Below are 57215 nucleotides of genomic sequence, written 5' to 3'. Positions count from 1 at the left end.
ATCAAGGGCCTGACATTGAGCGCGGGCCTGGCGGTGCTGAACCTGGAAGGCACCGGCCTGATCGGCGTGCCCGGCACCGCCGAGCGGGTGTTCTCCGCACTGCGGCAGGCGCATGTCTCGGTGGTGATGATCTCGCAGGGGTCCTCCGAGCATTCGATCTGCTGCGTGGTGCGTGGCGGTGATGCACGGCGCGCGCGCGAGGCCCTGCTGCAGGGCTTCGCGCATGAGCTGGCGGCCGGACAGGTGCAGCGCGTGCAGGTGCGCGAAGGGGTCAGCGTGCTGGCGGCAGTCGGTGATGGAATGGCGGGCCAGCCCGGCGTGGCCGCGCGCCTGTTCGAATCGCTGGGGCGTGCGCAGGTCAACATTCTCGCCATCGCGCAGGGCTCTTCGGAGCGCAACATCTCGGTAGCCGTCGACAGTGCCGACGCCACCCGCGCACTGCGTGCCGCGCATGCCGGTTTCTGGCTCTCGCCGCAGACCTTCGCCGTCGGCGTGATCGGGCCCGGCAACGTGGGGGCCGCGCTGCTGGACCAGCTGCAGGCCGCGCAGCCACACCTGCTGGAGAAGGCCAACATCGACCTGCGCCTGTGTGCCATCGCCTCGCGCGGTGGCATGCACCTGGCGCCGCGCGCGCTGCAGCAGCCATGGCGGGACGCGATGGACGGCCCACGCGCCGGGTTGGACCTGGACCAGTTCGCCGCGCATCTGCTCGGCGCGCACCTGCCGCACGCGGTGATCATCGACTGCAGCGCCAGCGCGCAGGTGGCCGACTGTTACCCGCAGTGGCTGGCTGCAGGCATCCATGTGGTGACGCCCAACAAGCAGGCCGGGGCCGGGCCGCTGGACCGCTACCAGCGCATACGGGCGGCGGCCGCTGCCAGCGGTGCGCGGTTCCGTTATGAAGCGACGGTGGGTGCGGGCCTGCCGGTGATCACCACGCTGCGCGATCTGGTCGACACCGGCGATGACGTGGTGAGCATCGAAGGCGTCTTCTCGGGCACGCTGGCGTGGCTGTTCAATCGTTTCGACGGTACCCGGCCGTTCTCCGCCCTGGTGGCGCAGGCGCGCGCGATGGGCTACACCGAGCCGGATCCACGTGATGACCTGTCCGGGATGGACGTCGCGCGCAAGCTGGTCATCCTGGCCCGTGAGGCGGGTCGTGAGCTGAGCCTGGAGCAGGTGCACGTGGCCAGCCTGGTGCCGGAGGCCCTGCAGGCGCTGGACGTGGAGGACTTCATGCATCGGCTCGCCGACGTCGATGCGGTGCTGCTCGAGCAGTTGCAGCAGGCGCGGGCGCGCGGGGGGGTGTTGCGGTACGTGGCTGCCTTGTCCGAGACGGGGGCGACGGTCGGGCTGGTGGAGGTTCCGGCGGGGCATGCCTTTGCCAACCTGCGCCTGACCGACAACGTGGTGCAGTTCCGTACGCGCCGCTACTGCGACAACCCGCTGGTGGTGCAGGGGCCCGGCGCGGGTCCGGAGGTGACCGCTGCAGGGGTGTTCGCCGATCTGCTGCGGGTGGCCGCTGGCGAAGGCGCGCGCCTGTGATCGCGCGGGCCTTTTCACCGGCTTCGGTCGGCAACGTGGCGGTGGGGTTCGACATCCTTGGCCATGCCCTGTCCGGCGTCGGCGATACGGTGACCGTGCGCCGTATCGAGACGCCGCAGGTGCGCATCGACGCCATCCGCGGCGCAGTCACCGCCTTGCCGCGCGATCCGGCGGGCAATACCGCAGGCGCTGCATTGATGGCGCTGCGCACGGCCCTGGGGCTGCCCTATGGCTTTGCGCTTGAGATCGACAAGGGCATCGCGCTGGGCTCGGGCATGGGCGGTTCGGCCGCCTCCTGCGTGGCCGCGCTGGTAGCCGCCAACGCGCTGCTGGAGGCACCGCTGGCACGTGAGGCGCTGTATCCGTTCGCGCTGGAAGGCGAAGTGGTGGCCAGCGGCGGCCGGCATGGTGACAACCTCGGCCCGATGCTGTTGGGCGGCCTGGTGCTCAGCACCGCTGACCGCCTGGTACGCATCCCGGTGCCGGCGCAATGGCACAGCCTGTTGGTGCACCCGGATGCGGTGCTCGAGACGCGGCGCGCGCGGCAGGTGCTGCAGGGCGATTATGCGCTGGCACCGATCGTGACCCAGAGCGCGAACCTTGCGCTGGTACTTGCCGGGTGTTTCCAGGGCGATCCAGCGCTGGTGCGCGCGGGTCTGCGCGACGTGCTGGTCGAACCACGCCGGGCGCCCCTGATCGCAGGCTTCGCGGCCGCCCAGCAGGCCGCGCTGTCTGCTGGCGCGATGGGAGCCAGCATCTCGGGTGCAGGCCCCAGCGTGTTTGCGTGGTTCGAGGACCGTGCGAGCGCGGACGCGGCCGCCGCGCCGGTGCGCGCTGCATTCGCTGCGGCCGGCCATGACAGCCAGGCCTGGGTTTCTTCGCTGGCGGCGCCCGGGGCGGTGCTGCTGTGAGCCATTCCTTCCAACAGGATTCCGTGATGCGCTTTGTTTCCACCCGCGGCCAGTCTGCCGCCACCTCGCTCAGCGCGGCCATCGCCGCTGGCCTGGCACCCGATGGCGGGCTCTACGTGCCCCAGACCCTGCCAGCAGCGCGGCGCTGGCAGGCCATGCCAACGCTCGCCCAGACCGCGGCCCAGGTCCTTGCACCGTTTTTCGAAGGCGACGTGCTGGCCCCCGCCTTGCCGGCGCTCTGCGCCGAGGCGTTCGATTTCCCGGTGCCGCTGCGCCCGCTGGCGCGTCAGGGCGACCATGTGCTGGAGCTGTTCCACGGACCGACAGCCGCGTTCAAGGATATCGGCGCGCGGTTTCTCGCCGCGACGCTGGCACGGCGCGCCCCGCGCGGCCCGGCAGGCCAGCCGCACCGGCCGCTGACGATCCTGGTGGCGACCTCGGGCGATACCGGCGCAGCGGTGGCGGCGGCGTTCCACGGGCAGCCCGGACTGCGCGTGGTGGTGCTGTACCCGGATGGACGGGTGTCGCCCAGGCAGGCCCACCAGCTGGGCTGCTTCTGCGGCAACGTGCAGGCGCTGCGCGTGGACGGCAGCTTCGACGACTGCCAGGCGCTGGTGAAGCAGGCATTGGCAGACGAGGCGTTGCAGCGGGAGGCGCCGATGAGCTCGGCCAACAGCATCAGTCTGGGCCGTCTGCTGCCCCAGATGAGCTACTACGCACACGCGGCGCTGCTGCACGAACAGGCCGGGCGGGCGCCGCTGAACCTGGTCGTGCCTACCGGCAACCTGGGCAATGCGATGGCCGCCCTCCTGGCTCGCGCGATCGGGTTGCCCATCGGCCGCATCGTGCTGTCCACCAATGCCAACGATGTACTGCCGCGCTACTTCGCCGGCCAGGACTACGTGAAGCAGGGCAGCGTGGCGACCATCGCCAACGCCATGGATGTCGGGGCACCGAGCAATTTCGAACGGTTGCGCTGGTTGTTCGCCCATGACGATGCGGCCCTGCGCGCCAGCATCGAGGCCCATGCAGTGGATGACGCGGCGATCCGTTCGACGATCGCCGCCACGTTCGCGCGCGATGGCCACGTCATCTGCCCGCACACCGCGACGGCCGTCTGCGTGCTCGAACGGCTGCGCGGCCAGGGTGAAGGGGGCGACTGGGCCGTAATGGCCACCGCGCATCCGGCCAAATTCGAAGCGGTGGTGGAGCCCCTGGTAGGACGATCGGTCGCGGTACCGCCGGCGCTCGATGCCCTCCTGCAGCGCCCGGCGCATGCCGAGCCGATGGCCGCCCACTACAGTGCGCTGACCGAGGTGCTGCTGCGCACGCCGTGAGCGCGGGGTCAGCCGCCCGCGTCGGCCAGGTGCCGTAGCGCGGGCTCGTCGAGGATCTCGACCACGTTCAGGTGGGGCAGGGCGATCAGGTCCTGCTGGCGCAGCCGGGTGAAGGTGCGGCTGACCGTTTCCATGGTCAGCCCGAGGTGGTCGGCGATGTCGCCACGTCCCATCGGCAGCGTGACGCGCAGGGCGTTGCCACCGAGCCGTGCCTCGCGTTCGGCCAGGCGCAGCAGGAAATCCGCCACTTTCTCGGGTGGCTGCAGGCGTGCCAATGCCATTGCCGCGTCGTGCGCGGCGTCCAGCTCCTGGCAGGCGCGCTGCAGCAGCTTGCGTTCCAGGTGCGGGTAGCGCGTGCGCAGTTCACGCATGTGCGCCACCGAGACCCGGCATACCCGGCTGTCGGCGAGGGCTTCCACGTCGTAACGGTGCAGGTCGCTGCCGCTCAGCCCGAGATAATCGCCGGGCAGCACGAACCCGCTGATCTGGCGGCGGCCGTCGGCGAGCGTGCGCACCAGGCGCAACGCACCCTGGGTGAGCGTGTACACATGCAACCGGGGCTCACCCGCCCGTGCCAGCGTGGCGCCCATGGCAGCCTGCTGTGACACCGTCACCGCCTCCAGGGCCTGGCCTTCCTCCGGCGACAGCGCCGAGCACACAGCCAGGTGCCGCACCGCGCAGTGCGCGCAGTCCAGGGTCGAGCAGGCGGAGGAGGAAGGGGCCTCGGCGGTGCCGAGTGGGGGCCGTGACATGTCTGCAGCCGGGGAGGGGAAAGGTCCAGCGCCCTATGATACGCCATGCGCGACAACGGCCCCGGGCGCGGCCCGCCCAGCGCGCGCAGCGGGTGCGGACCGGCAAAGCCTTCGCGCCAGCCGCTACAATGATGCCCCTCAGCCCTTCCCCCGTTTTCTGCAGGAGCCCCACGTGATCAAGCCCCGTACGCCGCCCGGCATCATGGAACTGCTGCCGCGCGAGCAGATCGCGTTCCAGCGCATGCTGGACGTCATCCGCCGCAACTACGAGCGGTTCGGGTTTCTGCCGGTGGAGACGCCTGTCTTCGAGCTGTCCGACGTGCTGCTGACCAAATCCGGCGGCGAAACCGAACGCCAGGTGTATTTCGTGCAGTCCACCGGCGCGCTGGCCAACGCCGCGCAGGCCGGCGACACCTCGCTGCCGGAGCTGGCGCTTCGTTTCGACCTGACCGTGCCGCTGGCCCGCTACGTGGCCGAACACGAGCACGAGCTGACGTTCCCGTTCCGCCGTTACCAGATGCAGCGGGTATACCGCGGCGAACGTGCCCAGCGTGGCCGCTTCCGCGAGTTCTACCAGTGCGATATCGATGTGATCGGCAAGGACACGCTGAGCGTGAGGTACGACGCCGAGGTTCTGGCGGTGATCCATGCGGTGTTTGCCGAGTTGCAGATCGGCCAGTTCAGCATCCAGCTGAACAACCGCAAGCTGCTGCGCGGCTTCTTCGAGATGCTTGGTGTGGCCGAAGGCGAGCAGCAGCTGGCCGTGCTGCGAGAAGTGGACAAGCTGGACAAACGCGGTGCCGACCATGTGCGGCAGACGCTGGTGGGTGAGGGCTTTGGCATTCCCGCCGCGCAGGTGGAACGGATCCTCGCCTTCGTGGCGGTGCGCTCGCAGGGCCATGCGGATGCGCTGGCCCAGCTTCACGCCCTGGAACAGGATGCGGCCGCCACGGCGACCCTGCGTGCCGGCGTGGCCGAACTGCGCGAAGTGCTCGGCCTGGTCAAGGCGCTGGGTGTTCCGGAGTCGGCGTACTGCCTGAACTTCTCCATCGCGCGCGGCCTGGACTACTACACCGGAACGGTCTACGAGACGGTGCTGACCGATCATCCGCAGATCGGCTCGATCTGCTCCGGTGGCCGTTACGAAGACCTCGCCAGCCACTACAGCAAGTCGAAACTGCCCGGCGTGGGCATTTCCATCGGCCTGACCCGCTTGTTCTGGCAGCTGCGCGAAGCCGGGCTCATCGCGGGCATCGAAGCCAGCAGCGTGCATGCGCTGGTGGCCCTGATGGACGAAGACGGACTGGCGGACTCGCTGGAGATCGCCCGCCGCCTGCGCGTTGGGGGAATCAACGCAGAGGTGCAGATGGAGCCGAAGAAGATCGGCAAGCAGTTCCAGTACGCGGCCAAGGCCGGCATCCGTTTCGTGGTGCTGGCCGGCGAGGACGAGCGCGCGCGCGGTGTGCTGGCGGTTAAGGATCTTGTGCGCGAGCAGCAGTTCGAGGTGGACCGCGAGGACCTGGCCAGCACGCTGCTGGTCGAGCTGGAGCAGGCCCGCGTGATGGCCTGATCTGTGCCGCGCCGCGCGGGCCTTCGCCCGCCCCGGTTGATGCCACGCCCACCGCTTGCGGTGGGCGTTTTTGTCTGTGGGGTTCAAGGACAGGCGGGGAGAGGACAGCGGTTGACCGGGCACCCATTCGGTATTAATGTATTAGCACGCTATTACATTGTTACTGACCTAATCCGCCATGAAAGCCCGCAGCACTCCCGCCGAGAAAGACACCCACGCCGATCTCATGGCGCTTGCCGCCGCGTTCGCCGCACTGGGTGATCCGGGGGACGTCACGGCCTTCCTGCGTGACCTGTGCACGCCTGCGGAGCTGGAAGCGCTGTCTGATCGCTGGAAGGTCGTCCCGTTGCTGCGCGAGGGCGTGCCTTACCGTGAAATCCATGAGCGCACCGGGGTCAGCGTGACCACGACCGGACGCGTTGCCCGCAGTCTCGAGCATGGCCATCGCGGCTATGCCATCGCAGCGGCGCGGGTTGCCGCCGCAGCTTCGACCTGATCTGAACTTCCGAGAATCCCCCATGAGCATCCTCCAGGCAGCACCGGCACGTGACCGGCTGCGTATTGCCATCCAGAAGAACGGCCGCTTGGCCGAGCCCGCGCGCGCGCTGCTGAGCGCCTGTGGCCTGAGCTGGCGCGAGAGCCGCGACAAACTGTTCTGTTACGGCGAAACGCTGCCGGTGGACCTGCTGCTGGTCCGTGACGACGATATCCCGGGCCTGATCGCCGACGGCGTGTGCGACCTGGGCATCGTTGGCCGCAATGAACTGGACGAGCAGGACGCCGCGCGTCGGCTTGGCGGCAAGGCGTCGGCGTTCAAGGCGTTGCGCGGGCTCGGCTTCGGTGCCTGCCGGCTGATGCTCGCCGTACCGGAGGAATGGGACTGGCAGGGCCCGGCGCAGGTCGCCGGCACGCGTATCGCCACCAGTTACCCGGCCATCCTCAAGGACTGGCTGCAGCGGCAGGGCGTGGACGCGCAGGTGGTCGAGCTGTCCGGTTCGGTCGAGATCGCGCCGCGCCTGGGCACGGCCGAACTGATCTGTGATCTGGTGTCCAGCGGTGCGACGTTGCGCGCCAACCAGCTCAAGCCGGTGGAAACGCTGCTGGACAGCGAAGCCGTGCTGGCCGGGCCGGTGCGCATGCCCGACGATGCGCGCACCGGCCTGATGAACATGCTGCTGCGCCGCCTGGACGGCGTGGTGCAGGTGCAGGACCGCAAGCTGCTGATGTTCCGCGCGGCCGAGGAGCGCGTGCCGGAGCTGGCACGCCTGCTGTCCGATGCCGAGCCGCTGGTGCGCCTGCCCGCCGATGGCGGTGCGTTGCGGTTGCAGACGATGTGTCCGGGGCCACTGACGTGGCAGCGGCTCGAGGACCTGGAGCGCGCTGGTGCCCAGGGGTTGATGGTATTGAGCGTGGAAAGGTCGCTGGCATGAATCGTCTGATGTGGTCCGAACTTGATGAAGTGGCGCGCGCCGAGGCCCTGCAGCGTCCGGTGCAGAGCGTCGCCGCGCAGACCCGGCAGGCCGTGGCCGGGGTCATCGCGCAGGTGCGCGAGGGTGGCGATGAAGCCCTGCGCGCGCTGACCGCACGCTTCGACGCGGTGCAGCTTGATGAGCTGGAAGTCAGCGACGCGGAGTTCGCGGCGGCCGAGCAGGCCGTCGTGCCGGAACTGCGCCAGGCGATGGCGGAGGCCGTCGCGCGGCTCACCCGCTTCCACGAAGCCGGGATGGGCCGTGGTTACAGCGTGGAAACCGCGCCCGGCGTGGTCTGCGAACGCATGGTGCGGCCGATCGGCCGTGTGGGCCTGTACGTGCCCGCCGGCAGCGCACCGCTGCCTTCCACGGCGCTGATGCTGGGCGTGCCGGCCGGCCTGGCGGGGTGCCCGCAGGTGGTGATGTGCACGCCACCGCGCGCCGATGGCAGTGCGGACCCTGCGGTACTGGTCGCCGCACGCCTGACCGGCGTGCAGCGCGTGTTCAAGCTCGGCGGAGCCCAGGCCATCGCTGCCATGGCCTACGGCACGGCCAGCGTGCCGGCCTGCGACAAGTTGTTCGGGCCGGGCAACAGCTTCGTCACCGAAGCCAAGCAGCAGGTCGCGCAGGACGGCGTTGCCGCCATCGACATGCCGGCCGGCCCCTCGGAAGTGCTGGTCATTGCCGATGCCGGCGCCAACCCGGTCTTCGTCGCCGCGGATCTGCTGTCCCAGGCCGAGCATGGGCCGGATTCGCAGGTGCTGCTGCTCACCGACGATGCGGCCCTGCTGGCTGCCGTGGAAGGGGAGGTGGAGCGCCAGGTTGCGCTGCTGCCGCGGCAGGAGATCGCCCGGCAGGCGCTGTCGGCCTCGCGGCTGATCCAGGTGGATCGCCTGCAGGACGCGTTCGCGATCAGCAACCGTTATGCGCCCGAGCACCTGATCCTGGCCCTGCGCGAACCGCGCCTGTGGCTGGACCAGGTGCAGGCGGCCGGCTCGGTGTTCCTTGGCGATTACACGCCCGAAGCGCTCGGCGACTACTGCAGTGGCACCAACCACGTTCTGCCGACCGCCGGTGCAGCGCGCGCGTACAGCGGGGTGAGCGTGGGCAGCTTCCAGAACCTGATCAGCGTGCAGAGCGCAACCCCGGCCGGCCTGCTGGCGATCGGCGGGTGCGCGCGCATTCTCGCCAGTGCCGAAGGCCTGGACGCGCATGAGCGCGCCGTGGCCGTGCGCATGGAGGCGGCATGAGCGCCGATTCCGTGGCCGCGGTGCTGGACCTGCTGCGGCCGGACCTGCGGGCTTTCGCCGGGTACAGTTCGGCGCGCAGCAGCGCCGTGCAGGGGGATGTCTGGCTCAACGCGAACGAGTCGTCGTGGCCTAACGCAGCCGATGCCGAAGGCCGCAGCCGACGTTACCCGGACCCGCAGCCAGCCGCACTGCGCGAGGCGTTGGCCGCACTCTACGCCGTGGCGCCCGATCAGGTGCTGATCGGGCGGGGCAGCGATGAGGGCATCGACCTGCTGGTGCGGGCGTTCTGCCGACCCGGCGTGGATGCCATCGTGGTCACCCCGCCGGTGTTCGGCATGTATGCGGTGTGCGCCCGCCTGCAGGGCGCGACCCTGCGCGAGGTGCCGCTGCAGGACGGTGTGGACGGCCTGCGCGTGGATATCGACGCGGTGATCCAGGCCGCGCGTGAAAGCGCTGCGCGCCTGGTCTTCCTGTGTTCGCCGTCCAATCCCGCGGGCAGCGAGATCGCCCTGGCTGACATCGAGCGCGTGGCCCAGGCACTTGCCAGCCAGGCACTGGTGGTCGTCGACGAAGCCTATATCGAGTACAGCGAACAGCGCTCGGCAACCCAGCTGCTGGCCGACCATCCCAACATCGCCGTGCTGCGCACGCTGTCGAAGGCGCACGCCCTGGCGGCCGCGCGCATCGGTTCGCTGCTGGCCGCGCCGCCGGTCATCGCCGCACTGCGCCGCTGCCAGGCCCCGTACCCGGTGCCACAGCCGTGCGCGGACCTGGCGCTGGCCGCGTTGCAGCCGGCGGCGCTGGCCCAGACGGCCCAGCGCGTGGCGCAGGTCAAGCAGGCGCGCGCGCAGCTGTTGAGCATGCTGCAGGCGTTGCCGGAGGTCGTCAGGGTGTACCCCTCGGCCGGAAACTACCTGCTGGTCCGCTTCACCGATGCCCAGGCGGCCTTCGACGCGTTGCTCGCCGCCGGCGTGGTGGTGCGCGACCAGCGTGCGGCGCCGCAGCTCGGCGACGCCCTTCGCATCAGCATCGGCAGTGCCGAGGAGAATCAACGCGTGATGGCTGCCCTGTCCAACCGGAGCGTTGCCGCATGACGCCCATCCTGTTCATCGACCGCGACGGCACGCTCATCGAAGAGCCGGCCGACCACCAGATCGATGCCTACGAAAAGCTGCGCTTCGTGCCCGACGCGATTCCGGCACTGCTCAGGCTGCGCGATGCGGGCTGGCAGTTCGTCATCGTGTCCAACCAGGATGGGCTGGGCAGTGAGGCCTATCCGCAGGCTGTGTTCGACGCGCCGCATGCCCTGATGATGCACGTGTTCCAGAGCCAGGGCATCGTATTCCGTGACGTGCTGATCGACCGCAGCTGGCCGCACGAGAACCTGCCCACGCGCAAGCCGGGCATCGGCCTGATGACGGCCTACCTGCAGGACCGGAGCATCGACTGGGCGCGTTCGGCGATGGTCGGTGACCGGCCCACCGACATCCAGTTCGCCGACAACCTCAACATCCGTGGTTTCCAGCTGCGCACGGCCGAGTTCGGCGGCCAGTGGGACTGGCCGGGCATCGCGCACGCGCTGGTGGACGCGCCACGGACCGCCGTGGTCCAGCGCAACACGCGTGAGACGCGCATCCGCGTCGAGCTGGACCTGGATGCGAGTGCCGAGCCCTCCATCCATACCGGCCTGCCGTTCTTCGACCACATGCTGGAGCAGATCGGCAAGCACGGCGGCATCGCGGTGCGCATCCAGGCCGAGGGTGACCTGCACATCGACGAACACCACACCATCGAAGACACCGGGCTCGCGCTGGGCCAGGCGCTGCGTGAAGCGCTGGGCGACAAGCGCGGCATCGGCCGCTACGGCTTCACGCTGCCGATGGACGAGGCGCTGGCCAGCGCCGCGCTGGATTTCAGTGGCCGACCGTATTTCGTGTTCGACGGTGAATTCAAGCGCGAACGGGTAGGCGACATGCCGACCGAGCTGGTCCCGCATTTCTTCAGGTCGCTGTGCGATGCCGCTGGGCTGAACCTCAACCTGCAGGTGCGCGGCGACAACGATCACCACAAGGTGGAGGCGTGCTTCAAGGTGCTGGCGCGTGCACTGCGCATGGCGGTGGCCAGGCAGGGCACCGAGCTGCCCAGCACGAAGGGGGCGCTGTGACCGACGTTGCGTTGATCGATGCCGGCGGCGCGAACTTTGGTTCGGTGCGGTATGCGCTGGAGCGGCTGGGCGCCGAGGTGCGGCTGGTGCGCGATGCGGCGGGTCTGGAGGGTGCGCGCCGGGTGATCCTGCCTGGCGTCGGCGCTGCCGGCCCGGCCACGCAACGCCTGCATGCGCAGGGGCTGTACGAGCCGCTGCGCAAACTGGACGTGCCACTGCTCGGCATCTGCCTGGGCATGCAGCTGCTGTTCGAGCGCTGCGAAGAGGGTGACGTGGAGACCCTCGGGCTGATTCCCGGCACGGTGCGCCGGCTGGTGCCGGCCACCGGTATCCGCGTGCCGCACATGGGCTGGAACCGCCTGCTGCCGCTGCGTGCGTCACCGCTGCTGCGCGACATTCCCGAGCGGTCCAGCGCGTACTTCGTGCACAGCTATGCGGCACCCCTGAACGCCCATACCGTCGCAGCGTGTGATCACGGTGGGCTGTTCAGCGCCGTGGTGCAGCATGGCCGCTGCTTCGGCGCCCAATACCACCCTGAGCGTTCCGGTGACACCGGCGCGCTGTTGTTGCGCAACTTCCTGCAGGACACCGCCGCATGAGTTTCACCGTCTATCCCGCTCTCGATATCCGCGAAGGCCGCGTAGTGCGCCTGCGCCAGGGCGACTATGCCCAGGAAACCCGCTACGGCGATGACCCGCTGCCGCGTGCACTGGCCTTCGCCGCGCAGGGGGCGCAGTGGATGCACCTGGTGGACCTCGACGCCGCGCGTGCCGGTGGCTACACCCTCGCGCCCCTGCTGGCGCAGATCCGCGCGCAGACCGGGCTGCAGGTGCAGACCGGCGGTGGCGTGCGCGGCCGCGAAGATGTGGCGCGCATGCTCGACGCGGGCGCCAGCCGCGTGGTGGTGGGATCGCTGGCCGTGCGCGAGCCGGACCGCGTGAGCGGCTGGCTGCGGGAGTTCGGTGCCGAGCGCATCACCGTTGCACTGGACGCGCGCCAGGACGATGACGGCCAGTGGCAGCTGCCGATCCACGGCTGGACCGAAACCGCAGGCGTCACCCTGGAGGTGCTGGCCCGGCAGTACGCGGCCGCCGGCATGCGGCATCTGCTGTGCACGGACATCGCCCGCGACGGCATGCTCGCCGGGCCGAACCTCGCGCTCTACGCGCACCTGGCGCAGCAGCTGCCCGGCGTTGCGATCCAGGCCTCCGGCGGCATCCGCGATGCAGCCGACGTCGCCGCCGCGCGCGCGGCCGGCTGCAGTGGTGCCGTGCTGGGCAAGGCCCTGCTGGAGCAGCGCATGGACCTGGCCGGGGCGCTGGCATGCTGAGCCGACGCATCATTCCGTGCCTGGACGTGCGCGATGGCCGCGTGGTCAAGGGCGTGCGATTCCGCGACCACGTCGACATGGGGGACATCGCCGAACTGGCCCTGCGCTACCGCGAACAGGGCGCCGACGAACTGGTGTTCTACGATATCGGTGCGAGCCCGGATGGGCGCAGCGTGGACGTGGCGTGGATCGAGCGCATCGCGCGCCTGCTGGACATCCCCTTCTGCGTGGCCGGAGGCATCGACAGCGTGGACACCGCGCGCCGTGTGCTGCATGCCGGCGCCGACAAGATCTCGATCAACTCACCCGCGCTCGGGCGCCCGGCGTTGATCAGCGAGCTTGCTGCGGAGTTCGGCGTGCAATGCGTGGTGGTGGGCATCGACTCGGTCCGCGAGGCGGACGGCGAGTGGCGGGTGCGGCGCTTCACCGGCGACCCGGCCAAGACCCAGGCGGTAGCGCGGCGGACCCTGGACTGGATACGCGAGGTGCAGCAGCTCGGCGCTGGCGAGATCGTGCTCAACTGCATGGACAGCGATGGCGTGCGTCGCGGGTTTGATGTCGCGCAGCTGCGCCAGGCGCGCGCGCTGTGCAGCGTGCCGCTGATCGCATCCGGCGGCGCCGGCCTTCCCGAGCATTTCGCCCAGGTGTTCGACCAGGCCGACGTGGACGGGGCGCTCGCCGCCAGCGTGTTCCACAGCGGTGCGATCCGCATTCCGGACCTGAAGCGCTACCTGCGCGACCAACAGATCGAGGTACGAGATGTCTATTGAGGTTTTCCCCGCGCCCGCGGCGCTGGCCACGCTGGACTGGCGCAAGGGCGATGGACTGCTGCCGGCCATCGTGCAGGATGCCGATACGCTGCAGGTCCTGATGCTGGGCTATGTCAACGCCGAAGCACTGGAGGTCACCCTCGCGACCGGCCACATGACCTTCCACAGCCGCAGCCGCGAGCGCCTGTGGACCAAGGGGGAGCAGTCCGGCAACGTGCTGGTGGTGCGTTCCATCGCCGTGGACTGCGATGCCGATACGTTGCTGGTGCGCGCCCGGCCGGCCGGCCCGACCTGCCACACCGGCGCCGAAAGCTGCTTTGCGCAGGCACCGAAGGATTTCCTCGGCCAGCTCGACAGGCTTGTCGCCGAACGTGACGCCACCCGGCCCGAGGGCAGCTACACGACCTCCCTGTTCGAAGGTGGCGTGCGCCGGATCGCGCAGAAGGTCGGCGAGGAGGGCGTGGAAACGGCGCTGGCCGCGGTGGCGCAGGGCGATGAGGAACTGCTTGGCGAAGCCTCGGACCTGATCTTCCATCTGCTGGTCCTGCTGCGCGCGCGCGGCCTGGGCCTGGCCGATGTCCGCAGGCTGCTGGAATCGCGCCACCGCTGAAGCACCGGCATGCCACACTATGCCGCCTTCCATCCGCGAGCCCGTCCGATGAAACTGCCTGCCGCGTGGCTGTGCTGCCTGCTGTCCACCGCCCTGCCTGCAGCGGCGGCGACGGTGAGTGGTACCGTCTACCAGGAACGCGATGGCCGACCGGGCCGTGGCCCCACCGATCCCGGTCTGGGCGGTGTACAGGTATCCAACGGCCGCGATATCGTGCGCACCAGCGCCGACGGACGCTACCGCCTCACGGTGGAGGCCGGCGACACGGTGTTCGTGATCAAGCCCAGCGATTACCGCGCCACGGTCGGGCAGGACGGCTTGCCGATGTTCTGGCGGCACTATCATCCGCAAGGCTCCGGTGCGCTGAAGTATCGCGGCATCGCGCCGACCACGACGCCGCTGGCGGCCTACGATTTCCCGCTGGTGGCCGACCGCCGGGACGCGGGAAAGGGCTTTGAGATGCTGGTCTTCGCCGACTCGCAGACCGGCAATGCGCGCGAGGTCGGCTGGTATGACCAGGCCATCGTGCAGCCGCTGGTGGGCCGCACGCGTGCGCGCCTGGGCACCACGCTTGGCGATGTCGTCAACGATGACCTCTCCCTCTATCCGTTGATCAACAAGGTCACCACGCAGCTGGGCGTGCCGTGGTTCCATGTGCCGGGCAACCACGATCTGGATTTCGACGCGCCCGATGATGCACGCTCGGTGGACACCTGGCGCGCGGCGTACGGGCCGGATACCTACGCGGTGGAGGAGGGCGGGGCGAGTTTCGTGTTCCTGGACGATGTGGTGTACCAGCCCGATGCCACGCCGAAGTACATCGGCGGCCTGCGCGAGGACCAGTTCCAGTTCCTGCGTCACTACCTGCAGGGCCTGCGCCGCGACCGCCTACTGGTGCTGTCGATGCACATTCCGCTGTTCGATGCGGCGCCCGGGCGCGAGACGTTCCGGCATGCCGACCGTTCGCGCCTGTTCGCCCTGCTCAAGGACTTCAGCAACGTGCTGGTGTTGAGTGGACACAGCCACACCCAGCAGCACTACCACCACGGCGCGGCCGAGGGCTGGACGGGCGTGCGGCCGTTGCATGAGTACAACGTCGGGGCCAACTGCGGGGCGTTCTGGTCCGGCGTGGCCGGCGATGACGGCGTGCCGGTGAGCACGATGAGCGATGGCACGCCGAAGGGATACGCCCTGCTCGATGTGGCCGGCAACGGCAGCTACACGCTGCATTATCGCGTGGCCGGCGCATCGCCGAAGGCGCAGATCGGCCTGCATGCGCCGAAGGTGCTGCGTCAGGGCGCCTACCCGGCGTGGGGCGTGTTCGCCAATGTGTACATGGGCCAGGATGCAACCGTGGTCGAGTATCGGGTCGATGGCGGGGCCTGGCAGCCGATGAAGCAGGTCCGCCAGCCCGATCCGCGGCTGCTGGTGGAGAACGCGGCCGATGACCTGGCCCAGGCGCTGCGCAGCTTCGACCGGTCGCCGGAAGCCACGGCCTCGCCGCACCTGTGGCGGGGTGCGCTGCCGACCGACCTGGCGGAAGGCGAACACAGCGTGGAGGTGCGCGCCACCCAGCCTGATGGCCAGGTGCACACCGCCTCCACCCGCTATGCCCTGCAGCACGCCGAGCCCTGAGAAAACGCTGCGCTGCTGTGCAGCGCGCTTTTGACCCTTGCAATCCAGTAGGCTGTCGGACTTCAACCCGCAGCGCATCGAGGCGCATCACCCATGCCGATTTCCGTGACCCCCGGTTCCCCCCAACGCACCGGTGACGGACCGGCAGTCACCACGCGCGTGGCGCTGGTGGTGGTGACGTCCATCTTCTTCATGTGGGGCTTCCTGACCAGCCTCAACGATGTGCTGATTCCCCACCTGAAAGCGGTGTTCCAGCTCGATTACACGCGGGCGATGCTGGTCAACTCGGCGTTCTTCGGCGCGTATTTCCTGATGTCCCTGCCTGCCGGCAAGCTGGTGGCCCGGCTGGGTTACAAGAACGGCATCGTGGCCGGTCTGTGCGTGGCCGGCGTCGGCGCCCTCGGCTTCTGGCCGGCGGCGGAACTGCGCCTGTTCGGCGCCTTCCTCGCCTCCCTGTTCGTGCTGGCCACCGGCATCACGGTGCTGCAGGTGGCGGCCAACCCGTACGTTGCGCTGCTGGGGCCGGCGGAAACCAGCTCCAGCCGGCTTACGCTGGCGCAGGCGCTCAACTCGCTCGGCACCACCCTGGCGCCGCTGTTTGGCGGCCTGCTGATCCTCGGCAACGCGGTGAAATCGCCGGAACAGCTGCAGGCCTTGCCCGCCGCGCAGCAGTTGGCCTACCGCACGGCTGAAGCGCAGTCGGTGCAGGGGCCGTACGTGGGGCTGGCGATCGCCCTGGTGCTGCTGGCGATGTTGGTGTTCCTGTTCCGCCTGCCGCGACTGGCCGACGATGGCAATGCCGTCGCCGCGCCCGGTGAGCACCGCATCTCCGACGCGCTGCGCCACCGCCACCTGCTGTTCGGCGTGCTGGCGATCTTCTTCTACGTCGGGGCCGAAGTTTCGATCGGCAGCGTGCTGGTGAACTATCTCTCGCTGCCGGAGATCGGTGGCATGACCGAAAAGCAGGCCACCTTCTGGGTGTCGGCCTACTGGGGCGGTGCGATGATCGGGCGCTTCGTCGGCTCGGCACTGCTGGCCCGCTTCGCACCGGGGCGCCTGCTTGGCCTGTTCGCCGCGGGCAACGTGGTCCTGCTGGCGGTGACGCTGCTTTCGGCGGGGCAGGTCGCGGTGTACGCGATCGTAGCCACCGGCCTGTTCAACTCCATCATGTTCCCGACCATCTTCGCGCTCGGCATCGCACGCCTGGGGCCGCTGACGAACAAGGGCTCGAGCCTGCTGATCATGGCGATCGTGGGTGGCGCCGTGCTGCCGCCGCTGCAGGGCATGCTGGCCGACCGCATCGGGCTGCACCACAGTCTGGTGGTGCCGGTGCTGTGCTACGCCTACATCATCTTCTATGGGCTGGTGGGCTCGCGCATCGGCGCACCCGCACGCGCGCGATCCTGAGCTGCGTGCAGGCCGCGATGATGAGCCAGGGGCATCATCGCGGCAGCGGCAGCGGCAGCGCGTGGGCGAACCGGTTGCCTACCTGCTGATCTGCTCGAAGGTCTCGACCCGCTCATGGCCGTGGGTCGCGTCCCCGGCGCGCGGCATCGGGTAGTCATCGCGGCGATCCACCAGGCGGGTCTGCAGGCCCGCCTCGCGTGCGGCGTCGAGCTCTTCCACCACATCGGACAGGAACAGGATCTCCGCCGCGGGCCGTGCGATGGCCTGGACGATCCGGCGATAACTGTCCGCCTCGCGCTTGCCGCCGATCTCGGTATCGAACCAGCCCGAAACCAGCCCTGTCAGGTCGCCGGCTTCACTGAAGCCGAAGAACTGCTTCTGCGCAGGCACCGAGCCGGACGAGTACACGTACAACGGCAGGCCGGCGGCATGCCAGCCCCGCAGCACGGCGGCGACCTCCGGATAGAAGTGCGCCTGGTAATCCCCGTTGCGGTAGCCGGTCTCCCAGATCATGCCCTGCAGCGCCTTGAGCGCGGTGTGCTTGCGGTCCTGGTCGATCCAGCCCTGCAGGGCCTCGGCGATCAGGCTGTCCTGGCAGGCACCGCCGAGTTCGCTGGCCACCGCGTCCAGCCATCGCCGCACCTCCGGCTGCTGGCCCTGGCGGGCGATGAAGCCCGGCAGCGCCTGGCGCGCATACGGGAACAGCACATTCTTCACGAATGAAATGCTGCTGGTGGTGCCTTCAATGTCGGTGAGGATGACGCGTGGCTGCATGGGATCAGGTGCCCTGGGTGGGAATGTAGCGCGGGAATTTCTGCGCGATGTCGGTGCCGGTGAAATGACCGACCCAGCCGTCGGCTTCGGTGAAGAACCGGATCGCCACGAAGCTCGGCTCATCGCCCATGTCGAACCAGTGGGTGACCCCGTCCGGCACGGCGATCAGATCATCCTTCACGCATTCGATCTCGTAGACCTTCGTTCCCACGTGCAGGGTGAACAGTCCCGATCCGGCGACGAAGAAACGCACCTCGTCCTCCTTGTGGAAGTGCTCGTCCAGGAACTTCCTGCGCAGTTCGGCGCGGTTCGGGTTGTCCGGCGCGATGGAGGCCACGTCCACGCTCTTGAACCCTCGCTCGGCCACCAGACGGTCGATGTCGGCGCGGTAGGCGGCGAACACCTCGTCCTGGCTGGCGCCGGGAGCGACCGGCCGGGTGGCCTGCCAGCGCTCGAAGGTCACGCCGATCTCCCGCAGTTCGGTGGCGATGACCGTGCCGTCCTGGGTGTCCAGCAGCGGGGAGTCGGGACGGGTGTCGTCGTAGATGCGCAGTCGGCTCATGGCGGCAGCGAGGACCTTTCGTGGGAAGGACAGGGTAGTCGTGCCGGGCGCGGCCCGGCAACTTCAGGCGATCAGCCGCGCAGGCGGCGCAGTTCGAGTTCGCAGTGGAACAGGAACTCGAACGCTTCCAGGTGACGGCGTGCTTCGGCCATGTCGCGGCCCCAGGCATACAGGCCATGGCCGTCGATCAGGTAGCCCCACAGCGGCTGCACGTCCAGCACCGCGTCGACCTGGCGCGAGAGCACGTCCATGTCCTGCGTGTTGCTGAACACGGGCACGTCGATGGCCATCTCGTGCGTGCGATTGCCCGCGAAGGCCTTGAGCAGCTCATAGCCCTCCAGCCGCACATGGCCCTGCGGGGCATACAGGCGCGAGGCGATGGTCTGCACCGGCGAATGCGTATGCAGCACGCAGCCGACCTCGGGGAAGCGACGGTAGAGCTGGGTATGCAGCAGTGTCTCTGCGGACGGGCGCAACGGCCGGCCCACGGCCTGGCCGTCGAAATCCACGACCATGATGTCATCCTCGATCAGCCGACCCTTGTCGCGGCCGGAAACGGTGATGGCCGCATGGCGATCATCGAGGCGGTGGGAGAAATTGCTGCTCGTGGCAGGCGTCCAGCCGGCCTGGGCCAGCTCGCGGATGTTGTCGATCAGCAGTTGCGCCAGTTCGCTCAGGCGCTGGCTGTCATACGGAAGAAGGGGCGCGTTCATGCCTGCATTCTAATCCAACGCCGGCCCGGGCCGGGTCGCTCCGGCCGGGTCGGCGCGAGCGCACGCGGCCTGGCTCAACCGCCACGCAGGCGGCTGTTGCGGTACCCGTAGGCGAAGTAGATGGTCAATCCGATCGCCGTCCACACGCCCATCAGCATCCAGTTGTGGAATGTCATCGCCGAAAGCAGCGCAAGGCAGCTGAGCACGCCGAGGCTGCACACCAGCCATGCGGCCGGGATACGGAAGGGCCGCGGCAGGTCGGGCTGGGTACGGCGCAGGACCAGCACGCCGGCGCACACCGCCGCGAAGGCGATGAGCGTGCCCATGGAGGTCAGCTCGCCGAGGATGTCCAGCGGGAACACGGCTGCCAGCAACGCAATGCCGATGCCGGTGATGACCGTGTTGATGTGCGGGGTGCGGTACCTGGGGTGGATGCGGGTGAACACCGGCGGCAGCAGTCCATCGCGACCCATGATCATGAAGATGCGCGGCTGGCCGATGATCATCACCAGTACCACCGAGGACAACCCGATCAGCGCGCCGATCTCCACCACCACCCGCAGCCAGCCCAGCTGCGGATGCGCGGCCACGGCCGTGACCACCGGCTCATCGGTGCCCAGCAGCGTATAGGGCACCAGCCCGGTCATCACCGCCGCCATGGCGATGTACAGCACCGTGCAGATCAGCAGCGACACCATCATGCCGATCGGCATGTCGCGCTGCGGGCGGTGCGATTCCTGCGCGGCCACGGAAACGGCCTCGAAGCCGATGTAGGCGAAGAACACCATCGCCGCACCGCGCAGCACGCCCTCCATGCCAAAGCGCCCGGGACCTTCGTTTTCCGGAATGAACGGCGTCCAGTTGGCCGTGTCCACGTACTGCCAGCCGACCGCGATGACCAGTACGATCAGCCCGGTCTTGAGGATCACCATGGCCATGTTCATGGCCGTGGACTTGCGGATGCCCACGTAGCACAGCCAGGTGAGCAGCAGCACCAGGATGGCCGCCGGCACGTTGGCGATGGCGCCGGTCGGACGCAGCTGCGCATCCAGCGGTGCGCTGACCAGCGCCGCCGGCAGGTGGATGTCGAAATGACTGAGCAGGCTCAGGAAATAGCCGGTCCAGCTCACCGCCACCGCCGAGGCGGAGACGCCGTACTCCAGCACCAGCATCCAGCCGATGAACCAGGCCGAGAGCTCGCCGAAGGTGGCGTAGGTGTAGGTGTAGGCACTGCCGGAGACCGGCACCATGGAGGCGAACTCGGCGTAGGCCATCGCGCAGAACCCGCAGCAGATGGCCGCCAGGACGAAGGACAGCATGATGGCCGGCCCGGCATGGTTCGCAGCAGCCTGTCCGGTGATGACGAAGATGCCGCCGCCGATCACCGCTCCGATGCCCAGGGCCGTCAGCCCCCAGGGGCCCAGCGTGCGGGTCAGGCTCAGGCCGTTGGCGTCCTCATGGGCGGCATGCGGATGCTTGGTGGCCCATAGTTGCTTGAACATGCTTCGGAATCTTCAGTCGGGGCGGGCCGTGGCCAGCTGGAAAAGCGCACGGGCCGACCCTGTGGGCCGGCCCGTGCGGGCAGTTACGGGGAGGATTTTGCCAGCTTGCTGTGGCGCATGCCGTAACCGAAGTAGATCACCATGCCGAGCAGGGTCCAGCCGACGAACAGGTGCCAGTGCTCGCGGAAGGCCATGCCGAACAGCGTCAGGCAGGCCAGCGCACCGAGCGGGCAGATGATCCACGCCGCCGGAACCCGGAACGGGCGGTGCAGCTCCGGGCGTGCGTAGCGCAGCACCAGCACACCGATGCACACCGTCGCGAAGGCCAGCAGGGTGCCCATGGAAACCAGCTCGCCGAGCACGTTCAGCGGCATCAGGCCCGCCAGCGCGGCGGCGACCACGCCAACGATGACCGTGGCCACATACGGGGTCTTGAAGCGGCCGTGCACGGCGCCGAGGAACTTCGGCAGCAGGCCGTCGCGGGAGATCGTGTAGGCGATGCGGGTCTGGCCCATCATCATCACCAGCACCACCGAGGACAGGCCGGCGATGGCACCGATCTCCACGGCGGTCTTCAGCCAGGTCAGCTGCGGATGCGCTTCCAGCGCAGTGGCCACCGGCTTGGCGGTGCCCAGCTGGGTGTACGGCAGCAGGCCGGTCAGCACCAGGCACACGATCACGTAGATCAACGTGCAGATGGCCAGCGAACCCAGCAGGCCGATCGGCATGTTGCGCTGCGGGTCCTTGGTTTCGCCGGCCGCGGTGGACACCGCATCAAAGCCGATGAAGGCGAAGAACACGATCGAGCCGGCCCGCAGCACGCCGCTCCAGCCGAACTCGCCGAAGGTGCCGGTGTTCTCGGGGATGAAGGGCGTCCAGTTGGCGGTGTCCACGTAAGAGGCACCGAAGGCGATGAAGAGCACGATGACGCTGACCTTGATCGCCACGATGATGCCGTTGACGAAGGTGGACTGCGAGATGCCGACGTAGAGCAGGCCGGTCACCGCGGCGACGATCAGCACCGCCGGCAGGTTGAACAGGTGCCCGGAGGAGACGAAGGCGCCATCCACCCAGGCGATCGGCGCAGAGCTCAGCGCCTGCGGAAAAGGCAGGTGCAGGGTGGTGGTGACGAAACTGAGCAGGTACGCCGACCAGGCCACCGCCACCGACGCCGAGGCGAACAGGTATTCCAGGACCAGGCACCAGCCGATGAACCAGGCCATGCCTTCGCCAAGGGTGGCATACGAATACGAATAGGCGCTGCCGGAGACCGGCATCATCGCGGCGAACTCGGCGTAGCACAGGCCGGCGAGGGCACACGCCAGGCCGGCCAGCACGAAGGACAGGGTGACCGCCGGTCCGGCATGGAACGCTGCGGCCTGGCCGGTCATCACGAAGATGCCCGCGCCGATTACCGCGCCGATGCCGAGCAGGATGAGATGCTTCGCCGTGAGAGTCCGTTTCAGTCCAGATTCGCCGTCCAGGCTGCCTTCAATGGGTTCGCCGGCGTCGACGTGGCCGGCCGGTGCGACCGGCTTGACTCTCAACAGAGCTTTCAACATGCAATGCATCCCTGGAATGGAAGATGTGGCCGCCGATGCGTAGCCGGTGGCGCGTGTCGTGAAGGATCGGACCTGTGGACCAGGCCCGCTGTACCTTAGCCAAAGCTGAAGGCTATGTACAAGCCACGCCTGCAACATTTTCTGGCGATAATGGACAAGCCTTTCCCTGAACGCGCGTAATGTATGAGCGAATTGGATACAGCCGTTGCCCCGCTTGATGTCCGGCTGCTTGAACAGCTGCGGCTGCATGCGCGGAATGTGCCAGCTCAGAGCGCATTGGCTGACGAATTCGGCACAGTTCTGCGCAATTCGGACGATGCCTTCCGCCGAGAGCGACTGGAGGCCCACTTCACCGGCAGTGCATGGCTGGTCAGTGCTGATGGCGAACGGGTACTGCTGACGCATCACCGCAAACTCCAGCGCTGGCTGCAGCTGGGCGGGCATGCGGATGGCGATCGCGACCTGGCCAATGTCGCACTGCGCGAAGCGGAGGAAGAATCCGGCCTGACCGGCCTGGTGCTGGACGATCCGGCGATCTTCGATCTGGACAAGCACTGGATCCCGGAGCGCGCCGACGTACCCGGGCACTGGCACTACGATGCGCGTTTCGTGGTCCGCGCAACGGTCAGTGAGGCGTTCGTGGTGAGCGGGGAGTCCCTGGCACTGGCGTGGCGTCCGGTCGCAGCGCTGGCCGACGATCCGCAGGCGGATGATTCGCTGCGCCGCATGGCCACGCGCTGGCTGTCGCGCCAGGGCGTGTGACGCCCGGCGTGACGGGGCAGCCGGCGCCGGGCAGGGTGCCGGGCAGAGCCCGGCGCGGCCTCAATACAGCACGCGCGTGCGCAGCGTTCCCGGGATGGAGGAAAGCTCCTCACGCACCGCCGTGGCCTGGGCCTCGGTCGCGGTGATGTCGATCACCACGTAACCGACCTGCGCGTCGGTGCGCAGGAACTGGCCATCGATGTTGACGTTGTGCCGCGAGAAGATTTCGTTGACCCTGGACAGCACGCCCGGCACGTTGCGGTGGATGTGCAGCAGGCGCAGGCTGCCGCCGTGCTCGGGCAGGGTCACTTCGGGGAAGTTGACCGCCGACAGCGTGCTGCCGTTGTCGCTGTAACGGACCAGCTTGGCGGCCACCTCGATTCCGATGTTGTCCTGCGCCTCCAGCGTGCTGCCGCCCACGTGGGGTGTCAGGATCACATTGTCATGGCGGGTCAGGGGCGACTCGAACACATCGCCATTGCCCTTGGGCTCGACCGGGAACACGTCCACCGCCGCCCCGCCGATCTGGCCGCTGGCCAGCGCGGCGTCCAGCGCGTCGATGTCCACCACGGTGCCGCGCGCGGCATTGATCAGGTGCGCGCCGCGGCGCATCTTCGCCAGTTCCGTCGCACCGATCATCCAGTGCGTGGACGCATTTTCGGGAACATGCAGCGTCACGATGTCCGCCCGCTCGAGCAGGTCGTCCAGGCTCGCCGCCGCACGCGCATTGCCCAGGGAGAGCTTGGCCTCGATGTCGTGGAAGATCACCTGCAGGCCCAGTGCCTCGGCGAGCACGCCGACCTGGGTGCCGATGTGTCCATAGCCGATGATGCCCAGCACCTTGCCGCGGACTTCGTGGCTGCCAGCGGCCGATTTGGACCAGCCGCCGCGATGGCATTCGGCGTTCTTCTGCGGAATACCGCGGGTGAGCATGATCGCTTCGGCGATGACCAGCTCGGCCACGCTGCGCGTGTTGGAGTAGGGCGCGTTGAACACCGGAATGCCGGCCAGTTCGGCCGCGTCCAGGTCGACCTGGTTGGTACCGATGCAGAAGCAGCCGATGGCGATCGCACGCTTGGCCTCGGCCAGCACCTCGGCGCTGAGCTGGCTGCGCGAGCGGATGCCCACGATGTGCGCTTCGGCGATGCGCGCCTTCAGTTCGTCTTCCGGCAGCGCCTTGCTGTGCAGCTCGATCTGGCTGTAGCCGGCGGCGGTGAACACGTCCACGGCGGTCTGGCTGACCCCCTCCAGCAACAACACGCGGATATCCTGCTTCGGGTAGGAGGTCTTCTTCGGCGACATGGACGGCACGGCCAGTGGGACGGGGGCCGTCCACTATGCCAGATGGCACGGGGCATGGTGCACTGCGGGAAAGGTTGCAGCTGAAGCCATCGGCGCCGCCGGAAGGGGGGTGGACGCTGGGGCAGGGCACTGGCACGCTTGCCCGCTCTTCGTGCGTTCTGCTGGACTGCCATGACCGATCCCCGTCTCGATTCGCTGCGCCAGGCCGCGCCCGACCTGCGCCTGAAGACCGATGCCGCCGACCTGGAGCATTACGGCCGTGACTGGACCCGGCGCTGGACGCCCGCGCCGCTGGCCATCGCCCTGCCGGCAACGGTGGAGGAGGTGCAGGCGGTGATGCGCTGGAGCGCGGCTGAAAACGTCGCCGTGGTGCCTTCCGGCGGCCGCACCGGCCTGTCCGGGGGCGCGGTGGCGGCCCGGGGCGAGCTGGTGCTGAGCCTGGAGCGGATGAACAGAGCGCTGGCCTTCGATGCGGTGGACCGCCTGCTGACCGTCCAGGCGGGCATGCCGCTGGAGGCGCTGCACAACGCAGCTGCCGGGCACGGCCTGATCTATCCGGTGGACTTCGCCGCGCGCGGGTCCTGCACGATCGGTGGCAACATCGCCACCAATGCCGGCGGCATCCGCGTGATCCGCTACGGCAACACGCGCGAATGGATCGCCGGTCTGAAGGTGGTCACCGCTGATGGCGCGCTGCTGGAGCTCAACAAGGGCCTGGTGAAGAACTCAAGCGGTTACGACTTCCGCCAGCTCATGGTGGGCTCGGAAGGGACGCTCGGGGTGATCGTGGAAGCCACGGTGAAACTTACCGATGCGGCGCCGGCCAGCAACGTGATGCTGCTCGCGCTGCCCGGTTTCGACGTGCTGATGCAGGTCTTCGCCGCGTTCCGTGCGCGCCTGCAGCTGCAGGCCTTCGAGTTCTTCACCGACCGGGCGTTGCAGCACGTGCTCGCGCACGGCGCGCAGGCCCCGTTCGACACCCTGCACCCGTATTACGTGGTGACCGAATTCGCCGCGGGCGATGAGGCGCAGGAGGCGGCGGCCATGGCCGCCTTCGAGGACTGCATGGCGCAGGGCTGGGTCAGCGACGGGGTGATCAGTGCCAGCGACGCCCAGGCCGCGCAGCTGTGGCGCCTGCGCGAAGGGATCACCGAGGCGCTCGCGCGCCATACACCGTACAAGAACGATGTGTCGGTGCGCATTTCCTCGATGCCGGCCTTCCTGGCCGAAACGCAGGCACTGATCGGCGAGGCGTATCCGCACTTCGAAGTCGTGTGGTTCGGCCATATCGGCGATGGCAACCTGCATATCAACGTGCTCAAGCCGGCCGACACCGGTGCGGCCGATTTCCTCGCCCAGTGCGAGCATGTCACGCGGTTGCTGGCACAGGTCCTGCAGCGTTTCGGGGGCAGCATCTCGGCCGAGCACGGCATCGGGCTGGTCAAGAAGGCCTACCTGGACAGCACGCGGAGTGCCGCCGAGATCGCGTTGATGAAGGCGGTCAAACACGCGTTCGATCCCGGCGCCCGGCTGAATCCGGGCAAGGTGTTCGATGCCTGACGCGCTGATCGCGTCGCGGGTCGGTTACGCTTTGCACACTTCCTTCACGAGTGATCTCCAATGACCCCACTGCGCCCTGCCGTTTCCCTGCCCGTGCTGCTGCTCGCGCTGTGTGCGTTGCCGATCATGGCCACGGCGTCGAGCTTTGCCGGCACCTCCGCCGGCTCTGCGTCCGGGGCCTCGTCAGGCTCCTCCGGCAGCAGTTCCGGCGATGACAAGCGGATCGTCGCAGCGCGCGATGACGCTGCGGCATTCGTGGCCAGCAACGGTGCCATCCGTGGCGCACGGTTGCAGGCGGGCCTGCTGGCACTGCGCGAGCGCGATGCCGAGGCCCGCCAGGCATCCGATCTTCAGCTGGCGCAGGCCCTGCTGGCGCGTTGATGCCGCGGCGATGCGCCGTCGCCTGCGCGGCGCTGCTGCTGGGCATCGCAGGCCTCGCGCAGGGCAGCGCGGCGCTGGCTGTCGATGAGGGCCTGTCTGCGGCGGACGCCGCGTACGCGCGCGCGGCGCGCGATGCGGTGATGCAGCAGTTGCCGGCCGGTCTGCGCAGTGCATTGCCTGCCGAGGTGCATATCGAGTGGCGTGACGACCTGCCGCCGCATGTGGCCGGTCGCACCTTCGCCGGTGGCATACGGCTGGACCGTGCGCTGCTGGACCGGCGTGCCGGGGCTCGGCTGCGCAGCACGCTGCTGCATGAGCTGGTGCATGTGGCCGACCGTGCAGGCGGGCACTGGTCGCGCAGCGCACGGTTGCGTGAACTCGCCGGCTGGCAGCGGCGGCCCTGGCGGCTCGGGCGTACGCCGAACCGGTTCGAACAGCGCTCGCCCGATGCGTACGAACTGCATAGCCCGGCGGAATACCTGGCGGTGAATGTCGAGCACTGGCTGCAGGATCCGTCGTTCGCCTGCCGTCGGCCCGCCTTGGCGAGTTGGCTGGTGGACACCTTCGGCCCGGCGCCGATCGGTAGCCTGGACTGCAGCGCGGTGCTGCCGCTGCTGGCGGCGGGCGAGGACGAAGGCGCGGTGGAACTGCTGCAGCTCGATCCCGCCCGCGTATATGCGGTGGATTATCTGTTCGCCGAAGGCGCCGAAGCGCCGATGAGCCGCTGGGGCCACAGCATGCTGCGGCTGGTGATCTGCCGGGAGGGCCGTGCCCCGGGGCCGGACTGCCGGATGGACCTGGACCAGCACCGCGTGCTGTCCTTCCGCGCGTTCGTCGGCGATGTCGCCCTGTCGAACTGGCGGGGCCTGAGTGGGGGGTATCCGTCCCGGCTGTTCGTGCTGCCACTGCAGCAGGTCGTGGACGACTACACGCGGGTGGAGCTGCGCAGCCTGGCCTCGCTACCGCTGCGACTGCAGCCGCAGGACATCCGGGGCCTGCTGGCGCGTGCCGCACAGGTGCACTGGAGCTACGACGGACGCTACTACTTCGTCGGCAACAACTGCGCGGTGGAAACCGCCAAGCTGTTGCAGGCCGCAGTGCCCGCGCTGGCGGAGGCGGGGATCGAACGCATCACGCCGCGCGGCCTGCGCCGTCGCCTGGAACGCCGCGGCTGGCTGGACGAGCACGTTCTGGACGATCCCGCGACCGCCGTGCGTGAGGGGTATTACTTCGAATCCGCCGACACCCATTACGCGCAGTTGTTCGCGGTGGCGCGCACTGAACTCGCCCTGCCGGCACGAGATGCGCGGCGATGGCTGGCGATGGGCGCGGCCGAGCGCGCACCGTGGTTGCAGCGCGGCGGGCTTCGCAGCACGGCAGGGCTGTTGCTGCTTGAGCAGGCCGCACAGCGCCGCGCCGAACTGCGCGCGCGCGATACGGTGAAGCACCGGTTGCTGCGCCGGCCCGGCAGCGAACAGGCGCACCAACTGCAGATACTGTTGACCCGTGCCGGGCAGTGGCTGCAGCCAGGCGGCCTGCTGCCGCACGGTTACGGCGTGCCGCAGAGCGGCGAGCTGGCGACGCTGCAGCCCGCGCTGCAGGCGCTGTCGCAGGAGGGGCCGGCCGCATGGAAGGCCCTGCGGACTGAACTGCGTGCCGCGCTGCCTGCCGTGGAGCAGCGCGAGCTGGATGCGCTGCGGGACAACCTGCAGGTGCTCGATGCCCGCCTCAGGGTACTCGCCGCAGCGCCGTTGCAGTAGCCGCGCAGCGCGGCGTTTGCCCGTGCGTTGACGGACCGGCTGTTAGGGTAGCGTTATGAAATTTTGTCACGGAGTCCGCATGCGTCCCTCTTTCTTCCTTGTTCCCACTGTTCTTGTCGTGGCGCTGGCGGCCGCCTGCCAGCCCGAGAAAACGCCGGCAGCGGATGCCGCCGGTCAGGCGCCTGCGGTCACCGCGGCCGAACAGGAAACGCTGTACCGCTGCGGCGACAAGACCGTGCAGGCGACGTTCCGCGGCGATGACGCGGCCACGGTCGTGATCGAGGGTCGCACCTTTGCCATGACCGGCGAAGAAGCTGCGTCGGGCGCGCGCTACGTAGATACCCGTGGCAACGTGCTGTGGACCAAGGGCGGTGACGAGGCGGTGCTGACCCTGCAGGGCGAGCAGGACCGGGCGTGCAGGCAGATCCGTGACGGCAGCCAGGCGGTCGCGGGTGTGGCCGACGGTGGGCCGGCGCCGTCGTCCTTCCACGCATCGGGCAGCGAGCCAGGCTGGCTGGCCACTGTCGACGTGCCGGGTCAGCCGGGCCTGCATGTCGAGGTGGATTACGGGCAGACCGTCTATGACGTGCCCGCACCGACGCAGGGTCCCGACGGCTGGGCCGGCACGGCAACCGACGGCACGCTGGTCAAGCTGAGCATCCAGCGCGTCCCCTGCCAGGCCTTGGCCAGTGGTGAAATGCTCGACGCCAAGGCCATGCTCGCCGTGGGCGCGCGCCAGCTGCATGGCTGCGGGAACGTCCTGGCTCCCTGATCGCATCCCAGGAGCGCCCCGCTGCGGCGCCGGCTGATCACCGGCGCCGCAGTGCGTTCAGTCCGCGCGGCCAGCGAACTCGCCGGTGGCGGTGTTGACCAGCACGCGCTCGCCGTTGGCGATGTACTCCGGCACCATGATTTCGATCCCGGTGTTCAGCCGGGCCGGCTTCGGGCGCTTGGTCGCCGTGCCGCCCTTCATTTCCGGCGGCGTTTCGACCACTTCCAGCACGACGCTGGTCGGCAGCTGCACGGCCACCGGTTGGTCGTCGATCACCTGCACGTACAGGCCGGTCAGGCCATCGGTGATGTAGCCCGCGTCGTCGCCGATCACCTCGGCGTCGAGCGTGTAGGGGGTGTAGTCCTCATCGTCGAGGAACACGAAAGCCTCGCCATCCTTGTACGAATAGGTGGCCTGGCGGCGCAGCAGCTCCACTTCGACCAGGTTGTCGTCCGAATCGAAGGTGGCATCGGCCTTGTTGCCACCGGGCACGCTGTACATGATGAAGCGGAAGCGGACGTTGCCGCCGCGGCCCTGCGGCGAGCTGCGTTCGATGTCGCGGATCTGGTACACGCCGCCGTTGTGTTCGACGACGTTGCCCTTCTTGATGTCACTGGCTTTCATGGTGGTGTTGGTCTGTGTGGGGGAGGCACCGTCCCGGTGCCCGGGGGACTTACTTCGGCGCCAGGCGCGTGGCGCCGTCGAGGCGGATGGTCTCGCCGTTGAGATAGGTGTTGCCCAGCAGGTAGGCGACCAGGCTGGCGAAATCCTGCGGACGGCCCAGCCGCGAAGGGAATGGGATGGACGCGGCGAGCGATTCCTGCACGGCCTCGGGCATGCCGTCCACCATCGGTGTCCAGAACACGCCCGGCGCGATCGTGTTCACGCGGATCCCGAAACGTGACAGCTCGCGCGCCATCGGCAGCGTCATGGACACCACGCCGCCCTTGGAGGCCGCGTAGGCCGCCTGGCCGATCTGGCCTTCGTAGGCGGCGATGCTGGCGGTGTTGATGATCACGCCGCGCTCGCCATCCTCGCCGGGGGCGTTGTGCTGCATCAGTGCGGCGGCGGCCTTGGCCACATTGAAGCTGCCCACCAGGTTCACCATGACGGTGCCCTGGAACGCGGACAGCGCCATGGGGCCTTCCTTGCCGAGCACGCGCCCGGCCCCGAGGATGCCCGCGCAGTTGATCGCCACGTTGAGGCCACCGAGGAACTGCTGCGCCGTGTCGAAGGCGGCGGTGACCGCGGCCTCGTCGCTGACATTGACCTGCAGGTACTGCGCGCGCTCGCTGCCCAGTGCGCCGACGGCGGCGGCACCCTTGTCATCATTGAGATCGAACAGGACGACCTTGCCGCCCTGCGCGATGAGGTGTTCGGCGACGGCCAGGCCGAGACCGGAAACGCCGCCGGTGATGACGGCACGTACGTGGGACAACTGCATTGCGTGGTCCTGTCGAGTCTGAAGGCAGGGATTCTAGCGGAAGCGCCGCAGTGCGCTGTTGTGCAGTGCGCTGCGGCGGGCGGCCGGGCAGGGACGTGCGCGCGCTCAGGCCGGGGTGAGTGCCTGTCCGGTGCGGCTGCCGGTCCTGCGGCCCAGCAACCCGGCCAGCCAGCGCCCGGTCGCCGCCAGCGCCTCCAGATCCACGCCGCTGTGCAGGCCCATGCCCTGCAGCAGATACACCACGTCCTCGCTGGCCACGTTGCCGCTGGCGCCCTTTGCGTACGGGCAGCCGCCCGCGCCGGAGACCGCGCTGTCGACCACGCGCACCCCGGCTTCCAGGCAGGTGGCGATGTTGGCGATGGCCTGCCCGTAGGTGTCGTGGAAATGCACGGCCAGCGCGTGCATCGGCACTTCGCTGGCCACCGCTTCAAGCATGGCGCGCGCCTTGCGCGGGGTGCCCACGCCGATGGTGTCGCCGAGCGAGATTTCGTAGCAGCCCATCGCATGCAGCGCCTGGGCCACGCGCACCACCTCGGCCACCGGAACCTCGCCCTGGTAGGGGCAGCCCAGCACCGTGGAGACGTAGCCACGCACGCGCACGCCATCGAGCGCGGCGCGGCGCAGGATGGGCTCGAAGCGCGCCAGTGATTCGTCGATGCCGGCGTTGGTATTGGTGCGGTTGAAGGTTTCCGAGGCCGCGGTGAACACCGCCACTTCGGTGACATCCACCGCGCGCGCGCGCTCATAGCCCTGTTCATTGGGTACCAGCACCGGATAGGCAACGCCGGTGCGGCGCTGGATGCCGGCGTAGACCTCGGCGGCATCGGCCAGCTGCGGCACCCAGCGCGGGCTGACGAAGCTGGTGGCTTCGATGGTGCGCAGGCCCGTGGCCGTGAGGCGATCGATCAGGGCGATCTTGTCAGCGGTGGCCACCGGCTGCTTTTCATTCTGCAGGCCGTCGCGCGGCCCGACCTCGACGATGCGGACGTCGTCAGACATGGTCCGGCCCCTCGCTCACCCATGCCGGCGTGCGTTTGCCAAGGTAGGCGCCTAGCCCCTCCTGGCCTTCGGCGGACACCCGCAGGCGCGCGATCAGATCGGCATTGGCCGCATCCAGCGCATCGCGGTCCATCGTGGCGGCCACGCGCCGTACCAGCTCGCCGGCGGCAGCGGCAGCGAGCGGACCGGCCTTGCCGAGCAGGGCGAGTTGCCGCGCCACGGCGGCATCAAGGTCCGCTTCGGCCACTACCTCGTGGACCAGGCCGATGCGCAGCGCGGTCGAGGCGTCGAAGTGCTCGCCGGTGGCGAACCAGCGACGTGCCTGGCGCGGGCCGATGGCCTGGATCACGTAGGGTGAGATGACCGCCGGCAGCAGGCCGAGGCGGCTTTCGGTCAGCCCGAAGCGGGCCGCCTCGGCGGCGATGGCGATGTCACAGCAGGCGACCAGTCCGACACCCCCACCAAAGGCGGCGCCATGCACCCGCGCGATGGTCGGCGTGGGCAGTTCGTCGAGCGTGCGCATCAGCCGGGCCAGGGCAAGGGCATCGCGGCGGTTGTCGGCCTCCGAAGCGGACGCCATCGAGCGCATCCACGCCAGGTCCGCACCGGCCGAGAACGACGCACCGGCGCCGGCCAGCACGACCGCGCGCAGCGAGGTGTCGCGGCCAGCCGTCTCCAGCGCATCGGTCAGCGCCGCGATCAATCCGGCATCGAAGGCATTGTGCAGGGCCGGGCGCGCCAGCCGCAGGGTGAGAATCGCGCCGGAGCGCTCGATCTGCAGGGAATCAGTCATGTAAAGGGCATTGTCCAAGGCTGTACAGATCATAGCGTTCACCCCGGCGTGGGCCATGACGCGGCGCGGCGATGCTAGAATTGATAACCATTCTTATCCAGAGATGCGCGCGAGTGACGTTGTCCGATCTCCCTTTGCACGCCGATGCCGTGGTCGAAGCGGTCCGCGACCTGCACCCCAACGATGCCATCGCCCGCCGCCTGCGCGAGCTCGGGTTCGTGAAGGGGGAGCCGGTGCGGCTGGTGGCGCGTGGTCCGCTGGGCGCCGAACCGCTGCTGGTGCAGATCGGCTTCACCCGTTTCGCGCTGCGGCGCAGTGAGGCGGCACGTGTCGCGCTGGCCAGCCCGGCCGGGGAGGCCCACGCATGAGCACCTCCGCCGCGCTGCCGCTGCGCGTCGCCCTGGTCGGCAACCCGAACAGCGGCAAGACCGCGTTGTTCAACCAGCTCACCGGCAGCCGCCAGAAAGTGGCCAATTACACCGGCGTGACCGTGGAGCGCAAGGAAGGCCGCATGCGGGCGCCCTCCGGCCGCGAGTTCGCCGTGCTGGACCTGCCGGGTGCGTACAGCCTGCAGCCGGCGAGCCTGGACGAAGCCATCACCCGCGACCTGTGCCGTGGCTTCTATCCGGGCGAGGTCGCGCCTGATGTGCTGCTGTGCGTGATCGATGCGACCAACCTGCGCCTGCACCTGCGTTTCGCCCTGGAACTGCGCGAACTCGGCCGTCCGATGGTGGTGGCGCTGAACATGGTCGACGCCGCCGAACGGCGGGGCATCCGCATCGACGTGGCCGCGCTGGAACAGGCGCTCGGCGTGCCCGTGGTGGAGACCGTGGCGGTGCGTCGCAACGGCGCCCGCGCGCTAGTGGAACGGCTGGACGCCATGGTGCCGCACCTCAACGCACCGGTGGCGGCGCCGGCGACGGAGCAGGATTACCACGAACAGGTGCGCGGCATTCTGGCCGCCGCGGTGAGCATGCCCACCCGCACCGCGAAGATCGACGATGTGCTGGACCGCTGGCTGCTGCACCCGGTGTTCGGGCTGGCAACGCTGGTGGTGGTGATGTTCCTGATCTTCCAGGCGGTGTTCGCCTGGGCGACACCGATGATGGACGGCATCGAAACGCTGTTCGGCTGGTTCGGCGAGCGCGCTGCCGCCACGCTGCCGGAGGGTCCCCTGGCGAGCCTGGTCACCGACGGCATCATCGCCGGCCTGGGGGGCGTGGTGGTGTTCCTCCCGCAGATCCTGATCCTGTTCGCGTTCATTCTCGCGCTGGAGGAATCCGGGTACCTGCCACGCGCCGCGTTCCTGCTCGACCGCATGATGGCCTCGGCGGGCCTGTCGGGGCGTTCGTTCATCCCGCTGCTGTCCAGCTTTGCCTGCGCGGTGCCCGGCATCATGGCCACGCGCAGCATCCAGGATCCGCGCGACCGCCTGGCCACGATCCTAGTTGCCCCGCTGATGACCTGCTCGGCGCGGCTGCCGGTGTATGCGCTGCTGATCGCTGCGTTCATCCCGGAGGGCAAGGTCGGTCCGTTCAACCAGCAGGGGCTGGTGCTGTTCGCGCTGTACCTGGCGGGCATCGTCAGTGCCTTGCTGATGTCCTGGGTGATGAAGAAATGGCGCCGCGACAAGAGCGAGCACCCGTTGATGCTGGAGCTGCCGTCCTACCGCATTCCGCATCCGCGTGACCTGGCAGTGGGGCTGTACGAGCGCGGCATGATCTTCCTCAAGCGCGTGGGCGGCATCATCCTCGCGCTGACGATCCTGCTGTGGTTCCTGCTTTCGTTCCCGGCCGCCCCGGAGAACGCCACCATGCCGGCCATCGACTACAGCTACGCCGGTCAGCTGGGTCATGCGATGGCGATCATCTTCGCGCCGCTGGGCTTCAACTGGCAGATCTGCATCGCGCTGATTCCGGGCATGGGGGCGCGCGAAGTGGCGGTGTCCTCGCTGGCGACGATCTATGCGCTGTCGGCGGCCGACGACGATGCGGCGATCTCGGCGCTGACGCCGGTGATCAGTGATGGCTGGTCGCTCGCCACGGGACTGTCGCTGCTGGTGTGGTTCATCTACGCGCCGATGTGCATCTCGACCCTGGCCACGATCAAGCGCGAGACCAACTCGTGGAAGCAGGTGGGCTTTGCCACCTTCTATCTGTTCGCGGCCGCCTATCTGGCGGCGCTGGTCACCTACCAGGTGGCCGTGGCCCTGGGGGCCGGCTGATGGATGCCGGCCTGCTGCTGCAGTACGTGGTGATCGCGCTGGCGGTACTGGCCAGCGCCTGGGTAGTGCTCAAGAAGCAGTTTCCCGGCGTGGTGCGGGGCGTGCGCGGAGGCGTGGCGCTGCGGCTGGCGCGGCCGCAGCGTGCCCCGTGGCTGCAGGCACTGGGGCGGCGCATCGCGCCGCCGGCCGGCGCCAGCGCCAGCGCCTGCGGCGGCTGTGACAGCTGCGGTCCGGCGCCGCCGAAGGCCCACTGAGGCGGTGCGCGCCGCAGCGGGCCGCGTCTTGCCACCCGGCCCGCAGGCAGGCCCGGTGCTGGGCAAACCCGGTGCCAGGCGGTAGCCTTCCAGCATGAACCCAACCCCCCTGCGATTGCTCATCCACGGCGCTTCCGGGCGCATGGGCCAGGCCCTGCTGCGGCTGGCCGCCGAACATGCCTCCGGGCCGCTGGCCTTCGTTGCGGCGGTCAATGGCCGTGCGCCTGCCCAGCGCGTGGTGGATGGCGTACCGCACTTCGCGGCCCGCGAGCTGGCCGCTGTCCCCCCGTTCGACGTGGCGATCGATTTCAGCCTGCCGGAGGGCTTTGACGCGATCGTGGCGCAGTGCATGGCGCGCGGTGCGGCGCTGGTATCCGGCACCACGGGAATCAGTGCGGCCCAGCGCGCTGGCCTGGAGGCGGCCGCGTCGACCATTCCGCTGGTCTGGGCCTCCAACTTCAGTCTGGGCGTGGCCGTGCTCGACGAGCTGGTGGAGCGGGCCGCGCAGGCCGTGGCCGGCTGGGACTGCGATATCGTCGAATCCCATCACACGCGCAAGGTGGATGCGCCCTCGGGCACCGCGCTGACCCTCGGCGCGGCGGCCGCACGCGGAGGCGCCACGCCGCACTACGCCAGCCTGCGCGCCGGAGACATCGTGGGCGAACATCTGGTGCAGTTCACCGGGCTGGGCGAGCGCATCGAACTGGTCCATCGCGCCACCAACCGCGACGTGTTTGCGCGCGGGGCGCTGTTCGCGGCTCGCCAGCTGGCCGGCAAGCCTGCAGGCAGCTACCGCGTACGCGACCTGCTGGAACGCTGAACAGGCAGTGCGCCGGCGGAAATGAATGCCGGCGCGTCATCCAACTGCAATCGACGCTGGCGCAGACCCCCGTCAGGGTCTACAATTCGCACTCGCCGAAACACGATAGCCGGACCGGTCCTCGACCGTACGTCCGCGCTTTTTTGCAACCGGTTTTTGACCGTGCGCGCAGGCGTGACCTTCGGTGCCCCCTCGGTAGCCAAAGTGAGATTTCCGTGACCCAAGCCGCAATCCTCGTCCTCGAAGACGGCACCGTATTCGAAGGCGAATCCGTAGGAGCGCCCGGCCTGTCCGTCGGCGAGGTGGTGTTCAACACCGCCATGACCGGCTATCAGGAAGTGTTGACCGATCCCTCCTACGCCCGGCAGATGGTCACGCTGACCTATCCGCATATCGGCAACACCGGCATGACCGAGCAGGATGACGAGGCCGCCAAGGTGTGGTCGGCGGGCCTGATCGTGCGCGACGTGCCGCGCCGTCCGAGCAGCTGGCGCAGCCAGGTGCCGCTGCAGGACTGGCTGCAGCAGCGCGGCGTGGTCGCCATTTCCGGCATCGACACGCGCAAGCTCACGCGGATCCTGCGTGAGAAGGGGGCGCAGAACGGCGCGCTGATGGCCGGCGACGGCCTGGATGTGGACAAGGCGCTGGAAGCGGCCCGCGCGTTCCCGGGATTGAAGGGCATGGACCTGGCCAAAGTGGTCTCCACCGAGTCCACCTACAGCTGGAGCGAGGGCCAGCTTGACCTGAACGCCAACGCTTTCGTCAGCGTGCCGGCGCAGTACAACGTGGTCGCCTACGATTTCGGCATCAAGACCAACATCCTGCGCATGCTGGCCGAGCGTGGCTGCGCGGTCACGGTGGTGCCGGCGCAGACGCCGGCGGCCGAGGTGCTCGCGCTGAAGCCGGACGGCGTGTTCCTGTCCAATGGCCCGGGCGATCCGGAGCCGTGTGATTACGCGGTCACCGCCATCGGCGCGTTCCTCGAAGCGCGCGTACCGACGTTCGGCATCTGCCTGGGGCACCAGCTGCTGGCGCTGGCCTCGGGCGCGAAGACGGTGAAGATGGCCCACGGCCACCACGGTGCCAATCACCCGGTGCAGGACCTCGACGACGGGCGCGTGATGATCACCTCGCAGAACCATGGTTTCGCCGTGGACGAGGCGACCCTGCCGGCGACGCTGCGCGTGACGCACCGTTCGCTGTTCGACGGCACCAACCAGGGCATCGCGCGCACCGACGTGCCGGCGTTCTCGTTCCAGGGGCATCCGGAAGCCTCGCCGGGCCCGACCGACGTGGGCCCGCTGTTTGACCGGTTCGTGCGCCTGATGGCCGACGCCAAGGCGTGATGCGGCCGTTGCCGGCGTGCCGGCGACGCTGCGATGGACCGCCCCCTCCGTCCTGCGGCCGCCGCTCCGGCGCGGCAGGGCGGCTCGAGATTCCTGATCGACAGCGTGCGATCACCTCCCACAGTCACGCTGTACAGACCTAGAGAAGACAATGCCAAAGCGCACTGACCTTAAGACCATCCTCATCATCGGTGCCGGCCCGATCGTCATCGGGCAGGCCTGCGAGTTCGACTACTCCGGGGCCCAGGCCTGCAAGGCGCTGCGCGAAGAGGGCTACCGCGTGGTGCTGGTCAACAGCAATCCGGCCACGATCATGACCGACCCGGAGATGGCCGACGCTGTGTACATCGAGCCGATCAACTGGCAGACGGTCGAGAAGATCATCGCCAAGGAGAAGCCCGATGCCCTGCTGCCGACCATGGGCGGCCAGACCGCGCTGAACTGCGCGCTGGACCTGGCCGACAACGGCGTGCTGGAGAAGTACAACGTCGAACTGATCGGCGCCAAGCGCGAAGCGATCCGCATGGCCGAAGACCGCGAGCTGTTCCGCGTGGCCATGGGCGAGATCGGCCTGGAGTGCCCGTCGGCTGCCGTCGCGCACACGCTGGAAGAAGCGCTGGACATCCAGACCCGCGTCGGCTATCCGACCATCATCCGTCCCAGCTTCACCCTGGGCGGCAGCGGCGGCGGCATCGCCTACAACCGCGAAGAGCTGGTGGACATCGTGACGCGCGGCCTGGAGCTGTCGCCGACCACCGAAGTGCTGGTTGAAGAATCCGTGCTGGGCTGGAAGGAATTCGAGATGGAGGTGGTGCGTGACACCGCCGACAACTGCATCATCGTGTGCTCCATCGAGAACCTGGACCCGATGGGCGTGCACACCGGCGACTCGATCACCGTGGCGCCGGCGCAGACCCTCACCGACAAGGAATACCAGCGCCTGCGCGATGCCTCCATCGCGGTGCTGCGCAAGATCGGCGTGGACACCGGCGGCTCCAACGTGCAGTTCGGCATCAGCCCGACCACCGGCCGCGTGGTGGTGATCGAGATGAATCCGCGCGTCTCGCGGTCCTCCGCGCTCGCCTCCAAGGCCACCGGCTTCCCGATCGCCAAGGTCGCCGCGAAGCTGGCCGTGGGCTACACGCTGGATGAACTCAAGAACGAGATCACCGGCGGCCTGACCCCGGCCTCGTTCGAGCCGTCCATCGACTACGTGGTGACCAAGATCCCGCGGTTCGCCTTCGAGAAGTTCCCGGCAGCCGATGCGCGCCTGACCACGCAGATGAAGTCGGTGGGCGAGGTGATGGCCATGGGCCGCACCTTCCAGGAATCGCTGCAGAAAGCACTGCGCGGCCTGGAGACCGGCAAGGTGGGCCTGGACCCGACCGGCCTGGACCTGGGCAGCGAAGATGACATGCAGACCCTGCGCCGCGAACTGCAGGCCCCGGGCCCGGAGCGCCTGTTCTACGTGGCCGACGGCTTCCGTGCCGGCATGAGCGTGGAAGACATCCACGCGCTGTCCTTCATCGATCCGTGGTTCCTGGATCACATCGAAGAGATCATCGGCGCCGAGGCCGAGGTTGCCGCCAGTGGCCTGGACGGGCTGGACGCCGCGCGCCTGCGCAGGCTCAAGCGCGCCGGCTTCGCCGATGCCCGCCTGGCCCAGCTGACCGGCACCAACGAAGCGGCGGTGCGCGCGCTGCGTCGTGCGCACAAGGTGCGTCCGGTGTACAAGCGCGTGGACTCCTGCGCGGGCGAGTTCGCCACCGGGACCGCCTACCTCTACTCGACCTACGAGGACGAGTGCGAGGCCGCGCCGAGCAACCGCGACAAGATCATGATCCTGGGTGGCGGTCCGAACCGCATCGGGCAGGGCATCGAGTTCGACTACTGCTGCGTGCACGCTGCGCTGGCGCTGCGCGAGGATGGCTATGAAACCATCATGGTCAACTGCAACCCGGAAACCGTCTCCACCGACTACGACACCTCCGACCGCCTGTACTTCGAGCCGCTGACGCTGGAAGACGTGCTGGAAATCGTCGAGCTGGAGCAGCCCAAGGGCGTGATCGTGCAGTACGGCGGCCAGACCCCGCTGAAGCTGGCGCGCGCGCTGGAAGCCAACGGCGTGCCGGTGATCGGTACCTCGCCGGACTCCATCGACCTGGCCGAGGACCGCGAGCGCTTCCAGCAGCTGGTCGATTCGCTGGGCCTGAAGCAGCCGCCGAACCGCATTGCCCGCAACGACCAGGAGGCGCTGCTGCTGGCGCGCGAGATCGGTTATCCCCTGGTGGTGCGCCCGAGCTACGTGCTCGGCGGGCGTGCGATGGAGATCGTCTACGGCGAATCCGACCTGGCGCGCTACGTGCGCGATGCGGTGAAGGTCTCCAACGATTCGCCGGTGCTGCTGGACCGCTTCCTCGACAATGCCGTCGAAGTGGACGTGGACATCATCGCCGACCACCAGGGCAACGTCCTGATCGGCGGCGTAATGGAGCACATCGAAGAAGCCGGCGTGCATTCCGGTGATTCCTCCTGCTCGCTGCCGCCGTACTCGCTGTCCGCCCAGACCCAGGCCGAGCTGCGCCGCCAGGTGGTGGAACTGGCCAAGGCCCTGAACGTGGTCGGGCTGATGAACACCCAGTTCGCGATCCAGGCCGGCGAGCAGGGCGAGGACATCGTGTACCTGCTGGAAGTGAATCCGCGCGCCTCGCGCACCGTGCCGTTCGTGTCCAAGGCCACCGGCATGGCGCTGGCCAAGATCGCCGCCCGCTGCATGGCCGGCATGACGCTGGCCGACCAGGGCGCGCTGAAGGAGATCGTGCCGGACTACTACTCGGTCAAGGAAGCCATCTTCCCGTTCGCCAAGTTCCAGGGCGTGGACCCGATCCTCGGCCCGGAGATGCGCTCCACCGGCGAGGTGATGGGCGTGGGCCGCAGCTTCGGCGCCGCCTTCGCGCGTGCCCAGGAGGCCGGCGGCATCAAGGCGCCACCGGTCGGCAAGGCCTTCGTCTCGGTGCGTGATCCGGACAAGCAGCGCGTGCTGCCGGTGGCCGAAGCGCTGCTGGCGCGCGGCTACAGCCTGGTCGCCACGCGCGGCACGGCGGCGTGGCTGCAGCAGCACGGCATGGATTGCGAGATTGTCAACAAGGTGGTCGAAGGCCGCCCCCACATCGTTGATTCCATCAAGAACGGCGAGATCGTCTACATCGTCAACACGACCGAAGGCCGTGCGGCGATCAACGACTCGTTCTCGATCCGTCGCGAGGCCCTGCAGCACCGGGTGACCTACTCGACGACCATTGCCGGCGCCAAGGCGCTGGTGCATTCGCTGGAATTCCGCGGTACCGGCCCGGTCTGGTCGCTGCAGGAGCTGCACAAGGAACTGAACGCATGAGAGCCCCGATCACCCTGAAAGGCGCCCAGCGCCTGCGTGATGAGCTGGACCACCTGAAGACGGTCAAGCGCCCGAAGGTCATCGCCGCCATCGCCGAGGCGCGCGAGCACGGCGACCTGAAGGAGAACGCGGAGTACCACGCCGCGCGCGAGGAGCAGGGCTTCATCGAAGGCCGCATCAAGCAGCTGGAGGGCGAGCTTTCGCACGCCGAGATCATCGATGTGAGCAAGCTCAACGCCGGCTCGAAGGTGGTCTTCGGTGCCTCGGTGACGCTGGCCGACGTGGAGACCGACGAAGAGAAGAAGTACCAGATCGTCGGTGACCTCGAAGCGGACATCAAACTCGGCCTGGTGGCGATCTCCTCACCGGTGGCGCGCGCGATGATCGGCAAGCTCGAAGGCGATTCCATCGTCATCGATGCGCCCGCCGGCCAGCGCGAATATGAAATCGTCAGCGTTTCCTACGAAAGCTGATCCGATGGCCACGGCCACGCTGCTGCTGCCCGCGCGCTCCCGGCTCGCCGCAGCGGCCCTGCCGGAGGATGTGGCGCGCGCGCTTGGCCGCGCCACGCCGCTGCAGGGTGCGCCCGGCGAAGCAGCGCAGCTGCATCGGCACTTCCAGATCGGGACCGAGCCGGCGGAGCGCTGGCCGGTGGCGGCGCTGACCCGGCAGCTCGACGCCGGCGATGCGGCCGGTGCCGCCTGGCTGCGCGCCGATCCGGCGCAGATGGTGCCGGACATGCACGGCGCCCGGATGATGGGGCACGGCGACACCCTGGGCCTGGACGCGGACGAGGCGTCGGCGCTGGTGCAGGCGCTGCAGCCTGTATTCCAGAGCGAGGGGCTGCAGCTCGACGCACCTTCGCCCTCGCGCTGGTATGTGCGCCTGCCCCTGGACCTGGCGTTGCCGGCGTTCGCCGCACCCGACGACGTGCTCGGCGATGATCTGTTCGCGCATCTGCCTGCGGGCGTCACGGGACGCCGCTGGCGGGCACTGCTCACCGAAGCACAGGTTGCGTTGCATGCGCACCCGCTCAATGCCGCACGTGCGCAGCAGGGACGTCCGCCCATCAATTCGGTCTGGTTCTGGGGCGCAGGACCGTTGCCTGCCTGCGTAAGCACCGCGCATGCGCAGGTGCGCAGCCGTGACGCGCTGCTGCGCGCGCTGGCGGTGGCCGCCGGCGTGGACATGGAGGGTGAGCAGTCCGTCGACGCGCTGGTGGACCTGCGCCGCCTGCGTTCGGTGGAGCAGCTGGCCAACGAGGCGATCCGTCCGCTGCTCCGGGCCGTGCAGCACGGTGAGCTGGGCCGGCTGGTGCTGGATTTCCAGGATGGCGTGTGTTTCGACATCGCGCGTGCGCAGCGCTGGCGGTTCTGGAAAAAACCGGTGCAACTGCGGTCCGATGCAGCCGCAGGAGCGGTCTGAACACAGCGCGTGCGCGGCGGCCTGCGGCGGCGGCGGGGTATCATGCAGCACGTTCTGCTACCGGCGCTGCCGATGTCCTCCACCGCCGACGCCATGAAACACAACACGTCTGTAAGCCCTCCTGCCACGCCCCAGACCCCGGCCGCGCCGCTGTCCGCCGAGCGTGCCGTGGACTCCCGTCCAACGATCCGCCGTCGTGATCCGGTCGCGTTCACGCCCTGGCCGGATGGCACCCTGCCGCTGCTTTCACGCCTGTATGCGAGCCGGGGTGCGGTAACGCCCGAACTGGCCCAGCCACGGCTTGCCAACCTGCACCCGCCGGAACTGATGACGGGCATGCAGGGCGCGGTGCAGCTGCTCACCGAGGCCATCGCGCAGGACCAGCGCATCGTGGTGGTCGGCGATTTCGACTGCGATGGTGCCACCGCCTGCGCCGTCGGCGTGCGCGGCCTGCGCATGCTCGGTGCACGCCACGTGGCCCACGCGGTCCCGAACCGGATGGTGCATGGCTACGGGCTGTCGCCGGCGCTGGTGGAGGAACTGGCCGCGCTGCAGCCGGATCTGCTGGTCACGGTGGACCATGGCATCGCCTGCCATGCTGGCGTCGCCGCGGCCAAGGCCCGCGGGTGGAAGGTGCTGGTGACCGACCACCATCTGCCAGGCCCGGCGCTGCCCGCAGCCGATGTGATCGTCGATCCGAACCTGCACGAGGATGCGTTCCCCAGCAAGTCGCTGGCTGGCGTGGGCGTCATCTTCTACGTGCTGCTCGCCCTGCGCCGCCACCTGCGCGAGCGCGGTGTCTTTTCCGATGGCAAAGGGCCCGAACTGGGCACCCTGCTGGACCTTGTGGCGGTCGGTACGGTCGCCGATCTGGTCGCCCTGGATGCCAACAACCGGGCGCTGGTCAACGCGGGCCTGCGCCGCCTGCGCAGCGGGCAGGCCTGCGTGGGACTGAAGGCGCTGATCGAGGCCAGTGGACGCGATGCGGCGCGGTTGACCTCCACGGATATCGGCTTCGCACTCGGGCCGCGCCTGAATGCCGCGGGCCGGCTGGAGGACATGGCGCTGGGCATCGCGCTGCTGCTCACCGAAGACCCACGCCAGGCGCGCGAGATCGCCCAGACGCTGGAGCAGATCAATGCCGAGCGCCGCGCCGTGCAGCAGAGCATGACCGACGATGCCGAGCTGGCGGTGGCCCGTGTGGTGCTCGATGAGTCCGGTCGACGCCCGATGGCGGCCGTGCTGTTCGACGCGCAGTGGCACCCGGGCGTGATCGGGCTGGTGGCCTCGAAGATGAAGGACCGCCTGCATCGCCCCGTGGTGGCGCTCGCGCCGGCCGAGCCGGGCGCGCAGACGCTGCGCGGCTCGGCACGGTCCATTCCCGGTCTGCACATCCGTGATGCGCTGGCACGGGTGGATGCGCAGCATCCGGGGCTGATCGAACGCTTCGGCGGCCACGCCATGGCGGCAGGCCTGACGCTGGCGCACGCGGACCTTCCACGGTTCGAGGCGGCGCTGCGTGCGGCGGTGGCACAGCTGCTCGATCCGGCGATGCTGGAGCAGCAGGTGGTCAGCGACGGCGAACTGGCGGCCGATGAGCTGGATCATCGCCACGCCGAGGCGTTGCGGCTGGCAGGACCGTGGGGCCAGGGGTTCCCGGAACCGCTGTTCGATGGCGCCTTTGAAGTGGCCAACTGGCGCGTGCTGAAAGAGCGCCACCTGAAGCTGGAACTGCGCCACCCGCAGGCCGGCGGGACGCTCAACGCGATCCACTTCGGCGGTTGGAGCGGCACCGCGCCGGGCCGGCACGTGCATCTGGCCTACCGCCTGGCCTGCGATGATTATCGCGGCGGCACCGCGATCCAGCTGATCATCGAGCACTGCGCGCCGGCCTGAGTGCCGCCACGCGCGGGCGGCCGGTGTCAGGGCCGCTCGTCGGTGACGTAGGTCGGCAGCGTCCATGCGCCGCCCGCGGCAACCAGACGGCACAGGCCGGTGGTGGAAACGCCGGTGGCCACGAAGGCCTTGCCGGTCCAGCCCCAGCTGTTGAACGACCAGCAATCGCCCAGACCGCGTCCCTTGTGCGAGCCGCTGATCGCGTTGCCCTCGGCCTCGTTGCCGAAGGTCGTGACCAGGATCGGTGCATAGGGCGCGTGGTCATTGATGACCCAGTAACCGCTGCCCTCGTTGTAGGCCCCGCGCCAGCACGCCACCGAGACCAGCAGCTTGTCCGCGCTCAGGCGGGTGACGTGCAGCGCTTCCGGCGGCTCGCCCTCCATCAGCGCGCCGCCGGGTGCGAGCGTGGCGCAGTCGTCCGCGGACGTGGTCGCTGCAAGTGCGGCACGCAGCGCGGGCGAAGCCGCAAGCGCGCTGTCGGCAGGGCGCGTCGGCGGCACCGCCGCCAGCGTCAGCTGGGGGACGGGCAGGGGCGGCAGTACCGAGGTTTCGGCACGTCCGCCCTTGCGTACCAGTGCCCCAGGCGTGCCAAGGCGGCCCTGGAACTCGTCCATCTTGAGCAGTACGGCGGTGGCCCCCTTGCCGGACAGCCGCCACGTGCGATGGTCGTCACTGTCCAGCAGGATGTCGCTGCGGCCCCGCAGCGAGGCCAGCAGCGCGGCGGTCTGCGGGGCGCGCAATGCGAGCGTGCCTTCGTTGGCGTTGTAGTCCAGCACGCCCTGGTCGGCGCCGTCGATGCGCAGGCGCAGCGTCGCCGGCATGACCGTTTCCTCGTAACTGCCCAGCATCAGCTGGGCCTGCACCGGCGCGTCCGGCCCCGCACGCCGGGTCAGCAGCACCGACACCGGCATGTCACTGGAGGCCTCGTCCTGGTAACCGGCTGCGCGGCAGGTCCGCGTGTTGTCGCAGGCGATGGTCCAGTCGTGGTGGGTGAAGTCCACGCGGGGCGTGGTCGGCGCGATCTGCGCGGCCAGTGGAAGCGGCAGCATGAGCAGCGGGAGCAGGAGGGAACGGCGCACGGTGCGTCCTTGGCACGGGGGAGGCGTGCATGGTCGCCGATGTGGGATCAGTGTCCAAGCCGGATCGCCACCCGGCGCGCACGGGTTGCCAGGCATTCATGCCTGCGTCGGAGCCACGCGGTGGCGTGGCATCCCGAACAGCGGGCGCAGCAGCGTGCTGCGGCGTATCAGCCCTTCGTGGAGCAGCAGGCAGATCGCGAAGGTGCCCACGAGCACCAGCAGCGCTTCGGTCAGCGCGCCCAGCTGCAAGGGGCGCAGCAGGTACAGCAGCACGATCAGCACCGTCTGGTGCAGCAGATAGAGGCAGAACACCGATTCGCGCGCGTAGGGCAGCCAGCGGAAGGGGCGGTCAAGCCATGCACGCGCCCAGCCGAACAGGGCCAGCACGGCGGTCCAGGTGTAGAGCGCGCGGGCGATGCGTTCGGTGGTGGCCCAGGGCAGTGCCAGCAACCCGGGTGGCAGGCTCTCGAAGTCTGGCATGCGGCCCAGCCCGCGGATGCCGAGCTCCACTGTCACCCCGGCCAGCGCAAGGGCCAGAGTGGCCCGCCGCCACCGCAGCAGCAGATCCCAGCCACGCTGCCAGCGCGCCGCTGCGAACCCCAGCGCGAACAGCGGCAGGGACTCAGCGTGGACGAACGCATCGCCGACCAGCGCATGTGAGGGAGGAAAGCGCGGCAACAGGTACAGGATCGCCCACGCCAACCACGCGACCGGCAGCAGCAGGCCGATCAGGGCGACGCTGCGGTGGCCAGGCGTCCATGCGGGCAGCAGCGGACGCAATGGCCGCAGGAGGGTGGCCACTGCCACGGTCAGCAGGGTGTAGGGCAGCACGTAGGCGAGATACCACAGGTGGTTCCAGGTGAAGCCATGCTCGGCGCCGGTGAACGTCGCGCCGGGCCAGGGCCTGAACTGCCAGTAGCGCAGCAGGAACGCCCCCAGCCCGGGCGCTACGTCGCCCTTGTCGACGGCCTCGCAGTAGGCCTGCAGGCTGACGACGGCCACGATACCGAACAGCAGCGGCAGGAGCAGCCGTGCGCTCCGGCGCAACACAAAGCGCACGCGACCCGCCACCGGCAGGGCCAGCCCCAGCGCGATGCCGGAGATGGCGAACAGCAGCGGCATCCGCCAGCGGTTGAGCGCGATCATCGGCCACTGCAGCCACTCGAAGAGATGGCTGCTTTTCAGGTGGAAGTCCCATTCGGCCACGTAGGCCATGGCCACGTGGTAAGGAATCAGCAGCAGCAGGGCGAATACCCGGAGAGCATCGATATCGTGGCGTCGTGGCATGCAGGTGTCGGTCGGGCAGGAGAGTGCCGAGCGTGCATTACCGGCCCTGCGGCAGCGCATTGAAGGGATCGGCTGCGGCGGTGCAGGGACCGATGGCGGTCGGCGGGGGACCAATGGGAGCGGTGCAGGGACGTGGACAGGCCATAATGCGCGGCATGGACCACAACGAAGTGACCGCCGTCGGCGCAGCGCCTGCCGGCAGGGATGCACCGCGTGGCAGGGGCAGCGCGGCGGTGTTCTGGCTGCTGCTGTTCTATGCCACGGCGCTGGCCAATGTGTTCGCCGGCTGCATGCGTGCGGCGCGTGACCGACAAGCGTTCGACTGGTTCGCCGCCAGTGTCGATGAATTCAGCAGTGCCACCGTGTCACTCCTGCTGCTGGCCGTGCTGGTGCGCTGCGCGGCGCGCTGGCCCTTGCATGCCGATACGTGGCGGCGCCTGCTGCCGGCGTACCTGGCCGGTGCCCTGGCCTGGTGGCTGCTGCATGTCGCCGGCATGGTGGGACTGCGGCACCTGCTGCACGCCCTCGCTGGCAGCCGCTATCAGTTCGGGCCCTGGCCCACGCAATGGCTGTATGAGTTGTTCAAGGATCTGCAGACCTACGCGCTGCTGGTCAGTGCCGTGCATGCGCTGGCCTGGTTCGGGCGGCGACGGCACGGTGAGGCGGCCCTGCTGGCGGTGCCTGACGCCGGCCCTGCGGCCGAACCGGTGGAGCGCCCGGTCCACTTTCTGGTCCGTACGCTCGGCAAGGAGTTCCTGCTGGCGACGGCCGACATCGAGTACGCACAGGCGGCGGGCAATTATGTGAACCTGCACGTGCGCGGCCACGATTATCCCCTGCGCATCACCCTGGCTGCGCTTGAGCAGCGGCTCGATCCCGGCCGCTTCCTGCGCGCCCACCGCAGCTGGCTGGTCAACCGCATGCACCTGCGCTCGATCGAGCCGACCGACGGTGGTGAAGCGGTCCTGCACATGGACGATGGGGCGAGGGTGCCCTGCAGCCGACGGCAGCTGCCACTGCTGCGACAGGCGCTTGCCGGCGAGGGCGCCGCGCCGCGTTGATGGCATCGCGTGGTCTGCGGGGCCACCCGGGTGCCGGCACAGGGCCGGCACCGTAACGCGGACTTACGGGTTCTTCCTGATCATCGCGTCGATGCGCGCAGCGCGGGCGTCCGAGCCGGGGTGCGAGGACATCAGGCCGCCCTGGCTGGAGAGCTTGCGGAACATGCTCGCCAGGGCCGCCGGGTCACGCTGGTGGCGCTTCATGAAGCGGTAGCCGTACTCGTCGGCCGCGCTTTCTTCCTTCTGCGAGAACTGCGCGTTGACGAAGCCTTCGGCTACGTCGCCGAGCTGGCCCTGGGTGAGCGCGGTGACATTCTCGTTGCCGCTGGCCGCCAGGCCGTCACGGCCAGCCGAAGCGAGCAGGGCGGTGCGCATGTTGGTACGGCTGTGGCCCAGCTTGACGTGGCCGATCTCGTGACCGATCACGCCGCGGATCTCGTCGTCGGTGGCCATGTCCATCAGGCCGCTGTAGACGCGCACGCACCCGTTCGCCATGGCCCAGGCATTGACCTCATCGGTGCGGTAGGCCTTGAAGTCCAGCGCCAGGCCGTCTTCGTTGGCCAGGCCGGCGGTGATGGTGGCCAGGCGGCGGGCATACGGGTCGCTGGCCGGCAGCGGGGTGTTCTCCTGGTCCATGTAGGCGCAGGCCTGGGCGGCAGCGGCCACGACCTCCTGGTCGGACAGGGTGACGGCCTTGCCGGCCTTCAGCGCACTGCTGGTCATGCCCTTGAGGTCGATGGCGGCAGCACTGCCGGACGCCAGCAGAGCGGCGACCGCAAGCGTGAGTGAGGTGATCTTCATTGACGTAAAGCTCCTTGGAACGGGGGGATGCCGGCTGCGGGGGCAGCGGCGAGCCGCGAGTCTAGCGAGCTGGATGCGACAGTGGAATGCAGGCGCTGTCGGCGGACCCGGCCCAGCCGGCTGCCGGAACCGGGCGGGCACGGATGCGCTATCATGCGCAGTCATCTATTCATGCATGAACCGCCGACATGATCGAACTGAATCCTGTCCGCCAGCGCATCACCGATCTGACCGATCGCGTGCTGTCGCTCAGGGGGTATCTTTGACTACGACGCCAAGAAGGAACGGCTCGAAGAAGTAACGCGGGAACTCGAAAATCCCGATATCTGGAACAAGCCCGAATACGCCCAGAACCTGGGGCGCGAGCGCTCGCTGCTGGACAAGACCGTAGGCGGCATCGCCAGCATCCTCGATGGCCTGGCCGAGTCGGGCGAGCTGCTGGAGCTGGCCGAATCCGAACAGGACCAGGACACGGCCGATGCGGTGGTCGCGGACCTGGAGAAGTTCCAGAAGCACGTCGAGCAGCTGGAATTCCAGCGCATGTTCTCCGGCGAGATGGACAGCTGCAACGCCTTCGTGGACATCCAGGCCGGCGCCGGTGGCACCGAGGCGCAGGACTGGGCGGAAATGATGCTGCGCATGTACCTGCGCTGGTGCGAGGCCCGTGGCTGGAAGACCGAGTTGATGGAAGTCTCCGGCGGTGATGTCGCCGGGATCAAGTCCGCCACCTTCCGCGTGGAAGGTGACTTCGCCTATGGATGGCTGAAGACCGAGATCGGCGTGCACCGCCTGGTGCGCAAGTCCCCGTTCGACTCCGACAACCGTCGGCATACCAGCTTCACCTCGGTGTTCGTCTCGCCTGAAGTCGATGACAACATCGAGATCGACATCAATCCGGCCGATCTGCGCACCGACGTGTACCGGTCGTCCGGCGCCGGCGGCCAGCACGTCAACAAGACCGAGTCGGCGGTGCGCATCACCCACATCCCGACCAACACGGTCGTGGCGTGCCAGACCGGCCGCAGCCAGCACCAGAACCGCGATACTGCGATGAAGATGCTGGCCGCCAAGCTGTACGAGCTCGAAGTGCAGAAGCGCAATTCCGAACGTGACGCGCTGGAAGCCACCAAGTCCGATATCGGCTGGGGCAGCCAGATCCGCAACTACGTGCTCGACCAGAGCCGTATCAAGGACCTGCGCACCGGCGTGGAGCGCACCGATACGCAGAAGGTGCTGGACGGCGATCTCGATGAGTTCATCGAGGCAAGCCTGAAATCCGGCCTGGAAGCGGGCGCCAAGCGCAGCGACGCCTGAGCCGCCGGGGTGCCCGCGCGGCACCCCCTGGCCGCCGCTGCGGTGGCCGTCCCCCGGTCCGTCGTATGCTCGACGGGCCGGATCCTGTAGACCCCCCCATACGACTACCAGCAATCGAGCCCATGAACGAGCAGACCGCCGCGCCGCAGCCCCCCGTCGACGAGAACAGCCTCATCGCCGAGCGCCGGGCGAAACTGGGTGCACTGCGCGCGCAGGGCATTGCCTACCCGAATGATTTCCGCCGCGAGGACTTTGCCGGCGCGCTGCAGGCCGAGTTCGCCGATGCAGCCACCTGGACCGCCGAGGCCCTCGAAGCCAGCGCCCGTACGGTGCGCATGGCCGGCCGGCTGATGGCCAAGCGGGTGATGGGCAAGGCCAGCTTCGCGCAGATCCAGGACGAGTCCGGGCGCATCCAGCTGTTCCTGCAGTCCACCGCGCTGGGCGATGCCTATGCCGCGTTCAAGGGCTGGGACGTGGGGGACATCATCGCGGTGGAAGGCGGCCTGACCCGTACCAAGACCGGCGAACTCTCGGTGAAGGCCACCTCGATCCGCCTGTTGACCAAGTCGCTGCGGCCGCTGCCGGACAAGTGGCACGGCCTGGCCGACGTCGAGCAGCGCTACCGCCAGCGCTACGTCGACCTGATCGTGACCCCGGAGTCGCGCGAGGTGTTCATCAAGCGCTCGAAGATCATCCGGGCGATGCGCGCCTGGCTGGACGCGCGCGACTTCCTGGAAGTCGAAACGCCGATGATGCATTACATCCCCGGCGGCGCGACGGCCAAGCCGTTCACCACGCACCACAACGCGCTGGATCTGGATCTGTACCTGCGCGTGGCGCCGGAGCTGTACCTGAAGCGTCTGACCGTGGGCGGCCTGGAGCGCGTCTACGAGATCAACCGGAACTTCCGCAACGAAGGCGTCAGCACCCGGCACAACCCGGAATTCACCATGATGGAACTGTATGAGGCCTACGCCACGTACAACGAGATCATGGACCTGACCGAAGGCGTGATCCGTGACGTGGCCCGCAGCGTGCTCGGGACCACCGAGGTGGAGTGGGACGGCGTGCGGATCGACCTGGGCCCGGCCTTCCGCCGCTGGCGCATGGACGAAGCCGTGCGTCACCACAACCCGGAAATCAGCGCTGCCGACTGCACCGACCGCGACGCGCTGCGCGCGCACTGCGAGCGGCTGAAGATCCGGTTCAAGCCCGCCTGGGGCTGGGGCAAGCTGCTGCTGGAGATCTTCGAGGCCACCGTGGAGCACACGCTGATCCAGCCGACCTTCATCACCGATCACCCGGTGGAGGTCTCTCCGCTGGCCCGCGCGAGCGACAGCGAGCCCGGCTACACCGACCGCTTCGAGCTGTTCGTCAATGGCAAGGAGCTGGCCAACGGCTTCTCCGAGCTCAACGACCCGGAGGACCAGGCCGCACGTTTCCAGGCCCAGGTCGAGGCCAAGGACGGGGGCGATGACGAGGCGATGCATTACGATGCCGACTACATCCGTGCGCTGGAGTACGGCATGGCACCGACCGGTGGCCTGGGCATCGGCATCGACCGCCTGGTGATGCTGCTGACCGGAAGCAGTTCGATCCGCGACGTCCTGCTGTTCCCGTACATGCGTCCCCAGGGCTGAGTCGCACTTCGGGCCTGACGGCGACAGGAACCGCCGGGCCCGCCCCGGGCGTGTCCGGGAAGGGCGAACAGGCGTTGACTGTCCGGCCGCCCAGTGTATCGTTGTGCCTGCGGCCGTGGAAACGGCCGGTCGCCTGGCGCTTCTTGAGGGGGAGGGGCCAGCCGGGTCCGTCAACGTCGCCACCGCGCTCGGATGGCGACCATCATCCGGGGGAGCCATGGCGGAAATCGGACCGATGCAGGATCTCACCACGCAGGGCGGCAGGCTGACGTCGCCGGACCTGCTTCCCGGATGGTCGGAACGGCAGGCGGAGACCGCGTTGAACATCGTCATCGTCGATGATCAGACATCTGCCCGGACGATGCTTCGACATGTGATCGAGGACATCGCGCCGGAACTGAGCGTGCATGACTTCGGTGATCCGCTTGCCGCGCTCACCTGGTGTGAGTCGCGCCCGGTGGATCTGTTGCTGCTGGACTACCGCATGCCGGAGATGGACGGCCTGGAGTTCGCGCGGCGTTTCCGGCGGCTGCCCAAGCACCGCGATATTCCGGTGATCCTGATCACCGTGGTCGGTGATGAGCCGATCCGGCAGGCCGCGCTGGAAGCGGGGGTCATCGACTTCCTGGTCAAGCCGATCCGGCCACGCGAACTGCGCGCGCGCTGCTACAACCTGCTGCAGCTGCGCCAGCAGACCGAGAACGTGAAACAGCGGGCGCTGTCGCTGGAACAGCGGCTGCTGGCGAGCATGCACGAGGTGGAAGAGCGCGAACGCGAAACCCTCTCCCGCCTCGCGCGCGCCATCGAGTTCCGTGACGCCGGCACCAGTGCCTACCTGGAACGCATGGCCCGCGTGGCCGGGCTGATTGCCGAACAGCTGGGCCTGCCGGAAGAGGAGGTCAAGCTGATCGAGATGGCGGCCCCGCTGCACGACATGGGCAAGATCGCCATTCCGGATGCGGTGCTGCTGAAGCCGGGCAAGTTGAACGATGCGGAGCTGGCGATCATGCGCCGCCATCCGCGGATCGGCCACGAGCTGCTCAGCGGCAGCCAGAACCGGTTCATCCAGGTCGGTGCCCTGATCGCGCTGCGGCATCATGAACGCTACGACGGCAGCGGGTACCCGGACGGTCTCGTGGGCGATGCCATCCCACTCGAAGCCCGCATCGTGGCGGTGGCCGATGTGTTCGATGCGCTGGTCTCGCCGCGGCCCTACAAGGAAGCCTGGACACTGGATGCGACGCTGGCCTATCTCTACGCGCAGCGCGGACGCCTGTTCGATCCGCGCGTGGTGAGCGCGCTGCTGCGCGGTCGCCCGCAACTGGAGCAGATCTGCGCCGACCACTCCACCGCCTCCACGCGACCAGGACTCTAGTCCGATGCCATCGGTGATGCACCTGCTGCGGCACCGCCTCGCGCAGCGCCAGGATACCGAGCACGGCCAGCAGATCGTCCGGATCGTGCTGATCGTCGGCATCCTGGTGTACGTGCTGCTGCCCTGGGTGCGCGCCGACCTGCCGCCGGCCCAATACAACGGTGTGCTGGCGATCGTACTGACCGGGCTGACCCTTTCGCTGCTTGCGTTCGGCTGGCTGCTGTGGCGGCCACAGCGCTCCGATCCGCGCCGCATCCTCGGCATGCTCGCCGATTACGGGCTCACCGCCGCTGGCATGATCCAGATGGGCGAGCCGCTGGCCTGGGTCTACATCGTGGTGATGTGGGTGACCGTGGGCAACGGCATGCGTTTCGGCAACAACTATCTCTATCTGGCCGTGGCGATGGCGATGGCCGGCTTCGGGTGCACGGCCCTGTTCACCGAGTACTGGCAGCAGAACGGACGCCTCGCGTTCGGCCTGTGGCTGGGCCTGGCGGCGGTGCCGCTGTATTTCTCCACGCTGCTGCGCCAGCTCACCGAAGCCATGGCCGAGGCCCGCCGCGCCAGCGAGGCCAAGAGCCGTTTCCTGGCCAACATGAGCCATGAGTTCCGGACCCCGTTGAACGGCCTGGCCGGCATGACCGAAGTGCTGGCAACCACGCGTCTGGACGAGGAACAGCGTGAGTGCCTCAACACCATCCAGGCGTCCTCGCGCAGTCTGCTGGCGCTGGTGGAAGAGGTGCTCGACATCTCGGCGATCGAGGCTGGCAAACTGCGCGTGATGTCCGAGGACTTCGCCCTGGGCGATGTGATGCAGGCGATCGGGCTGATCCTGCTGCCGCAGGCCAAGGGCAAACGCCTGGATTACCAGGTGCGGATCGCGCCGGAAGTGCCGCCGCGGCTGCGGGGTGATGTCGGGCATCTGCGCCAGACGCTGCTGAACCTTGCGGGCAATGCGGTGAAGTTCACCGACCAGGGACGGGTGGAGATCCGTGTGAGCGTGACCCGTGCGGACACGCAGGGCGGCGTTACGCTGCGCTTCGACATCCTGGATACCGGCATTGGCGTGACGCCGGAAATGCGCCCGCGGCTGTTCGAGGCCTTCGAGCAGGCCGATGTCAGCCTGGCGCGGCGCCACGAAGGCACCGGCCTGGGCACGACAATCGCCAAGGGGCTGGTGGAGGCGATGGGCGGGCAGATCGGCTACGAACCCAACTCGCCTCGCGGCAGCCGCTTCTGGGTGGAGATTCCCTTCGCACCACCCTTGCCGCCGCCTGCCGTGCCTGCACCGGCGATCGTGGCGGGGCCGCTGGACGGGGAGGGGGGCAATGTCATCGCCTTCGCCGATCCCTTCCTGCGCCATCGCGCGCGGGTACGTGGCATGAGCCTGCTGGTGGCCGACGATCACGAGGCCAACCGCATGGTGCTGCAGCGCCTGCTGCAGAAAGCCGGTCACCGCGTGGTGTGTGTCAACGGCGGTGAGGCCGTGCTTGATGCCTTGGCCGAGAGCGAATTCGATGCGGTGATCGTCGATCTGCACATGCCGGGGATGAGCGGGCTGGACATGCTCAAGGAACTGCGCGTGATGCAGGCCGGTGGCGCACCGCGCACGCCGGTGATGGTGCTCAGCGCCGACGTCACGCCCGAGGCCATCCAGCGCTGCACGCAGGCCGGCGCCCACACCTTCCTGGCCAAGCCCGTGGTGGCCGTGCGCCTGCTCGATACGCTGGCGGAGATCGCCACCAACCAGACGCTGGCAGCCGCTCCGCCTTCGATGCGCCCGTCCCCGGCCACCGAGGGCGTGCTCGATACCGGCGTGCTGGACGAGCTGGCGATGCTTGGCATGGGTGAAGGCTTCGAACGCGAGTTCGTCCGCCAGTGCCTGCAGGATGCGGACGCGGCGATGCACAAGGCGCATGCCAGCGGCGAAGGCCTGCGCTGGGTGGAGTTGCGCGAGCACGCGCACGCCATCAAGGGCGTGACCGGCAACGTGGGCCTGACGCGTGCCGCCCATCGTGCCGGTGAGCTGATGCGCATGGCCGACTGGCAGCTCAAGGCGGAGTGGCGACAGCGGTTGTCCGTGCTGCAGATCGCGCTGCAGGAAGGCCGCGCCGCGCTGGACGCGCGTGCGCAGCACCGCCGCCAGCCGGGCGTGGACGAAGCCGATCCGGGCTGAGCCCGATCAGTCGCGAACACCGCGTCCTGCCACCGCCCGTCGAGCGGTGGCAGGACGCGGGTTGTCAGGCGACATCGAGGCTGGCGCGCCGTGTCTGGGCCTTGACCAGCCGGTCCATCGTGCGCAGTGACTTGTCACCCAGCACCAGGGCCGAATCCACCCAGACCTTGGTGATTTCCAGCAGTTCGTCATGGCTCACGGCCTGCGCCAGGTTGCGCGCTGCGTTCATCGCCAGGTAGGACTGCGGAATGCGCTGGTGCTGGCGGATCAACGTTTCGACCGCAGCGCGTCCTTCGCCCTTTTTCACCAGCACATCGACCACGCCCAGCGCATGCATTTCCTCGGCGCTGTACACGCGTCCATCGAGGATGATCTTCTCGGCCTGCTGCGGTGCCATGCGCCGGCACAGGAACGAATAGGCGCCCATGCCCGGGAACAGGCCGAACAGTACTTCGGGCAGGCCCAGCCCACTGCCTTCCTCGGCCACGATGGTGTGGCAGGCCAGCGCCATCTCCAGGCCGCCGCCCAGCGCGTCGCCCTGGATCAGCGCGATGGTGCGCACGTCGCCACCGAAGCCGGTGTGCAGGTGGTGCACGCCTTCCACGCAGCGCTGCGCGTAGGCGAGCAGGCGATCGCGGTTGCCCTCGCGGATCAGCCGCGTGAACAGTTCCAGGTCGCCGCCGAGGTTGTAGGCGGCGGCATCGGAGGCCAGCACGAAATGGCGCAGGCGGCCGTCGTGGCGGGTCGCCGGTCCACGGGTGACGTGGCTCATGTAGCGCCACATTTCATCGAGCATGTCCTTGCGGCAGCAGGCCCGCACGCCGGTGGCCGCATCGGCATGCATGTACAGCCAATGCGCCGAACCGTCGGCACTGTCTTCGGTGCGGATGGTGGCGTAAGCGTGGGAGACGGTCAGCTTTTCAATGGTGCTCATGGCAGATTCCTCGGCATCGACAACAGGCTGGCCCGCTGAAGGGGGCGGTGGGCGGCGGGCCGAACGGATCCACACGGCGCGATCCTACACCGTACGGTCGGCCCCGCAACGCGAAAGGCCCGTCCGTTTCCGGTCCGGGCCTTTCAGTAGCCAGCACGTTCGGCGCGCGCCGAAAATGCGCGATCAGCTCTGCGGAGGCGTATCGCGCAGCTCGCGGCGCAGGATCTTGCCGACGTTGGTCTTCGGCAGTTCCTTGCGGAACTCGACGATCTTCGGGTGCTTGTAACCGGTCAGGTTGGTGCGCGCATGTGCCTTGACCTGCTCGGCGGTCAATGCGGGATCCTTCTTGACGATGACCACCTTGACCACCTCGCCGGATTTCTCATCCGGCACACCGACCGCGGCGACTTCCAGCACCCCGGGCATCATCGCGATCACGTCTTCCACTTCGTTCGGATACACGTTGAAGCCGGACACCAGGATCATGTCCTTCTTGCGATCCACGATATAGCAGAAGCCCTTCGCATCCATCTTCGCCATGTCACCGGTGTGCAGCCAGCCCTCGGCATCGATCGCCGCGGCGGTATCGTCCGGCCGCTGCCAGTAGCCCTTCATGACCTGCGGACCCTTGATGCACAGCTCACCCACTTCATCCAGGCCCAGCCGGTTGCCGCTGTCGTCCTTGATGCAGGCATCGGTGGAGGGAATCGGCAGGCCGATGGAGCCGTTGTACTCGGACAGGGTGAGCGGGTTGATGCAGGCCGCCGGTGAGGTTTCGGTCAATCCGTAGGCCTCGACCAGGGTCACGCCGGTGACCTTCTTCCAGCGCTCGGCGACCGCACGCTGCACGGCCATGCCGCCGCCGAGGGTGACCTTCATCGAAGAGAAATCCACCTCATCGAATCCCGGCGTGTTGAGCAGGCCGTTGAACAGCGTGTTGACGCCGGTGATTGCGGTGAAGCGCACGCCCTTGAGCTCCTTGATGAAGCCCTTCATGTCGCGCGGATTGGTGATCAGGTGGTTGCAGCCACCGAACTTCATGAAGACCAGGCCGTTCGCGGTCAGAGCGAAGATGTGATACAGCGGCAGCGCGGTGATGATCCATTCGCGGCCCGGCTCGATGCCCGACGCGCCGATCCATGCCGAGGCCTGCTGCATGTTGGCCACCAGGTTGCGATTGGTGAGCATCGCGCCCTTGGCCACGCCGGTGGTGCCGCCGGTGTACTGCAGGAACGCGATGTCCTCGTGGTCGATCTGCACGTCCGGCAGGGTGTGGCGGCTGCCGAGCTTGAGCGCCTGGCGGAAGCGCACCGCACCCTTCAAGGTGTAGTTGGGCACCATCTTCTTGATGTACTTCAGTACGAAGTTCACCACCACGCCCTTGGCGCCGAGCATGTCGCCCAGGCCGGTGGTGACCACGTGCTTGACCTGCGTATCGGCGATGACCTGCTGCACGGTGTCGCCGAAGTTGTCCACCACCACGATGGCGGTCACGCCGGCGTCGACCAGCTGGTGCCTCAATTCGCGCGCGGTGTAGAGCGGGTTGACGTTGACCACGGTGAGGCCTGCACGCAGCACGCCGAAGGTGGCGATGGGGTACTGCAGGCAGTTGGGCATCATCAGGGCGACACGGTCGCCCTTCTTGAGCTTGAGTTCGCCCAGCAGGTAGCCGGCGAACTGTTCGACCAGGGCATCGGTTTCGCCGTAGGTGAGCACCTTGCCGAAGCTGGAGTAGGCGGGCCGGTCACGGTACTTGGCCACCGAGGCGTCGAAGACGGCCGACACCGAGCGGAATTCATCGACATCGATCTCGGCGGGCACGCCTTGCGGATAACTCTGCAACCAGGGACGTTCCAGGCTCATCATTCCCCCTCCAGGAAGCTGTTGTTGTGTTGGGACTGGCGCCGGCAGCGGCCAGATCCAGCCTTGGCAGCATACCGGTCCGGATGGGAAACGCGAAGTGGGCCGCGGGTGATGGACTGCGAACGGCTGGGCCCCTCGTGGCGGCGTGGGCTTTTGGGGTGTGCATGGTTTGGCTGGGCGGGTGGAGGCGGGGGGGGACGGCAAAAGCTGCATCCCTGCGTGCCTCGCGTCGCGCCATCAGGGTGGGAGGGTTGTCGGTGGGGTTACCGCGAACGGCTGAGCCCCTCGTGGCGGTGCGGGATTTTCGGGTGTGCGTGGCTTGGCTGGGCGGGTGGAGGCGGCGGGGGACGGCAAGAGCTGCATCCATGCGTGCCTCGCGTCGCGCCATCCTTGGCGCGACACGCCCCCGCCGCCTCCACCCGCCCAGCCCCTGACACGCTCCGTGCGCCGCCACGGATGAAAAAATAAAAAAGCAAAAGCAAAAGCAAAAGCAAAAGCAGCGGCAGCCCGTAAGCATGATTTTGCCTTTGCTTTTTATTTTTTTTACCGTGGTGGATGCAGCCCTGTCACAGGGCTGGGCGGTGGGGGTGGGTGGGGGCGGTGAGCGCCAAGGATGGCGCGAAACGAGGCCCCCAGGAGCGGCTCTTGCCGTCCCCCCCCCCACCCCCCCCCCCCGCCCCCCCCCGCCAA

Annotated in this window: 50 protein-coding genes (1 of these 50 running past the window's edge); 34 read left to right on the top strand and 16 right to left on the bottom strand. The window is 68.5% G+C overall.

The features are described 5' to 3' along the window. The 3 genes in view from thrA to thrC are tightly spaced (at most 26 nt apart) and all read left to right on the top strand, a layout consistent with a single transcriptional unit that may run on beyond the window. On the top strand, window positions 1-1545 hold the 3' portion of the coding sequence (gene thrA / locus FHY09_RS15655) for a bifunctional aspartate kinase/homoserine dehydrogenase I (protein ID WP_166927839.1). It extends 969 nt beyond the left edge of the window; only the last 1545 of its 2514 coding nucleotides appear in the window; its start codon lies beyond the left edge, outside the window; its stop codon occupies window positions 1543-1545. Further along, a complete protein-coding gene (locus FHY09_RS15650) occupies window positions 1542-2456 on the top strand; it encodes a homoserine kinase (RefSeq protein WP_166927838.1) in 915 nt (304 codons plus the stop codon). The genes thrA and FHY09_RS15650 overlap by 4 nt, the downstream gene beginning before the upstream one ends. Before the next feature lie 26 nt (window positions 2457-2482). Next, entirely contained in the window at window positions 2483-3793 is a 1311-nt protein-coding gene (thrC, locus tag FHY09_RS15645) for a threonine synthase (RefSeq protein WP_166927837.1), read from the top strand. A gap of 8 nt (window positions 3794-3801) precedes the next feature. On the opposite strand, the gene FHY09_RS15640 is transcribed toward thrC, so the two are convergent. After that, window positions 3802-4545: a helix-turn-helix domain-containing protein gene (locus FHY09_RS15640; RefSeq protein ID WP_166927836.1), complete on the bottom strand. Its 744-nt coding sequence runs from the start codon at window positions 4543-4545 to the stop codon at window positions 3802-3804. A 172-nt stretch (window positions 4546-4717) separates the two neighbouring features. Here FHY09_RS15640 and hisS point away from each other — a divergent pair, with 172 nt between their 5' ends. The 12 genes from hisS to fucP all read left to right on the top strand — a co-directional run bounded on the left by hisS (window position 4718) and on the right by fucP (window position 16750). Then, a complete protein-coding gene (hisS, locus tag FHY09_RS15635) occupies window positions 4718-6115 on the top strand; it encodes a histidine--tRNA ligase (RefSeq protein ID WP_166927835.1) in 1398 nt (465 codons plus the stop codon). 178 nt (window positions 6116-6293) lie between these two features. Further along, the gene (locus FHY09_RS15630) at window positions 6294-6611 is read left to right on the top strand and encodes a YerC/YecD family TrpR-related protein (RefSeq protein ID WP_166927834.1); all 318 of its coding nucleotides are present in this window, start codon (window positions 6294-6296) and stop codon (window positions 6609-6611) included. Between the two features lie 22 nt (window positions 6612-6633). Continuing rightward, window positions 6634-7545, top strand: a complete 912-nt coding sequence (hisG, locus tag FHY09_RS15625) for an ATP phosphoribosyltransferase (RefSeq protein WP_166927833.1) — start codon at window positions 6634-6636, stop codon at window positions 7543-7545. Then, entirely contained in the window at window positions 7542-8834 is a 1293-nt protein-coding gene (gene hisD / locus FHY09_RS15620; RefSeq protein ID WP_166927832.1) for a histidinol dehydrogenase, read from the top strand. The genes hisG and hisD overlap by 4 nt, the downstream gene beginning before the upstream one ends. Then, window positions 8831-9928 carry a histidinol-phosphate transaminase gene (gene hisC, locus FHY09_RS15615; protein ID WP_166927831.1) on the top strand — a complete coding sequence of 366 codons (1098 nt, stop codon included), beginning with the start codon at window positions 8831-8833 and terminating at the stop codon, window positions 9926-9928. Before hisD ends, hisC begins: the two co-directional genes overlap by 4 nt. After that, entirely contained in the window at window positions 9925-10998 is a 1074-nt protein-coding gene (gene hisB, locus FHY09_RS15610; RefSeq protein WP_166927830.1) for a bifunctional histidinol-phosphatase/imidazoleglycerol-phosphate dehydratase HisB, read from the top strand. Before hisC ends, hisB begins: the two co-directional genes overlap by 4 nt. Then, window positions 10995-11597 (top strand): imidazole glycerol phosphate synthase subunit HisH, encoded by a 603-nt coding sequence (hisH, locus tag FHY09_RS15605; protein WP_166927829.1) that lies wholly within the window; start codon window positions 10995-10997, stop codon window positions 11595-11597. The genes hisB and hisH overlap by 4 nt, the downstream gene beginning before the upstream one ends. Then, window positions 11594-12328: a 1-(5-phosphoribosyl)-5-[(5-phosphoribosylamino)methylideneamino]imidazole-4-carboxamide isomerase gene (gene hisA / locus FHY09_RS15600; RefSeq protein WP_166927828.1), complete on the top strand. Its 735-nt coding sequence runs from the start codon at window positions 11594-11596 to the stop codon at window positions 12326-12328. The genes hisH and hisA overlap by 4 nt, the downstream gene beginning before the upstream one ends. Further along, window positions 12322-13098, top strand: a complete 777-nt coding sequence (gene hisF / locus FHY09_RS15595; protein WP_166927827.1) for an imidazole glycerol phosphate synthase subunit HisF — start codon at window positions 12322-12324, stop codon at window positions 13096-13098. Before hisA ends, hisF begins: the two co-directional genes overlap by 7 nt. Then, window positions 13088-13708: a bifunctional phosphoribosyl-AMP cyclohydrolase/phosphoribosyl-ATP diphosphatase HisIE gene (gene hisIE / locus FHY09_RS15590; RefSeq protein ID WP_166927826.1), complete on the top strand. Its 621-nt coding sequence runs from the start codon at window positions 13088-13090 to the stop codon at window positions 13706-13708. Before hisF ends, hisIE begins: the two co-directional genes overlap by 11 nt. 48 nt (window positions 13709-13756) lie before the next feature. Continuing rightward, window positions 13757-15343: a calcineurin-like phosphoesterase family protein gene (locus FHY09_RS15585; RefSeq protein ID WP_166927825.1), complete on the top strand. Its 1587-nt coding sequence runs from the start codon at window positions 13757-13759 to the stop codon at window positions 15341-15343. 93 nt (window positions 15344-15436) lie between these two features. Beyond that, window positions 15437-16750, top strand: a complete 1314-nt coding sequence (gene fucP, locus FHY09_RS15580; protein ID WP_166927824.1) for an L-fucose:H+ symporter permease — start codon at window positions 15437-15439, stop codon at window positions 16748-16750. A gap of 78 nt (window positions 16751-16828) precedes the next feature. Here fucP and mtnC read toward each other — a convergent pair whose 3' ends face one another. The 5 genes from mtnC to FHY09_RS15555 form a co-directional block, all read right to left on the bottom strand. Next, window positions 16829-17524, bottom strand: a complete 696-nt coding sequence (mtnC, locus tag FHY09_RS15575) for an acireductone synthase (protein ID WP_166927823.1) — start codon at window positions 17522-17524, stop codon at window positions 16829-16831. A gap of 4 nt (window positions 17525-17528) precedes the next feature. After that, complete coding sequence (locus tag FHY09_RS15570; RefSeq protein ID WP_166927822.1) at window positions 17529-18086, bottom strand: 1,2-dihydroxy-3-keto-5-methylthiopentene dioxygenase; 558 nt, start codon at window positions 18084-18086, stop codon at window positions 17529-17531. Window positions 18087-18157: 71 nt separating this feature from the next. Further along, window positions 18158-18799, bottom strand: coding sequence for a methylthioribulose 1-phosphate dehydratase (locus tag FHY09_RS15565; RefSeq protein WP_166927821.1), 642 nt, complete (start codon window positions 18797-18799; stop codon window positions 18158-18160). 74 nt (window positions 18800-18873) lie between these two features. Next, on the bottom strand, window positions 18874-20301 hold the full coding sequence (locus FHY09_RS15560; protein ID WP_166927820.1) for an amino acid permease: 1428 nt from the start codon (window positions 20299-20301) through the stop codon (window positions 18874-18876). Between the two features lie 83 nt (window positions 20302-20384). After that, the gene (locus tag FHY09_RS15555; RefSeq protein ID WP_166927819.1) at window positions 20385-21863 is read right to left on the bottom strand and encodes an amino acid permease; all 1479 of its coding nucleotides are present in this window, start codon (window positions 21861-21863) and stop codon (window positions 20385-20387) included. A gap of 183 nt (window positions 21864-22046) precedes the next feature. Here FHY09_RS15555 and FHY09_RS15550 point away from each other — a divergent pair, with 183 nt between their 5' ends. After that, window positions 22047-22625 (top strand): NUDIX hydrolase, encoded by a 579-nt coding sequence (locus tag FHY09_RS15550; protein ID WP_166927818.1) that lies wholly within the window; start codon window positions 22047-22049, stop codon window positions 22623-22625. 60 nt (window positions 22626-22685) lie between these two features. Here the strand turns inward: FHY09_RS15550 and serA are convergent, their stop codons facing one another. Further along, window positions 22686-23927, bottom strand: a complete 1242-nt coding sequence (gene serA / locus FHY09_RS15545; RefSeq protein WP_166927817.1) for a phosphoglycerate dehydrogenase — start codon at window positions 23925-23927, stop codon at window positions 22686-22688. A gap of 171 nt (window positions 23928-24098) precedes the next feature. On the opposite strand from serA, the gene FHY09_RS15540 reads away from it, so the two are divergent. The 4 genes from FHY09_RS15540 to FHY09_RS15525 all read left to right on the top strand — a co-directional run bounded on the left by FHY09_RS15540 (window position 24099) and on the right by FHY09_RS15525 (window position 28400). Continuing rightward, the gene (locus FHY09_RS15540) at window positions 24099-25487 is read left to right on the top strand and encodes an FAD-binding oxidoreductase (RefSeq protein WP_166927816.1); all 1389 of its coding nucleotides are present in this window, start codon (window positions 24099-24101) and stop codon (window positions 25485-25487) included. A gap of 60 nt (window positions 25488-25547) precedes the next feature. Continuing rightward, window positions 25548-25868: a DUF2388 domain-containing protein gene (locus FHY09_RS15535; protein WP_166927815.1), complete on the top strand. Its 321-nt coding sequence runs from the start codon at window positions 25548-25550 to the stop codon at window positions 25866-25868. After that, entirely contained in the window at window positions 25868-27628 is a 1761-nt protein-coding gene (locus FHY09_RS15530; RefSeq protein WP_166927814.1) for a DUF7844 domain-containing protein, read from the top strand. Before FHY09_RS15535 ends, FHY09_RS15530 begins: the two co-directional genes overlap by 1 nt. A gap of 79 nt (window positions 27629-27707) precedes the next feature. Further along, complete coding sequence (locus FHY09_RS15525) at window positions 27708-28400, top strand: MliC family protein (RefSeq protein WP_166927813.1); 693 nt, start codon at window positions 27708-27710, stop codon at window positions 28398-28400. A gap of 57 nt (window positions 28401-28457) precedes the next feature. On the opposite strand, the gene yeiP is transcribed toward FHY09_RS15525, so the two are convergent. The 4 genes from yeiP to FHY09_RS15505 form a co-directional block, all read right to left on the bottom strand. After that, window positions 28458-29024 (bottom strand): elongation factor P-like protein YeiP, encoded by a 567-nt coding sequence (yeiP, locus tag FHY09_RS15520; protein WP_166927812.1) that lies wholly within the window; start codon window positions 29022-29024, stop codon window positions 28458-28460. A 49-nt stretch (window positions 29025-29073) separates the two neighbouring features. Then, window positions 29074-29844, bottom strand: coding sequence for an SDR family oxidoreductase (locus FHY09_RS15515; protein WP_166927811.1), 771 nt, complete (start codon window positions 29842-29844; stop codon window positions 29074-29076). Between the two features lie 105 nt (window positions 29845-29949). Next, a complete protein-coding gene (locus FHY09_RS15510; RefSeq protein ID WP_166927810.1) occupies window positions 29950-30843 on the bottom strand; it encodes a hydroxymethylglutaryl-CoA lyase in 894 nt (297 codons plus the stop codon). Further along, entirely contained in the window at window positions 30836-31636 is an 801-nt protein-coding gene (locus FHY09_RS15505) for an enoyl-CoA hydratase-related protein (protein ID WP_166927809.1), read from the bottom strand. Before FHY09_RS15505 ends, FHY09_RS15510 begins: the two co-directional genes overlap by 8 nt. Window positions 31637-31749: 113 nt before the next feature. Between FHY09_RS15505 and FHY09_RS15500 the strand changes: the two genes are divergently transcribed. The 9 genes from FHY09_RS15500 to recJ all read left to right on the top strand — a co-directional run bounded on the left by FHY09_RS15500 (window position 31750) and on the right by recJ (window position 42995). Next, window positions 31750-32004, top strand: coding sequence for a FeoA family protein (locus FHY09_RS15500; RefSeq protein ID WP_166927808.1), 255 nt, complete (start codon window positions 31750-31752; stop codon window positions 32002-32004). Further along, entirely contained in the window at window positions 32001-33860 is a 1860-nt protein-coding gene (feoB, locus tag FHY09_RS15495) for a ferrous iron transport protein B (RefSeq protein ID WP_166927807.1), read from the top strand. The genes FHY09_RS15500 and feoB overlap by 4 nt, the downstream gene beginning before the upstream one ends. Continuing rightward, window positions 33860-34114, top strand: a complete 255-nt coding sequence (locus FHY09_RS15490) for a DUF6587 family protein (RefSeq protein WP_166927806.1) — start codon at window positions 33860-33862, stop codon at window positions 34112-34114. Before feoB ends, FHY09_RS15490 begins: the two co-directional genes overlap by 1 nt. A 94-nt stretch (window positions 34115-34208) precedes the next feature. Further along, on the top strand, window positions 34209-34934 hold the full coding sequence (locus FHY09_RS15485) for a 4-hydroxy-tetrahydrodipicolinate reductase (protein ID WP_166927805.1): 726 nt from the start codon (window positions 34209-34211) through the stop codon (window positions 34932-34934). Window positions 34935-35149: 215 nt separating this feature from the next. Continuing rightward, window positions 35150-36280 (top strand): glutamine-hydrolyzing carbamoyl-phosphate synthase small subunit, encoded by a 1131-nt coding sequence (gene carA / locus FHY09_RS15480; protein ID WP_166927804.1) that lies wholly within the window; start codon window positions 35150-35152, stop codon window positions 36278-36280. A 151-nt stretch (window positions 36281-36431) separates the two neighbouring features. Continuing rightward, window positions 36432-39674: a carbamoyl-phosphate synthase large subunit gene (gene carB / locus FHY09_RS15475; protein ID WP_166927803.1), complete on the top strand. Its 3243-nt coding sequence runs from the start codon at window positions 36432-36434 to the stop codon at window positions 39672-39674. Further along, window positions 39671-40147, top strand: coding sequence for a transcription elongation factor GreA (gene greA, locus FHY09_RS15470; protein ID WP_166927802.1), 477 nt, complete (start codon window positions 39671-39673; stop codon window positions 40145-40147). Before carB ends, greA begins: the two co-directional genes overlap by 4 nt. A 4-nt stretch (window positions 40148-40151) precedes the next feature. Beyond that, the gene (locus FHY09_RS15465) at window positions 40152-41099 is read left to right on the top strand and encodes a phosphoglycerate mutase (protein ID WP_166927801.1); all 948 of its coding nucleotides are present in this window, start codon (window positions 40152-40154) and stop codon (window positions 41097-41099) included. Between the two features lie 168 nt (window positions 41100-41267). Beyond that, window positions 41268-42995: a single-stranded-DNA-specific exonuclease RecJ gene (gene recJ / locus FHY09_RS15460; protein WP_456362844.1), complete on the top strand. Its 1728-nt coding sequence runs from the start codon at window positions 41268-41270 to the stop codon at window positions 42993-42995. Between the two features lie 26 nt (window positions 42996-43021). Here the strand turns inward: recJ and FHY09_RS15455 are convergent, their stop codons facing one another. Both FHY09_RS15455 and FHY09_RS15450 read right to left on the bottom strand, forming a co-directional pair. Then, a complete protein-coding gene (locus tag FHY09_RS15455; protein ID WP_166927800.1) occupies window positions 43022-44074 on the bottom strand; it encodes a DUF1176 domain-containing protein in 1053 nt (350 codons plus the stop codon). 96 nt (window positions 44075-44170) lie between these two features. Beyond that, on the bottom strand, window positions 44171-45361 hold the full coding sequence (locus tag FHY09_RS15450) for an acyltransferase family protein (protein WP_166927799.1): 1191 nt from the start codon (window positions 45359-45361) through the stop codon (window positions 44171-44173). A 155-nt stretch (window positions 45362-45516) separates the two neighbouring features. On the opposite strand from FHY09_RS15450, the gene FHY09_RS15445 reads away from it, so the two are divergent. After that, the gene (locus FHY09_RS15445; protein ID WP_166927798.1) at window positions 45517-46422 is read left to right on the top strand and encodes a LytTR family DNA-binding domain-containing protein; all 906 of its coding nucleotides are present in this window, start codon (window positions 45517-45519) and stop codon (window positions 46420-46422) included. Window positions 46423-46485: 63 nt separating this feature from the next. Here the strand turns inward: FHY09_RS15445 and FHY09_RS15440 are convergent, their stop codons facing one another. Beyond that, the gene (locus tag FHY09_RS15440) at window positions 46486-47223 is read right to left on the bottom strand and encodes a M48 family metallopeptidase (RefSeq protein WP_166927797.1); all 738 of its coding nucleotides are present in this window, start codon (window positions 47221-47223) and stop codon (window positions 46486-46488) included. A 188-nt stretch (window positions 47224-47411) separates the two neighbouring features. Here FHY09_RS15440 and prfB point away from each other — a divergent pair. The 4 genes from prfB to FHY09_RS15420 all read left to right on the top strand — a co-directional run bounded on the left by prfB (window position 47412) and on the right by FHY09_RS15420 (window position 53728). Further along, window positions 47412-48537 (top strand): peptide chain release factor 2 gene (prfB, locus tag FHY09_RS15435; RefSeq protein ID WP_166927796.1). Its coding sequence is split into 2 segments (ribosomal slippage): window positions 47412-47486 and window positions 47488-48537, totalling 1125 coding nucleotides; the frame shifts between segments, so codons are not numbered across the junction. 122 nt (window positions 48538-48659) lie between these two features. Continuing rightward, on the top strand, window positions 48660-50177 hold the full coding sequence (gene lysS, locus FHY09_RS15430; protein ID WP_166927795.1) for a lysine--tRNA ligase: 1518 nt from the start codon (window positions 48660-48662) through the stop codon (window positions 50175-50177). Window positions 50178-50412: 235 nt separating this feature from the next. Then, window positions 50413-51552 (top strand): response regulator, encoded by a 1140-nt coding sequence (locus FHY09_RS15425; RefSeq protein ID WP_166927794.1) that lies wholly within the window; start codon window positions 50413-50415, stop codon window positions 51550-51552. A 4-nt stretch (window positions 51553-51556) separates the two neighbouring features. Further along, a complete protein-coding gene (locus FHY09_RS15420) occupies window positions 51557-53728 on the top strand; it encodes a response regulator (protein WP_166927793.1) in 2172 nt (723 codons plus the stop codon). Window positions 53729-53792: 64 nt separating this feature from the next. Here the strand turns inward: FHY09_RS15420 and FHY09_RS15415 are convergent, their stop codons facing one another. Both FHY09_RS15415 and FHY09_RS15410 read right to left on the bottom strand, forming a co-directional pair. Then, window positions 53793-54662 carry a crotonase/enoyl-CoA hydratase family protein gene (locus tag FHY09_RS15415; protein ID WP_166927792.1) on the bottom strand — a complete coding sequence of 290 codons (870 nt, stop codon included), beginning with the start codon at window positions 54660-54662 and terminating at the stop codon, window positions 53793-53795. A 183-nt stretch (window positions 54663-54845) separates the two neighbouring features. Next, window positions 54846-56525, bottom strand: a complete 1680-nt coding sequence (locus FHY09_RS15410; protein WP_166927791.1) for a long-chain fatty acid--CoA ligase — start codon at window positions 56523-56525, stop codon at window positions 54846-54848. Between the last annotated feature and the right edge of the window lie 690 nt (window positions 56526-57215).

It is taken from the genome of Xanthomonas sp. 60, from assembly GCF_011761925.1.
Note: the sequence above shows the minus strand (reverse complement) of the source record. Positions and strands in the feature narration are given on the sequence as shown.

Coding starts and splice junctions, on each gene's coding strand:
- thrC (WP_166927837.1), top strand. CDS start 2,483: ATGCGCTTTGTTTCCACCCGCGGCCAGTCTGCCGCCACCTCGCTCAGC.
- FHY09_RS15640 (WP_166927836.1), bottom strand. CDS start 4,545: ATGTCACGGCCCCCACTCGGCACCGCCGAGGCCCCTTCCTCCTCCGCC.
- FHY09_RS15630 (WP_166927834.1), top strand. CDS start 6,294: ATGAAAGCCCGCAGCACTCCCGCCGAGAAAGACACCCACGCCGATCTC.
- hisG (WP_166927833.1), top strand. CDS start 6,634: ATGAGCATCCTCCAGGCAGCACCGGCACGTGACCGGCTGCGTATTGCC.
- hisD (WP_166927832.1), top strand. CDS start 7,542: ATGAATCGTCTGATGTGGTCCGAACTTGATGAAGTGGCGCGCGCCGAG.
- hisC (WP_166927831.1), top strand. CDS start 8,831: ATGAGCGCCGATTCCGTGGCCGCGGTGCTGGACCTGCTGCGGCCGGAC.
- hisB (WP_166927830.1), top strand. CDS start 9,925: ATGACGCCCATCCTGTTCATCGACCGCGACGGCACGCTCATCGAAGAG.
- hisA (WP_166927828.1), top strand. CDS start 11,594: ATGAGTTTCACCGTCTATCCCGCTCTCGATATCCGCGAAGGCCGCGTA.
- hisF (WP_166927827.1), top strand. CDS start 12,322: ATGCTGAGCCGACGCATCATTCCGTGCCTGGACGTGCGCGATGGCCGC.
- hisIE (WP_166927826.1), top strand. CDS start 13,088: ATGTCTATTGAGGTTTTCCCCGCGCCCGCGGCGCTGGCCACGCTGGAC.
- FHY09_RS15585 (WP_166927825.1), top strand. CDS start 13,757: ATGAAACTGCCTGCCGCGTGGCTGTGCTGCCTGCTGTCCACCGCCCTG.
- fucP (WP_166927824.1), top strand. CDS start 15,437: ATGCCGATTTCCGTGACCCCCGGTTCCCCCCAACGCACCGGTGACGGA.
- mtnC (WP_166927823.1), bottom strand. CDS start 17,524: ATGCAGCCACGCGTCATCCTCACCGACATTGAAGGCACCACCAGCAGC.
- FHY09_RS15570 (WP_166927822.1), bottom strand. CDS start 18,086: ATGAGCCGACTGCGCATCTACGACGACACCCGTCCCGACTCCCCGCTG.
- FHY09_RS15565 (WP_166927821.1), bottom strand. CDS start 18,799: ATGAACGCGCCCCTTCTTCCGTATGACAGCCAGCGCCTGAGCGAACTG.
- FHY09_RS15560 (WP_166927820.1), bottom strand. CDS start 20,301: ATGTTCAAGCAACTATGGGCCACCAAGCATCCGCATGCCGCCCATGAG.
- FHY09_RS15555 (WP_166927819.1), bottom strand. CDS start 21,863: ATGTTGAAAGCTCTGTTGAGAGTCAAGCCGGTCGCACCGGCCGGCCAC.
- FHY09_RS15550 (WP_166927818.1), top strand. CDS start 22,047: ATGAGCGAATTGGATACAGCCGTTGCCCCGCTTGATGTCCGGCTGCTT.
- serA (WP_166927817.1), bottom strand. CDS start 23,927: ATGTCGCCGAAGAAGACCTCCTACCCGAAGCAGGATATCCGCGTGTTG.
- FHY09_RS15540 (WP_166927816.1), top strand. CDS start 24,099: ATGACCGATCCCCGTCTCGATTCGCTGCGCCAGGCCGCGCCCGACCTG.
- FHY09_RS15535 (WP_166927815.1), top strand. CDS start 25,548: ATGACCCCACTGCGCCCTGCCGTTTCCCTGCCCGTGCTGCTGCTCGCG.
- FHY09_RS15530 (WP_166927814.1), top strand. CDS start 25,868: ATGCCGCGGCGATGCGCCGTCGCCTGCGCGGCGCTGCTGCTGGGCATC.
- FHY09_RS15525 (WP_166927813.1), top strand. CDS start 27,708: ATGCGTCCCTCTTTCTTCCTTGTTCCCACTGTTCTTGTCGTGGCGCTG.
- yeiP (WP_166927812.1), bottom strand. CDS start 29,024: ATGAAAGCCAGTGACATCAAGAAGGGCAACGTCGTCGAACACAACGGC.
- FHY09_RS15515 (WP_166927811.1), bottom strand. CDS start 29,844: ATGCAGTTGTCCCACGTACGTGCCGTCATCACCGGCGGCGTTTCCGGT.
- FHY09_RS15510 (WP_166927810.1), bottom strand. CDS start 30,843: ATGTCTGACGACGTCCGCATCGTCGAGGTCGGGCCGCGCGACGGCCTG.
- FHY09_RS15505 (WP_166927809.1), bottom strand. CDS start 31,636: ATGACTGATTCCCTGCAGATCGAGCGCTCCGGCGCGATTCTCACCCTG.
- feoB (WP_166927807.1), top strand. CDS start 32,001: ATGAGCACCTCCGCCGCGCTGCCGCTGCGCGTCGCCCTGGTCGGCAAC.
- FHY09_RS15490 (WP_166927806.1), top strand. CDS start 33,860: ATGGATGCCGGCCTGCTGCTGCAGTACGTGGTGATCGCGCTGGCGGTA.
- FHY09_RS15485 (WP_166927805.1), top strand. CDS start 34,209: ATGAACCCAACCCCCCTGCGATTGCTCATCCACGGCGCTTCCGGGCGC.
- carB (WP_166927803.1), top strand. CDS start 36,432: ATGCCAAAGCGCACTGACCTTAAGACCATCCTCATCATCGGTGCCGGC.
- greA (WP_166927802.1), top strand. CDS start 39,671: ATGAGAGCCCCGATCACCCTGAAAGGCGCCCAGCGCCTGCGTGATGAG.
- FHY09_RS15465 (WP_166927801.1), top strand. CDS start 40,152: ATGGCCACGGCCACGCTGCTGCTGCCCGCGCGCTCCCGGCTCGCCGCA.
- FHY09_RS15450 (WP_166927799.1), bottom strand. CDS start 45,361: ATGCCACGACGCCACGATATCGATGCTCTCCGGGTATTCGCCCTGCTG.
- FHY09_RS15445 (WP_166927798.1), top strand. CDS start 45,517: ATGGACCACAACGAAGTGACCGCCGTCGGCGCAGCGCCTGCCGGCAGG.
- FHY09_RS15440 (WP_166927797.1), bottom strand. CDS start 47,223: ATGAAGATCACCTCACTCACGCTTGCGGTCGCCGCTCTGCTGGCGTCC.
- lysS (WP_166927795.1), top strand. CDS start 48,660: ATGAACGAGCAGACCGCCGCGCCGCAGCCCCCCGTCGACGAGAACAGC.
- FHY09_RS15425 (WP_166927794.1), top strand. CDS start 50,413: ATGCAGGATCTCACCACGCAGGGCGGCAGGCTGACGTCGCCGGACCTG.
- FHY09_RS15420 (WP_166927793.1), top strand. CDS start 51,557: ATGCCATCGGTGATGCACCTGCTGCGGCACCGCCTCGCGCAGCGCCAG.
- FHY09_RS15415 (WP_166927792.1), bottom strand. CDS start 54,662: ATGAGCACCATTGAAAAGCTGACCGTCTCCCACGCTTACGCCACCATC.
- FHY09_RS15410 (WP_166927791.1), bottom strand. CDS start 56,525: ATGAGCCTGGAACGTCCCTGGTTGCAGAGTTATCCGCAAGGCGTGCCC.